The sequence below is a fragment of the Gemmatimonadota bacterium genome (genome assembly GCA_016713785.1).
Lineage (GTDB): Bacteria > Gemmatimonadota > Gemmatimonadetes > Gemmatimonadales > GWC2-71-9 > JADJOM01.
In genome coordinates this window covers 400,401-455,542 of sequence record JADJOM010000001.1, presented here as the reverse complement: position 1 = coordinate 455,542, position 55,142 = coordinate 400,401, and the positions used below count along the sequence as shown (strand labels likewise).

The following is a 55,142-nucleotide window of genomic DNA, read 5'->3' as shown; positions in this document are numbered from 1 at the left end:
GTGGGGCTGCAGGTGATGGTCCCCGACCAGAACCTCTTCGCCATGCCGGACATGTGGGAGGCGTCGCGGGAGCGGATCCGCGCCCAGCAGGGCGCCATGCCGGTGTTCAGCAAGGCGCCGCGCATCCTGCGCGAGGGGCTGATCTTCCCGTACCTCGCGGGGGCGGACTTCCTGCGCTGGTGGTACGGGTCCGAGCTGCGCGATACGCTCCCCTTCGGGAAGCGGATGCCGGTCTCGACCGAGCAGATCATCAACCCGCACCGCTACGGCCAGGGCGACCAGCCGCTGACCCTGCGCTTCCTGCCCGGGGACGCGCCGCCGCTGTACGAGGACACCATGGGCGAGTTCGACCTCCGCGTGCTCGGGGCCGAGCTCGCGGGCCTTGCCCCGACGGCCGAGATCCAGACCGCACTCGCGCCGGGCTGGGGCGGCGACCGGTTCCGGGTCTACGAGACGCCCGAGGGCGCGGCCCTGGTCTGGTACCAGGTCTGGGACGAGCCGGTGAACCGGGCCCGGTTCCTGGGGACCACCGGGCAGCGGCTGGAGTCCCGGCGCCGCCTGGGCTACCGGCTCGAAGTGATCCCGCTCGAGCTTGGTGGCCGGCCCGCCTCCCGGGTGATCCTGGCCCCGGACGGCTGGGCCGGTTGGAAGCAGCCGGCCACGGCGGAGATCGTCCCGGTTCAGTGAACCGGACCGGGTGATCGCTCGGCCAGCACCGCGGCCATCGCCCGGGCCGACCCGGACGCCACCTCGAGGACGGTGCTGACGAAGTCGAGCCCCAGGCGGAGCTCGTCGTCGGTCAGGCTGCGGGCGGTGCGCAGGGCCGCTCCCGGCCCCCGGGCCACCGCGTCGGCGAGGGCATCGGCCACCCGGAGGGCGACCTGGTCGCGGGGCGGGCCCTCGGAGGGGGCCGCGGTCAGTGGGCGCATCATGGCTCCATGGTTGGGGTTGCCCGACCATACCGGAATCCGGTCACCCGACCGTCAACCTTCCGACGCGGGACGGTACGCCCCGACGCCACTCCCCCCACCCCCCCGGCCTTGCCGAACGGGCCTAACCCCTCTATTTTCCGGGGCTTATGTTCGATGAGCTGTCCGCCAAACTCACCGCCGCGCTCTCCAAACTCACTGGGCGCGGCGTTCTTACCGAGGAGGCGGTCAAGGACGGCCTCCGCGAGATTCGTCGCGTCCTCCTCGAAGCCGATGTCAGCTTCGACCTGACGCGGGCCTTCCTGGAGCGGGTCGAACAGCAGGCGATCGGGACCCAGCTCCTCAAGGCCGTGCGCCCCGGGGACCAGCTGGTCAAGATCGTCTACGATGAGCTGGTCACGCTGCTTGGCGAGAAGCAGGCGCCGATCGCCTTTGCGTCGGTACCGCCCACGATCGTGCTGCTGGTGGGCCTGCAGGGTTCCGGCAAGACGACCACCGCCGGCAAGCTGGCCAAGCGGCTCAAGCTGGAGCAGAAGGCGCCGTACCTGGTGGCGGCCGATGTGTACCGGCCCGCCGCCGTGGACCAGCTGGTCACGCTGGCCCGGCAGGTCGAGGTGGGGTGCCACGCCGAGCCGGGCGTGACCGACGTGACCGGCATCGTGAAGCGCGGCATCGTCGAGGCCTCGAAGGCGCGGGCCCGCACCGTCCTGGTGGACACCGCGGGCCGGCTGCAGATCGACGCCGAGATGATGGACGAGCTCAAGGCGCTCAAGGCGGCCGTCAAGCCGCACGAGATCCTGCTCGTGGCGGACGGCATGACCGGTCAGGACGCGGTGCGCATCGCCAGCGGCTTCCACGAGGCGCTCGGTGTCACCGGCGTGATCCTGACCAAGATGGACGGCGACGCGCGGGGTGGCGCGGCCCTCTCCATTTACGGGGTCACCAGGGCGCCGATCAAGTACTTGGGTCTCGGGGAGAAGCTCGACCAGCTCGAGCCCTTCCGCCCGGACCGCCTGGCGGGACGGATCCTCCAGAAGGGGGACATCCTCACGCTGGTGGAGCGGGCCCAGGCCACGGTCGACGCGGCCGAGGCGGAGAAGCTGGCCCGGAAGGCGGTGTCGAAGAAGGGCCTGGACCTCCAGGACTTCCTGACCGCCATGAAGCAGATGCAGAAGATGGGGCCCCTCAAGAACGTGCTGGGCATGCTGCCGGGCGTGAGCCCGCAGATGCTGCAGGGGGCCAACCTGGACGAGAAGCGGATCAAGCATGTCGAGGCGATCGTGCTCTCGATGACCGCCCGGGAGCGGTCCGACCCCGACCTGATCAACGGCTCGCGGCGGCTCCGGATCGCGAAGGGGTCCGGGCGCACGGTGCAGGAAGTCAATCAGCTGCTGAACCAGTTCAAGGCGATGCAGAAGCTGATGAAGTCGGGCGGGAAGGGGCTCAAGATGCCCTTCGGCAAGGGCCCGGGCATGTTCGGGATGTGATGCAGGGTCGCGCGAATCGTCGCGCATCGGTGGTGCGCACCGCGGTGCGCGCGGACTAGTTCTCAGAGGACAGGTTCAGCATGGCAACCAAGATTCGTCTCCGCCGGGTCGGCCGGAAGGGCATCCCGCTGTACCGGATCGTCGTCGCGGACAAGGATGCGCCGCGGGACGGCCGCTTCGTCGCGGCGCTCGGCACCTACGATCCGCGGGCCGAGCAGGCCCAGGACAAGGTGAAGCTCGACACCGAGGCGGCGAAGGCCTGGATCGCGAAGGGCGCGACCCCGACCGACACCGTGCGCGCGCTGCTCGAGCGCGCGGGCGTGCTCGCCGCCGCGAAGGCGTGAGCCAGCCGGACCGCCCCCGCTACCTCGCGGTGGGTCGGCTCCGCAAGCCGCACGGCCTCAAGGGGGAGTTCGCGATCTTCCCCCTCACGGCCGAACCCGAGGTGGTCTTCGTGCCCGGGCGGCAGCTGGTGCGGCTGGGACTGGACGGCGCGGTGCTGGGCGAGCCGGTCGTGGTGGAGCGCAGCCGGGGCTATCACCGTGAGTGGCTGGTCAAGTTCCGCGGGGTGGACAACCTGGACCTGATGGGGCAGTGGCGCGGCCAGTTCCTGGGCGCCCCGGCCGAGGAACTCACCCCGCCCGCGGAGGGCGAGGTCTACCTCCACGAGCTGGAAGGCTTCGCGGTCCGGGACGAGGACGGCACGGCGTATGGGCTGGTCTCGGGGCTGCTGGAACTGCCCAGCGGGATCACCCTCGAGATCCAGGGGCCGAAGCGCGAGTTTCTGCTGCCGTTCATCAAGGAGTTCGTGCGCGAGGTGCGGCGCGAGGAGCGGCTGCTGGTGGTGGTGCTGCCGGAGGGCCTGCTCGACTGATGCGCATCAACGTCGTGACGCTCTTCCCGGAGGCCCTGGCCCCCTACCTCGGCGCCAGCATCCCGGGGCGCGCGGCGGCGGCGGGGCGGGTGGAGTACCGGCTGGTGCAGCTCCGGGACTTCACCCACGACCGGCACCGGACCGTGGACGACTACCCCTACGGGGGCGGCGCCGGGATGGTCCTCAAGCCGGAGCCGTTCTTCGAGGCGGTGGGCGCCCTCGAGCCGGCTGACCGGGCGGGACCGGTGGTGCTGCTGTCGGCGCGGGGGCGGCGCTTCGGTCACGCGGACGCGGTGCGGCTCTCGCTGGCCAGTCGGCTGACGTTGCTCTGCGGGCACTACAAGGACGTGGACCAGCGCGTGGCCGACGGCCTGGCCACCGAGGAGCTGTCCCTCGGGGACTTCATCCTCTCGGGCGGGGAGCCGGCGGCGCTGTGCATCATCGATGCGGTGGTCCGGCTGCTCCCCGGCGTGCTCGGGGACCACGAGTCCGCCGCGGGCGATTCGCACTACGACGGGCTGCTGAGCCCGCCGAGCTATACCCGGCCCGTGGCGTACGGGGGCCAGACGGTGCCGGACGTGCTGCTGTCCGGCAACCATGCGGACATCGCGGCGTGGCGCCAGGCGGAAGCCGAGCGCCTGACGCGGGAGCGGCGGCCGGACCTGTGGGCGGACTACGAGGCGCGCCACCACTAGGCGCGCGGGTTGATACCAGGAGGAAGCAATGGATCGGATGGCGGCGGTGGCCCGCGAAGGGCTCAGGACGGATATCCCGGCGTTCGGGCCGGGCGACACCATCAAGGTGATGGTCCGGGTGCGCGAAGGCGACAAGGAACGGCTGCAGGCCTTCGAGGGCCTGTGCATGGGCAAGCGGGGCGGCGGGATCAACGAGACCTTCCGGGTCCGCAAGGTCAGCGCCGGCGTCGGCGTGGAGCGGGTGTTCCCGCTGCACAGCCCGAGCATCGCGTCGATCGACGTGGTCCGCCGCGGTCGCGTGCGCCGCGCCAAGCTGTACTACCTCCGGAAGGTGAGCGGCAAGGCCGCGCGCATCCGCGAGAAGCGTGAGAACGTGACCCAGGGCTGAGATGCCCCCGCGCGCGCCGACGCTGCCGTCCCTCGCACGCGAGGAAGCGGCTTGGGCCGGGCGGGCGCTGCTGGTTGGCGTGGATGAAGTCGGCCGCGGTCCCCTGGCTGGTCCAGTGGTGGCCGCGGCCATCGCCTTTCCCCCATGGGCCACGCCGGTGCGCGGCGTCCGCGACAGCAAGACCCTCTCCGCCCGCCAGCGCGCCGCGCTCGCGCCCGACCTGCGGCGCTCCGCCCTGGTGCTGGCGCTGGCGGCGGCGAGTGTGCGGGAGATCGACCGGCTCAATATCCGCCGGGCCACCGCGCTGGCCATGCACCGTGCCGTGGCCCGGGCGGTGCGCGCGGCGAGCTTCCGCGGCGGGGCGCTTGAGGCCGGGGTCACCGGTTACCAGGTGCTGATCGACGGCCTGCCCCTGCCCGAGGCCGGCTTTGCGCACGAGGCGCTGGTCGACGGCGACGCCCTCTGCTATACAATCGCCGCCGCCGGCATCCTGGCCAAGGAAGTCCGCGATGGCCTGATGCGCCGGCTGGCCCTCCGCCACCCAGGCTTCGGGTGGGAGACCAACGCCGGCTACGGCACCGCGCAGCACTGCGCGGCGATCGCCCGCCACGGACCCACCGTCCACCACCGGCGCAGCTTCGCGCCGGTGTCCCAGTTCACGTTCGACGTCTGAGCCCCATGCGTCCCACCACCTGCCTCCTGGCCCTGTGCCTCACCGCCCCGCTCACCGCGCAGACCAACGCCGAGCGGATGGCCACCGACCGCTACTCGCGCAGCCACGATTACGACCTGCTCCATCAGCGGATCGAGCTGCGGGACTTCGACTGGGACCGGCCCGGCTTCCAGGGCCGGGTCACGGTCACGCTGCGGGCCCTGCGGCCGGCCTTCGACTCCGTGGTGCTCGACGCCGGGGCGTTGCTGGCGATCACCGAGGTCACCGGGCCGGCACCACGGGGCGTGCCCTATCGCTTCGACCACGTGCGCGACACCCTCGTGGTGCACCTGCCGCGGGCGGTGGCGACGGGCGACACGGTCCGGTTCGTCATCCGCTACCGCGGCGTGATCGCCAACGGCCGGGGGCTCACCTTCATCGAAGCCGACAGCCTGCCCCCCGCGCGCCCGCGGCAGGTGTGGAGCCAGGGCGAGGACGACAACAACCACGACTGGTTCCCGACCTACGACTTTCCCAACGATCGCGCCACCTGGGAGATGATCGCCACGGTGCCCCGGGGTTACACCGCGGTCTCCAACGGCCGCCTGGTGGCCGAGCGCGCCAACACGGATGGCACCCGCACCTGGCACTGGCGCCAGGAGCAGCCGGCGGTCACCTACCTCGCCTCGCTGATCGTGGCGCCGCTGGTCCGGATCCGCGACCGCTGGCGCACCGTGCCGGTGGACTACTACGTCTACGCGGCGGACAGCGCCCGCGCCCGGCGGCTCTTCGGCGTCACCCCGGACATGATCGAGGTCTTCTCCCGGCTCACCGGCGTGCCCTACCCGTGGAGCAAGTACGCCCAGACCACCGTGGCCGACTTCTTCGGCGGCATGGAGAACGTCAGCGCCTCCACCATGGTGGACTGGATCCCCGAGGCCCGCGCCTACGTGGACCGGCCCTGGTACCAGCACATCCTGATCCCCCACGAGCTGGCACACCAGTGGTTCGGCGACTACGTCACCACCGCCAACTGGGCCCACATGTGGCTGAACGAGGGCTTCGCCGAGTTCCTGCCGGGACAGTACTGGCGCACCCGGCGGGGCGAGGCCGCCGGTGGCGACTACTACCTGGATGAGTACCGGCAGTACCTCGGCATCGACCAGCGCCGCCGCATGCCGCTTGCCGCGCTCGGGTCGAACAACATCTACCCCAAGGGCGCGCTGGTGCTGGAGATGCTCCGCAAGCGCCTCGGTGACGACCGATTCTGGTCGGGGGTGAGGCACTATCTCCGCCGCCATGCCCTCGGCGTGGCGACGACCGACGACCTCCGCCAGGCCTTCCTCGAGGCCACCGGCGAAAACCTCGAGGGGTTCTTCTCCCAGTGGGTGTACCGCGCCGGCCATCCCGACTTCCAGGTGAGCGCGGCGTGGGACGGGAGCATCGGCCTGCTGACGCTCACGGTGCGCCAGCGCCAGCGTGATACCCTGCCCGCCGACAGCACCGGCCTCCGCTACGAGGTGCCCGAGGTCTTCCAGGCCCCGGTGACCATCCGCGTGGGGACGGCCACGGGCGACGTGCGCGCCTCCGCCCAGCTCGACCAGCGCGAGCAGCTCATCCATGTCGGCGGGGTGTGGAGCGCCCCCACCATGGTGGTGTTCGACGAGGGGAACACGATCCTCAAGACCCTCGAGTTCGCCCAGCCCACGGCGTGGCTCGCCGCCCAGCTGGCCGCCGATCCCGATCTGTGGAACCGCGCCTGGGTGATCGAGCAGCTCGGCGCCCGCGCCGCGGATGCGGAGGCCCGCGCCGCCCTGGCCCGCGCCGCCACGGGCGCGGACTACTTCCTGACCCGCGCCCTGGCGGCCACGGCGCTCGCGGAGTTCCCCGGCCCGGAGGCGGAGGACGCCCTGGTCGCGGCGCTCGCCGACACCGCGGCGTCGGTACGCCAGGCGGCGCTGTACGCGCTGGGCACGCGGGGCGCCACCGGGGCGGTGGCCGCCGTGCGAGGGCACTGGGAGCACGATGTCTCGGACGAGGCCCGCGCGGCCGCGCTGACCGCGCTGGCGCAGCTCGATCCGGCGGGCGCCCGGGTGCTGCTGCCGGCCGCGCTGGAGGTGCCCTCCTACCAGGATGGCATCAGCAACGCCGCGGCGTTTGCCGCGGTGTCGCTCGGCGACACGGCGCTGGTGCCGTTGATCGCCCGGGCCGCCGAGCGGACCAGCGGCGGGGTTTATGCCTTGGCGTCCTTCGGGAGGAACGGGAGCGTGGCGGCGCTGGACCGCCTGGGGGAGCTGGCGCTCTCGCGGCGGGCGGGGCTGCGGCGCCGGGCGCTGGAGGCGTTCCGCTTTGCGGTGGCCCCGGCGCAGGCGCGAACCCGGCTCACCGCCTTGCTGGCGGCCGCGCCGGAGGAGGCCATCCGGCGGGACCTGGTCGAGGCCCTCGCGCGCCTACGGTAGCAGCCAGCCGGCGATTTCCTTCACCGCCTCGGCCGACTGCACGTCGTCCGAGAGGTGCGGCACCGTGACCACCGGCACATGATCCGCCAGGCGCACCAGGGCGCCGGCGTTGTACCGGGTGCTGTCATCCGGCGCGCCCGGCTGGTTGAGCACCACGCCCAGCACCGGGACCCGCTCCGCCGCGAGGACCCGCAGCGCCATCAGGGTGTGGTTGATGGTGCCGAGCCGGTCCGCCGCCACCAGCAGCACCCGCGCCCCCAGGCTGTGGGCGAGGTCCAGGTGGTTGTCGCTCCAGGTCAGCGGCGAGAGCAGCCCCCCCGATCCCTCCACCAGCAGCAGCGATTCCGGCGTGAGCAGGCTGCGGAGCCGCGCCACCAGGTCCTCGTAGTCCAGCTCCACGCCGGCCTGGTCCGCGGCGATGGCGGGCGCCACCAGTCCCGGCAGCCGGATCAGCGCGCGGAGCGGCCCGTCCTGCCCCGTGGCCGTGGCCAGCCGCACCCCATCCTCCTCGGGGGAGGGCGCCTCGGCCAGGCCGGTCTCGATGGGCTTGGCGGCGATCACCTTCTGCCCGAGGTCGGCCAGCGCGCGCGCCACCGCGCAGGTCACCCACGTCTTCCCGACGCCCGTGTCGGTCCCCACGATCAGCGTGATCGGCGGGTGCTTCGGCACCGGCGGATCCGCTTCGCGCACGATCGCGGAGGGGCGGGTCGTGCGTCCGGTGCTGCGCTTCTTCGGGGCCGGCGGGGTCATGCGCAAACCTCCAGGATACCATGCTCGATGGCGTCGATGAGTCGGCGGATCTCGTCCCCGGTGATGCTCAGCGGGGGCATCAGCACGAGGGTGTCGCCGAGCGGGCGCAGGAAGACGCCTCGCTCGCGAGCGGCACGGCACACGCGCATGCCGCGCCGCTCCGCCGCCGGGAACGGGGCCCGGGTGTCCCGGTCCTGCACCAGTTCGATCCCCGCCGCCAGGCCAAACTGCCGGATGTCCCCCACGGCGGCGAGCGGCGCCAGGCGCTCGAGTTCCCGGGCCAGGCGCGCGATCCGCTCCGGCAGCGCCTCCAGCACCCGCTCCCGCTCGAAGATGTCGAGCGTCGCGAGCGCCGCGGCGGCGGCGAGGGCGTTGCCGGTGTACGTGTGTCCGTGGAAGAAGGTGCGGCCCTCCGCCGGCGGCCCGAGGAAGGCCTCGAACACCCGCTCGGTGGCCAGCGTGGCCGCCATGGGGAGATAACCACCGGTGAGCCCCTTCGCCAGACAGAGGAGGTCCGGGGCCACGCCCGCGGCCTCGCAGGCGAACATCCGACCCGACCGCCCGAACCCGGTGGCCACCTCGTCCAGGACCAGCAGGGCGCCGACCTCGTCGGCCACCGCGCGGGCGCGCTGCAGGAATCCCTCCGGCTGCACCAGCATCCCCGCCGCGCCGAGCAACCCGCTCTCGAGCACGATCGCCGCGACGTTCGGGCCCTCCGCGCGGACCAGCGCCTCCAGCGCGGCGACGCAGTCGAGCTGGCAGGTGGCGCGCTCCCTGCCCAGCGGGCAGCGGTAGCAGTAGGGCGCCGGCGCCTTCCGGGTCTCGAACAGGAGCGACCGGTACCGCTCATGGAACAGGTCGATGCCGCCGAGCGAGACGGAGCCCACCGTGTCGCCGTGATAGGCCTGGCCCAGGGTCACGAAGCGGGTGCGCCGCCGCTCGCGGCCGCCGGCGTGCTGCTGCCAGAACTGGAGCGCCAGCTTGAGCGCGACCTCGACCGCGGTGGAGCCGTCGTCGGAGAAGAAGACCCGCGTGAGGCCGGCGGGGGCGAGCGCCGCGAGCCGTCGCGCCAGCACGATGGCCGGCACCGCGGCATGGCCCAGCAGGGTGCTGTGGGCGATCCGGTCGAGTTGCGCCCGCACCGCCGCATCGATGACGGGGTGCCGGTGGCCGAAGAGGTTGCACCAGAGCGAGCCGACGCCGTCGAGGTACCGGCGGCCCTCGGTGTCGACCAGGTAGTGCCCGTCACCGGCCACCACCTGCAACGGCTCCTCGGCGCGGTAGACGCTGTGCGGGGTGAAGGGGTGCCAGAGGTGAGCATCGTCCCAGGCCCGCAGCTCCTCCGGCGTGGGGTCCGGGCCAACGGGGTGACCCCGGCCGGTCACTCCGCGGCCACCAGCTCGGCCACCCGGAAACCCAGGTCGACGATCATCCGCCGGTCGGCCTCGGCCCCCTGACCGGGGGTGGTGAGGTACCCGTTGCTGAACAGGGAGTTGGCGGGGAAGAGCGCCAGGGGCTGCAGGTGCCGCAGGTTCACCTCCCGCCCGCCGGCCACGCGGATGTCGCGCGACGGGTTCACGAAGCGGAACATGGCCAGGGCCCGCAGGCAATCCTGGGGGCGGAGCCGCGGCTGGTCGCCGAGGGGCGTGCCGGGGCGCGGGTCGAGGAAGTTGACCGGGATCGACTCCACCTCGAGCTCGCGCAGCTCCAGCGCCAGCTGCACCCGATCCTCGAGCGACTCGCCCATGCCCAGGATCCCGCCACAGCACGCCTCCAGCCCCGCGGCCTTCGCGGCCCGCACCGTGGCGATCCGCTCGTCATAGCCGTGGGTGTGGCAGATCTCGCCGAAGTGCGCGCGCGAGCTCTCGAGGTTGTGGTTGAACCGGGTCACCCCCGCCGCGGCGAGGCGCTCCGCCTGGCCGTCTTTGAGCAGCCCGAGCGAGGTACAGACATTGAGGTGGAACTCCGCCTTGATGCGCCGCACCGCCTCACAGATCCCGTCGAGGTCGCGCTCCGACGGCCCGCGGGTGCTGGTGACCATGCAGTACTTCACCGCCCCGAGCGCAGCCGCGGCGCGCGCGCCCTCGACGAGCGCCTCGACCGACTCGAGCGGGTAGCGCTCGACGGCGCTGTGGTGCCGCGTGGACTGGCTGCAGAAGGCGCAATCCTCCGGGCACAGCCCGCTCTTGGCGTTCCGCAGCACGTGGATCCGGACGTCCAGCCCGTGATGGGCCCGTCGCACCCGGAACGCGGCATGGAGCACCGCCAGCAGTTCGCTGTCGTCGGAGGTGAGCACGGCGAGCGCCTCGGCGGGAGCCACGGCCTCGCCCCGCAGGCTCCGGTCGGCCAGCTGATTCCAGTCGGTCATGGTGGGAACGGCAAAAGGGTGAAGCACCGGGCGCCCGCCCGGTGCGGGCAGCAGGCCGGGTCAGGATCCCGGCGGGTGGAGCAGCAGCAGCTGGCGGAGGGCCTGCAGGCGCGCCGCGAAGTCCAGGGTGCGCAGGTCGAAGACCTCGTCATTGCCTCCCATGAGCGCGGCCATCGTCTCCGCCTGCCGGTCGGCGCCCTCGGCGTGCACCAGGGTCTTCCGGATCAGGCGCAGTTCGCCGATCTGCGCCACCCGCACCGCGCCCAGGGTGTCGGCCTGCCGGAAGAAGAGGGTGTCGCCGCCCAGGCGCACCAGCCGGACGTCCCAGAGGTACTCGCCGGCCTCGGTGGTGATCTGCCAGCGGTCACCGCCGGCCTGGGCCGCGGCTGGCGCCCCCACCGCGAGGCAGAGCAGCAGCGTTGGTAGCGCGGTCCGCATGGGGCCCTCCCGGCGCGGGCGGCCTTGAGTTTCCCCGCCGGCCGCCCGAAGTTTGGGCCCGGCAGGGGGCGTAGCTCAGTTGGTAGAGCAAGGGACTTTTAATCCCTAGGTCGTGGGTTCGAGTCCCACCGCCCTCACTGATCCATCCCTCGGGCGATCCAATATTGCCCTCCATGCGGCGCCCGGCAATCAGTGACGCCCGCGGCCCTTCCCAACCACGTCCGCCTCCGCGACATTCCCCCCGGCACGCGCAGGAACCGAAGGCTTCCCGAATCATCCGAGGGCAGGGCCGTGACGCTGATCTACCTCGATGGCCAGTGGCTGGACAAGGCATCCGCCAAGATCTCCGTGTTCGACCACGGACTGCTCTACGGCGACGGCGTCTTCGAGGGCATGCGGGTGTACGGCGGCAAGACCTTCAAGCTGGCCGAGCATGTCCATCGGCTCTACGACTCGGCCAAGGCCATCCTGCTCGAGGTGCCGATGTCCCGGGAGGAGATGATCCGGGTCACCGAGGAGGGCGTGCAGCGGGCGGGCCTCACCGAGGGCTACCTGCGTCACGTCATCACCCGCGGCGTCGGCGACCTGGGCCTGGACCCGCGCAAGTGTCCCCGCGCCTCGATCATCATCATCTTCGACACCATCGCCATCTGGCCTGCCGAGCGGTACGAGCAGGGACTGACCCTGGTCACGGCCGGCACCCCGATCAACCAGCGCGAGGCGCTCTCGCCCCGGGTCAAGTCGCTCAACTACCTGAATCACATCATGGCCAAGGTCGAGGCGACCAACGCCGGCGCCGACGACGCCATCATGCTCGACAGCGCCGGGCACATCGCCGAGGCCACCGGCATGAACCTCTTCGTCTGGAAGAACGGGCTGCTCCTGACCCCGCCGGCCTACGCCGGCCAGCTGCGTGGCGTCACCCGCGACACCATCGTGGAACTGGCCCGGCAGGCCGGATACCCGGTGCAGGAGACCATGCTCAACCGCTACGACCTCTACACCGCCGACGAGGCGTTCCTCACCGGCACCGCGGCCGAAGTAGCGCCGATCCGCATGGTCGACGGCCGCCTCATCGGCGCCGGCAAGGCGGGGCCCGTCACCCGGGACATCCGGGCCCGCTTCCAGCAGCTGGTCCGCCGCTGACGCGCCGGGCGCCGGGGCCCCGTCCCGGCGCCCCACTCCCGGCCCCCTGCCCGCCGTCGGCTCCCCCGGAGCCCGCTATCCTCGCATCCACGACTCCACTGCCCCCCCCATGCCGTCCGTGGGGGGCAGTTCGCCAGTGGCCATGATCCCGGTTGCGTCAGGCCCGCGTGACGCCTGTCACCGTCCGGAGTGCCCGCCGGGCCGCGCCGGGGGCGCGCGATGAGAAGGACCAGCACCGTGCCGCGTTCCGGGAGGGAGGGGGCCGGCAGCCGGGGAGCCGCCGACCCTGGCGTGAACCCGACGGCACGCCTCTTGACATGTCAGGTACCGGGGGAGACATTCGCGCCCCCGAACGGCCTTCCCCCTGAGCGACTCATGGCCTGGAAAGAAGTGACGATTGGCGAGACCCGGTGGTCGGTCGCTCCCGTGGCGGAGCGGACGGCCAGCACCCGTGCCTGGCGGCTCCTGCTCAGCTGCCGGTGTGCCGGGGAGCCGCGCCGCGCCGTCTGGGCCGACACCGAGCTCGAGTCGAGCTCGCGCTCGGACCTCTATGCCCAGGCCGACCGCCTCTCCGACGACCGGGTCGCCGCCGTGCTGGCCCGGCACATCGCCAGCCGACCGGGCTGACCCCGACCACTATTCCCGCGGGTCCGGGCGCCGCGTCGCCCAGCGATAGACGATTCCCGACAGCTCCGCCATCAGCCGTTCCGCCTCCCGCCGGTCCGTAAATCCCCGCGTCAGGACCACCAGCACGTAGGGCCCGCGCGCCGCGGGGTAGACGATGGCGGCATCATGGGTGATGCCGGTGATCTCGCCCGTCTTGTGCGCCACCCGGACGCCCGGCGGCAGCCCGGCGGGAATCCCGGCGTTGAACTCCTGGGCCAGCAACAGCTCCAGCAGCACCGCGGTGGTTGCCGGGCCGGCGGCGCGCCCCCGCGCGACGGCATCGAGCAGCCGGGCCAGGTCGCGGGCCGTCGTGGTGTTGTTGCGCCCGAGCGCGTAGGCCTTGCCGTCCTCCACGCCGCGCAGGACCGCGATCGAGTCGGCGCCCAATGCGTGGGCCGTGCCGTTCACGCGGGCGGGGGCAAGCCGCTCGATCAGCAGGTTGGCGGCCAGGTTGCTGCTTCGCGCGATCATCAACCGCGCCAGCTCGGCGATCGCCACGCCGCTCCCCTCCCTGGCATAGAGCGTGGCGTCGGAGTCCTCGGCGGGATCCAGGCGGAACTCCGAGCCGTCCACCATCGAGTGAAAGAGGTTCCGGACCGGCAGCGTGTCGGTCCAGCGGAACTCCCCGGACTCGATCCGGCGGCCCAGTTCAATCAGCACGGGGACCTTCATGGTGCTGGCAGCGTGGAAGCGGGTGAGGCCCTCGATGAGGAGGGTGTCGCGGGTCACCGGATCGTAGTAGGCCACCGCCACTAGCGCCGTATCACGGGCGATCCGTGACCGGAGTTCGGTCTCCAGGGCGGCGATCTGCTGCCCGGCGAGCGGGGGCGCGCCGAACAGGAGCGGCCCGAGCAGGACGGAGAGGAGGCACGGCTTTCGCATACCCGTAAGGTATTCCCGAATGGTCGCACCTGCCGAGGCCCTATCGCCCTATGCCTGCCGAACCCCGTCTTCCGGATCGCCTCAAGTTCGCCGAGTTCGCCCTCGACCGCCTGGCCACCGGGCGCTGCCGCGCGCGGGTGGTGCTGAGCTGGCTCGACAACACCGAGTTCGAGGGGGTCTCCGAGGGGCTGACCAGCCAGGCGGGGGAGCTGCGCTGCGCCGCCGAGGCCTGTGTCACCGCGCTCACCAAGGCGGTGCAGGGAGAACTCAAGTTCGAGCTCCTGGGGGTGAAGGCCGTCCGGGCCTTCGACGCCAACGTGGTCATCGTCTCGCTGGCCCTGCCTAACCAGAACGATGCCCAGCGGCTGGTCGGCTGCTTCCTTACGCCCGACGCCGACCCCTCCCGTGGCGCCGCCCTGGCCGTCCTCAACGCCACCAACCGCATCCTGGGCAACCGGTTCTTCATGCGCTGACGCGACCGGGACCCCACCCGCCGCATCTTGAGAAAAGCCCGGACCATTTCATTTCGCGTGGACGAGCCGCGTCCCATTCCGTAACGCCGAAGATCGGCCGAAATGGGGTTCTCTTTTTCCCGTCTCGCAGGTTTCTTGCAAGCTGTTCTGGCCGGGTCCAGGGGCCGGCCGGCATGGCCCCCACTCGCCACCAAGCCGAGGCATCGCCCGCTGGACGGGCGGCGCCATCCGCAATGCGAAAGGCAACCATCCCATGACGGCATGGCGCTCCTGGGTGCTGGCAGGACTGCTGGTGGCGTGCGGCGGTGGGCAGCGGCCGGGGCCGACCCCGGCGCCCACCCCGACAGACGCCCCCCAACCCGCCGTCGCTCCCGCGACGGAAGCCGTGACGGCCGCGGTGCCGGTGGCCGACAGCACCGCCGTGCCGGCCCAGCTGGCTGATTCCCTCGCCGCGGACAGCCTGGAGCCCGCGGTCGTGGATCCCGATTCCGCCGCAGACGCCGCCATTCTGGAGCAGCTGGCCACGTCCCACCCGGAGCCGCTGGACAGCGGTGCCGACGACGGGGCGGCCTCCACCACGCCGGGCGGCGCCAACGCCGCGGGCGGCGAAGTCACCTACGACATCGACGTCGAGACGTACGGCACCCATGCCCGGGTGCAGTACTACCTCGATTTCTTCCAGGGTCCCGCGCGGGAGCGGATGAACGTCTGGCTGCAGCGCATGCCGCGCTACGAGCCGATGATCCGCGCCAAGCTGCGCGAGAACAGCGTCCCCGAGGACATGGTGTACCTGGCGCTGATCGAGAGCGGCTACTCGAACACCGCGGTCAGCCGGGCCCGCGCCACGGGGATGTGGCAGTTCATGAAGGGGACCGCCAAGCTCTACGGGCTCCGGATCGATTCCTGGGTGGACGAGCGGCGGGATCCGGTGCGCGCCACCGACGCCGCCGCGCGCCACCTCGCGGACCTGCGGGACCGTTTCGGCTCGATGTACCTGGCGGCCGCGGCCTACAACGCGGGCGCCGGCAAGGTGGGGCGGGGCCTCCGCCGGCTGGGTGACGACGAGGACGACGAGGAAGACAACCCCGACGCCGCCTTCTTCCGGCTCTACGACACGCGGTTCCTGCGGCGCGAGACCAAGGACTACGTCCCCAAGCTCATCGCGGCGGCGCTGATCGCCAAGCAGCCGGAGAAGTACGGCTTCGTCCGGCCCCCCGAGGTGGAGCCGCTGGCCTACGACTCGATCGTGGTGCCTGATGCGACCGGGCTCGATGTCCTGGCCCGCCTGGCGGACACCTCGGTGGCCGCGCTGCGCGAGCTCAACCCGCATTTCCTCCGCCTGGTCACCCCGCCGCGCCGGGAGGCCGTGGTCCGCCTCCCCGCCGGGACAGGCGACAGCGTGGGGGCGCGCTACGCCGCCCTCGCCACCAAGGACCGGGTCAGCTTCGTGGAGCACAGCGTGGCGCGCGGGCAGACCGCGGCCACCATCGCGCGGCTCTACCGAGTCACCACGCGCCTCATCCAGGACGCGAACCCCGGCGTGCGCCTGACGCGGCTGCGGACCGGCACCCGGCTGGTCATCCCGACCAGCTACGTGCCCACCGTGGCCGAGCCGGCCACGGCGGTTGGCACCGGGTCGGCCGCGTCGTCGTCGACCACGATCCGCTACCGGGTGCGCAGCGGGGAGACGCTCTCGGAGCTCGCGGGGCGGTACCACACCACGGTCACCCGGCTCCGCTCCCTCAACGCGATGGGCTCGCGGGAGATGCTCCGGGCCGGGCAGGTGATCCGGGTGCCCGCGCCCGCCGCCCCCGTCGCCACCTCCCGTTCGACCACCGCGTCGGCGGCCAGCGGCCAGACCCATGTGGTGCGCCGCGGCGAGACCCTGTCCACGATCGCGCGGCGCTACGGCGTGACGCTCTCGGCGCTGCGCACGGCCAACGGCATGGCCGAACAGGACGTGCTCAAGGCCGGCGCCCGGCTCCGTATCCCCTGAGCGCCGGCGGACCGGGTACGCGAACGGGCGGGCTCCCCGAGGGAGCCCGCCCGTTCCGTTTCCGGTCCCGCGCCGCGGCTCAGTTCGTGGTGGTCGAGTCGTGCCGGGTACCCTTGAGCACCGCCTCGGCATAACCGTTCGAGGGGTCGCCGCCCTGCAGCAGGATCTCCTCGACCTTGCCCGGCCCGCGGTTGTAGGCCACCAGCGCGAGCTCGAGGTCGCCGCCGTACCGCCGGGTGAGGTCGCGGAGGAAGCGGAATCCGAGGCGCAGGTTCACGTCCCGCTCGTACAGCTGGTCCTCGCCCAGCCCCGGCTCGTAGAACCGCGCGGTGGCCGCCTGGATCTGGGTGTACCCGATGGCGCCCTTGTTGGAGAGGGCGGTCGGCTTGAAGTTGCTCTCGATCTTGATGAGCCGGAACGCCACGTCGGTCTCGACCCCCTCGCTCAGGGAGATGTCGTAGATGGCCGCGGCGAGGTCCGCCGGGATCTGGTAGCGCCCCGAGTAGCGGATCACCGCGTCGGCGCGGTCCACCTGGGCGCGCGCCACCGCCAGTTCCTCGCGGGTGGATTCCAGCCGCTGGTTGATGGCGCGTACCTCATCGGCCACCATCCCAAGGCTCGGTGACGGCGGATCGGCGGCGCGGGCCGCCGAGCTCGACCCCGCGAGCGCGCTGATCAGGAGGGTCGCGGCCAGCAGGGCCACTCCCCTCGCGAGCAGGCGCCGGGTCCAGCGGGCACGGCCATGCGGATCGATGACGTCGTTGTGCATGCTATCCTCCAGTTAGCCGGTTCGAGGCCGGGCCGCGCGCCTACCGCGGATCCCTGCGCCAGTCGCCCCGGGTTCCTCCGGTCTTTTCCAGCAGCCGGATTCCATCAATCACCATGGCCTTGTCGGCCGCCTTCACCATGTCGTACACGGTGAGGCACGCGACCGACACCGCCGTCAACGCTTCCATCTCGACGCCGGTCTTGCCGGTCGTCACCGCGGTGGCCACGACCCGGACCCCGGGCAGGGCCTCCTCGGCGGTGCATTCGAGCCGCACCACCTCCAGCGGCAGCGGGTGGCAGAGCGGCACCAGGTCGCTGGTCCGCTTGGCGGCCATGGTGCCGGCCACCTCCGCGATCCGCAGCACATCGCCCTTGGCCACCTGGTTATCCCGCACCAGCGCAAACGCCGCGGCGCTCATCCGGACCACACCCTCCGCCACTGCCGTCCGGCGGGAGTCTGCCTTCCCGCCCACATCGACCATGCGGGCCCGGCCGGCCTCATCCACGTGACTCAGGCTCACGCCAGCACCTCCGCCAGGTCCTCGGTCAGCGTCACCAGCAGCAGCTGGGGATTCACGTTGCCCTGCGCCGCGTCCCGCGCCTCGGCCACCCGGGCCTGCGCCTCCACCAGGGCATCGAGGCCCGGCCGCCGACGGGGCCCTTCGTGCGCCGATCCGCCGCCGTCCGCCCCGCGGGCCAGCCGGGAGAGCTGTTCCGCCAGGGCGTCGAGCATGGCGGTGAAGTCACCCCGCGCGGCGAAGGGTCCCTGCTTGAGTGCCCGCTCGGCCCGCGCGCCCGGCCCGGCCACCACCAGCTGCAGCAGTTCCTCGGCGGCCCGTCCGGCCTTCTGGCCGGCCTCGCCCGCGGCCAGCGCCCGGCCGATCGATCCCCGGCCACGCTGCACCCGCTCCCGCAGCTCGGTACCGGCCAGGCCCGCGTGCGTCCCCAGGAAGCGCTCGACTTCCGCGTCCGCCAGCCGTCCCAGCCGGAGCGGCACCAGCCGGGACCGGATCGTCGGCAGCAGGCGGTTCGCGTCCTCCGTCGTGAGGAGGAAGTGGCTGTCGGCCGGCGGCTCCTCCAGCAGCTTGAGGAGCGCGTTCGCTGCCTCCGGACTCGACTCCTGCGGCACCAGCCGCTCCGCGAAAGCGAGCAGGAACACCTTCCGCCGGCCCTGGGCCGGGGTCAGCGCGGCCCGGCGCTGCAACAGGCGGGCGGTGGCCACGAAATGGCCCGCCAGGCCATCGGGCGCCTCATACACGGGGTTCCGGCGCCGCTCCTCCATTACCTGGCCCAGGGTCTCGGCCAGCTCTTCCACCTGCTTGTCCGGCTCCGAGGCCTTGGGACGCGGGACCGGGACCATCCAATGGAGGTCCGGGTGCACAAGCCCGAGGACCTGCCGGCAGGACTGGCAGGTTCCACAGGGCCGGGTCTCGGCCTCGCAGAGGATTGCCTGACCCAGCCACAACCCGAAGCGCTGCTTGCCTACCCCCGCGGGACCGGTGATCAGGAGCCCCTGAGGGAGGCGCCCTTCCTTGAGGGCGCGGATCACACGGTCCTGTTCGGTCACATGACCGAGGAGGGGGTGGAGCGTCATGGAAGCAAGGATAAGGTGGGGGCCGATCGGCGGTAGTGCCACTTCTTGTAAAAGCATTTTCCACAACCACTTAGGTGTCAAACTGGCATCGAAAAAACGCGTAGTATTGACCGAAAGCCGCGATTACACAAATGCGAGCGCTCGCTCGCGCAAAATATGGTGATAGTGTGCACTCACAATCGTGGTAAGAGATTCCACCAGTTCGACTTAAGCAAGTTGTGCTGGTGCGACGGAACCAGCGCATCACCTTGCGCCGATACTGCCGCGGCAGGCCTGAATGCGCCCAGCTGGCGGACCTTGCCCATTACGTGTCGTTAGAATGTACGCATGCTGTCGCGTTGTTGGCGTTTATTGGACATCCCTCACACCCGCTTGATCTCTGCCCACGCCGATGGTATTCTCTCGCGCCTTCCCGAGTAGCTCAGTTGGTAGAGCAGCTGACTGTTAATCAGCGGGTCGCAGGTTCGAGTCCTGCCTCGGGAGCTGTCGCAAGTTGCTCCACCTGGCCCCGCCTAGGGTCCCATGACAAACGGGTCAGCCACTTGGCTGACCCGTCCGCGTTCCGGCCCACCCCACCGTCCCGCGCTAGCGATCCACCGCCCGCTGCCCACCGAACCGCTGGACGATCTGGTCGTCGTACTCGTCGGCGGTATTGGATACCGCCATCAGCGTCCACATGAACTCGTCGACGTCCATGCCCTCGCCCAGGATGGCGTGGGTGAACAGGATGTCCCCGGTGCCCGGCTCCTGCGCGAAGGCGCCGAACCGCATGTTGAAGTTCTCCTCCAGGAGGTACTGCTTGAGCTCCGGCGTGTTCTCCGCCCCCGTCACCACCCAGCTGTAGGCGCGCACCACCGTGGCCTTCTCGTTGATCGGCGTGACCACGACGGTGGAAAAGGCCGAGCCGGCACGGATGGCGAAGCTCGGCGCCTCGTCGTTGGCCCGGGCCTGCTTCCCGAACTGTTCCTGCAGGACCTGCGCGACGCGGGCGTAGACCTTTCCCTGGGCTTCGGTCTTGAACTGCGGGGGCATGGCGCTCTCCTCGGTGGGGGTGGTGGGATCAGGGCAGGCGTTCGATGACCAGGTTGGCCTGCTGCCGACGGATGACATAACGGCTCGGCACCGGCGCGGCGCCCTGGTAGAGCGCGCGCACCAGCGCCGGACTGACTTCCTGCTCGATCAGCTGCTCCAGCCCGGTGGTGTCACGGGAACTCGACCACTCGGCGGCGAGCCAGTGCACGATCGACGGGTCCCATTCCAGCGTGATCCCGTGCTCCCGGTGCCGCGCCGCGACCTGCGGCAGCAGCCGGCCAGTGATCCACTCGTTGCCCAGCGCCACGGCCTCGGCGGCCTCGCTGAAGCTGAAGTCAACGATGCCCGCGAGCTCGCGCCCGATGCTCTCGGCGAGGTCCGGCGCATGGCGCTCCACCGTCGGTTCGGCCGGAACACCGAACCCGATGGTGTCCATCTCCCGGCCGGCCTCGCTGGCCACGGTGATCACCACCACCGCGTCACTCAGGTAGATCCGGCGGCCGCGGAAGTCGGTAATCATTCCCTGGGTCAGCGCGGGGGCGAACGCGGCGAGGACGGCCGGGTGGCAGCGGTCGAGCCGGTCGCAGAGGACCACGGACCAGGGCATCTCGGCGAGGGCATAGAGCGCATGCCGGTCCTCGTACCCCACGTACCCGGCCGGGGAGCCGAGGAGGGCGGTGATGCTGGCGTCGTCCTGGAAACGGGCGAAGTCGATCCGCACCACACGACGGGGGTCGCCGTAGAGCCCTTCCGCGATGGTCTCGCAGAGGGGCATAGCGCGCTCCGCCATCGGGCCGCTCAGGGCGATGATGGCGTTGGGCCGCGCGGCGTGCAGGTCCAGGCCGCGGCTGGTAACCTCGAGCCGGCCCACCAGCCGGTCGGCGGCGAGGTGATCGAGCAGCTGGCGTTCCTCCAGCTGCGCACGCAGCGCGTCGAGCCGGGCGCGCTCCAGCGTGGGGATGCCGAGCATGCGTTTGACGACGGTCTCGGCATCGGCCCGGGTGACCGCGCCGAGCCCGCGGCTCACCCCGTGGGCCACGCTCTGGTCGAGCAGGTCCACCGCCTTGTCGGGGAAGTGGCGGTTGGGCATGAACTGCCGGGCGATGTCCACCAGCCACGCCAGCACGTCGTCGGCGACGGTGATGGAGCGGCCGCGCACCAGGTCATCCCGGACCACCTTGAGCACCTCGAGGGTGCGCTCCGGGCTGAGCTCCTGGATGCGGATGGGCTGGAAGCGCCGCTCGAGCGCCCGGTCGTGCTCGATGAACTGGCGGTACTCCTCGTCGGTGGTGGCGGCGATGCAGGCGATCTCGCCCCGGGCGAGCGCCGGCTTCAGCATGCTGGAGATGTCGCCGGTACCCTCCCGCCCGCCCGCGCCCATGATCGCATGCACCTCGTCGATGAACAGGACGATCCCGTCCTGCGCCGACTCCGCCAGGATGGCGCCGACGCGCTTGTCGAGCTCGCCGACGATGCCCGCGCCGGCCACCAGGGCGGAAGGCTGCAGCCCCACCAGGCGGACCCCCCGGAGCGGGGCCGGCACCTCGCCGCGGATGATCCGCTGGGCGATGCCCTCCACGATGGCCGTCTTGCCGGTGCCGGCCGCGCCCACCAGCAGCGGGTTCCGCTTGGTGCGGCGGCAGAGGGTCTCGATGATGGTCTCGATCTCGGTGTCGCGGCCCACGCAGGGGGGCAGCTTGCCATCCCGGGCGGCCTGGGTGAGATCGCGGCCGAACTTGTCGAGGGTGGGGGTCGGAGCCAGGGTGCGGATGCCGCTCAGGGGCGCCACCGGCTCGGCCACGGGCGGGATGGTCTTGCCGGTACCCGTGGCGTCGACCGGGCGGGGCGGTGGGGCGGCGGCGGGGTAGACAACGGGGTGTCCGGCGGCGCGGAGCACGGCCGCGACGAGGTCCCGCTCGCCAACCTGTACCTTGCCAAGGCCCCGCGCGATCTCGCGCGCCTGGGTGCTCAGCGCCTCGGCCGCGAGGGCGGCGCCGGGCTGCCCCTGCTGCACCGCGGCGCGGACGGCCGACTTGGTGGTGGCGAGATCCAGGTTCGGCGAGAGGCTGCCCACCATCGGGGCGAATCGCTCGAGGAAGAGGGCCAGCCAGTCGTTGACCCCGGCATTGGGCCGGGCCCCGAGTTCCTGGAGTACGCGCTGGGCACCGGGCGTGAGGGGGAGGCCAGCGGTGTCGGGGGCGGTCATGCCGGGTCTCCGGGGGGCGGGGGCCAGGTCGGGATTCGGGGTCGGCGGAACATGCGGGCGGATCCGGGGCCCCGCAACTCCGCCCACGGAACAGGGTCAGCGCCGCGCCCGCGCCAGGATTGCCACGGCTGCGTGCTCTCTGAGGAGCCTAGACGCGAGCCGGGCCGGCATTTTCTCAGTGGCGTAGCGGAGCGCCTCGCGGGAGAGCTGCGGGAGGTGGCCCCGGATGAAGGTCAGGGTGGCTGGGGCATCAGCGAGGTAGAGCTCCCGCAGCAGCCATCCGAGGCCCAGCTGGGTGAAGCGGAAGTCGGTGCCGACGATCCGCGCACATACGGCCAGGATCGTGGTGGTGTGCTCGCCGTGCCGCGCCTCGTTGACGAACGCCACCGCCGCCACGCGCTGGCGCCAGGGATTGCGGCTGCGGCTCCAGGAGCGCAGCAGGACGGCGGTGCCCGGGTCGGCCTGGAGGGCGGGCCGAAGGACCCGGCTCGCGATGGCGTCGCAGAGGGCCCAGTCGGAGACCGTCGCGTCGAACAGCGGGGCAAAGTTCTGCAGCCAGCCTCCCGGAAGGTCACGCCGCAGGCGCCAGAGGAACTCCACCCCGGCCTGGCGTTCTTCCATGGTTCCCGCGTGAAGCAGGGCCAGCGCCTCGGTGCGGGCCCGGTCGGGGCCGAGCCCCCGCAGGGCGGGCCACAGCTCCCGGGTCACCTCCCGCATGCCCGGGGTCGTCACGCCGAGGAACCGCACCTGGTGCTTGAAGTACCGCTCGGCCCCGGCGCGCACCGTGGGGCTGGCGCGCGCCACCAGCCTGGCGCGCAGCGTCCGGGCAAAGGCGCTGCGCTTCACGCCGTGCGGCGCCGGGCCCAGGCCCAGTTGAGCGTGGCCAGGAGCGCGGTGGCGGCCAGCACCAGCAGTTCCTGGCGCGCCATCCGGGTGGCGAGGAGCGCCGTGCAGCCGATGCCCGCCACCGCCCACCACTCGCCGCCGGGGAGCCGGAGGCCGGCCGCCGGCATCGCCTCGCCGCGGGCCTCCTTCCGCCGGCAGGCGATCAGGGCCGCGCAGGTCAGCCCGTAGGTGAACAGCCGCGAGACCGCCGAAAGCGTGAGGTTCTGCAGAAAGCTGCCCGAGACGGCGAGCAGCCAGACCAGGGTGGCGTAGGCGAGCACGGAGATCCACGGGGTCTGGAACCGCGGGTGCACCCGGCCGAGCAGCGGTGGGAGGTCGCCGGCGACGGCCATCGCGTAGCTGAGGCGCGGGACGTTGACCATGGCCCCGGCGAGGTACCCGTAGACGGACACCAGTGCCGCGAGCGCCATGAGGACGGCGCCCCAGGGACCCAGCAGCACGCCGCCCGCGGCCGCCAGCGGCCGGAGTGCCGTGCCGGCATCGGGCAGGACCGTGACGACCACCAATTGCACGCTGCCGTAGAGCAGGGCGCAGGTGGCCAGGGTCAGGGCGAGGGCAAAGGGGGCGTCGCGGCGGGGGTCGCGGGCCTCGCCGAGGGGGATGAGCGCGGCCTCGAAGCCGCCGTAGGCGAAGACGAGCAGCAGGATGGCGTCCAGCCAGGTCCGGCCGGGCGCGGGCACCGGCGGGGCCAGCGGCGGCGCCGCGAGCACGGCGGGGAGGCCGACGGCCAGGAAGAGCGCGAGCGGGAGCAGCTTGGCGATCATGGCCACGGCGCTCACCCGGGCCCCGGGCGCCACACCGCGACAGTTCACCAGGGCCAGGGGGCCCAGGATGGCGAACAGCACCGCTGCGCCGGCGCCCGCGCCCGCGGCGGCGGGCCAGAACTCGCCGAGGTAGATGACGAACAGGTTGGCGTTGGTGGCGGCGGCGGTGAGCCGGACCAGGTACATCATCCAGCCCATCTGGATCCCCGCGAAGCGCCCGAAGGCCACCCGCGCGTACAGATAAGGTCCGCCCGCCTCCCCGAAGCGCGAGGCGAGCTCGGCGAAGCAGGCCACGATGACGGCGATGCCGAGCGCCGCGATGACCCAGGCCCACGGGCTGGCGGTGCCAAGACGGTCCGCCATGACGGAGGGGAGGCCGAAGACGCTGCTGCCGATCACCCCGTTGAGCACCAGGGCCGCCAGGCTCCAGCGCCCGAGGGCGCGCACCAGTCCGTCAGCCATGGTCACCCCTCCGGCGTTCCTCGAGTTCCACCAGCGTGCGCGGCCAGTCCTCCCGCAGCAGCCGGCTCAGGCCGCGGTCGGCGAGCAGGCGGCCCTCGGTCTGGCAGGTGGGGCAGTAGTTGGTCTCGTGCTCGGCGTAGCGGATCCGCTGGATGGGGCTGCCGCACGCGGGGCAGGGCAGGCCGTAGCGTCCGTGCGCCGCCATCCCTTCCCGGAAGGCGGTGACCTTGCCGGGAAAGCGGTCCCCGGCCTCGCGGAGGAGGCGCTCGGTCCAGCCCGCCAGCACCTCCCGGCAGGCCTGGTGGAGCCGGGCGCACTCGTCGTCGTGGAGCTGGCGGGTCAGGCGCAGCGGGGAGAGCCGGGCCCGGTGCAGGATCTCGTCGGAGTAGGCGTTGCCGATCCCGTCGAAGATGGTCGGGTCGGTGAGGCTGCGCTTGAGGGTGTGGTTCTCCGCCCGGAGCCGGGCCGCGAAGGCGTCCGGGGTGGCGCGCTCCACGTCGAGCCCGCCACGATCGAAGGCGGCGAGGGCCGCCGCGCCCGCCGCGAGGTGCAGGGAGGCGCGCCGGGTGGAGCCGGCCTCGGTCAGGGCGAGCGTTCCCGCCGGAAGATCGAAGCAGGCCAGGCCGATGCGCCCCGGGGGCTTGGCGCCGGGCGCGAGCCAGCGGAGGCGGCCGGCGATCATGAGGTGCAGCACCAGGTGGAGGTCGTGGTCGAGGGAGATCACGATGCGCTTCCCGAGGCGGCCCACGGCCGTGACGGTGCGGCCGTGGGCGGCGGTGAGGGGGGGCTCGACGCTCCGCAGCAGGAAGGGACTCGCCAGGCGGATGCGCTCCAGCGGGTGACCCACCAGCCGGGGCTCGAGGGCGGCGAGATAGAGGCGGATGTCGGGCAGTTCGGGCATGAGGGTCAGGACAAGGTAGGGCGCCCCGCGCTCTGGCGCGACCACACACCGGACTGCATCTTTATGCCCCCTGCGCGAGAGGCCCCGGAGCCGCGATGTCGTCGCTGAAGCCGATCGTCCCCGAAACGAGCAACCTGCACGTCACCCGGTTCGAGCCGCTGGTGGCGCCGCGCGCGCTGCTGGCGGAGCTGCCGATCACCCGGGGGGTGGCCACCACGGTGCTCGAAGGGCGGCGGGCGGTGGGCCGGATCCTGGCGGGGCAGGACCGTCGGCTCCTGGTGGTCGTGGGGCCCTGCTCCATCCACGACCCGGTGGCGGCCCTGGAGTACGCCGGGCGGCTGGCAGCGCTCCGCCGCGAGGTGGCCGGCACGCTCGAGCTGGTGATGCGGGTGTATTTCGAGAAGCCGCGCACCACCGTGGGGTGGAAGGGACTGATCAACGATCCGCACCTCGACGGCACGCGCGACATGATGCTGGGGCTCCGGACGGCCCGCCGGCTGCTGCTCGACATCAACGCGCTCGGGCTCCCCGCCGCCACCGAGCTGCTCGGCCCGGTGGTGCCGCAGTACATCGCCGACCTGGTCTGCTGGACGGCCATCGGCGCCCGGACCGCCGAATCCCAGACCCACCGCGAGATGGCGAGCGGCCTCTCCATGCCCGTCGGCTTCAAGAACACCACGGACGGCAACCTGCAGGTGGCGCTCGACGCGATGCAGGCGGCCGGGACCCCCCACACCTTCCTGGGCATGGACGACGACGGCCGCGGCGCGATCGTCCACACCACCGGCAATCCGGAGCGCCACCTGGTGCTGCGCGGCGGCGGCGGCCGGACCAACTACGACCCCACCTCGGTGGCGGAGGCGTCGGCGCTGTGCGCGGCGCGCGGGCTGCCCGCGCGGGTGATGGTGGACTGCAGCCACGGCAACTCGAGCAAGGACCACGACCGCCAGCCGGTGGTGTTCGAGAACGTGGTGGCCCAGCTGGCCGGTGGCAGCCCGCACCTCATGGGCGCGATGCTCGAGAGTCACCTGCACGCGGGCAGCCAGCGGCTCGGCGCCGGCCCCGGGGGGCTGGCCTACGGGGTGTCCATCACCGATGCGTGCATCGGGTGGGAGCGCACCGAGAGCCTGCTGCGGGCCGCCGACGCCCGCCTGCGCGCGGCCACCCCGAGCCCGAGGCGGGCCACCGGGAGCTGAGGGCGGACGGGGCGCAGGACACACGGCGGGGCGGATCACTGGATCTGCCCCGCCGTGCTTCACTTGGGGTCACCGAGCGGCCTGGCAGGCCCAGCGCCAGGCTGCTCTCCTGGGGCAGGGTGGCCCCCGCGGCGGGCGGGGCGCAGGCCCGCCCGTCGAGGCGCCAGGCCCAGGCCTCGAAGCAGGCCGAGGCGTCAAGGTCGGGCGAAGGTGCGGCGACGAATCTCCGGCAGGAGGCTTCCGGTCACGATGCAGGCGCCGCCGAGCCACTGGACCGGGCTCAGCCGGTCGCCGGTGAGCAGGAAGCTCGCAAGCGCCGCGATCACCGGCTCCAGCGTGTAGACGAGCGCGGCGTAGGTGGGAGCCACCACCTGCTGGGCCGCCAGCTGGAGACGGATGGCGAGGACGCTGGCGAACACCGCCTCATAGGCGATCAGCGCCACGAGGAGCGGGGTCCAGTGGATCGCCGGCCGCTCCAGGAGGGGCGTGGCGGCCGTGGTGCAGAGGCCGGCCACCACGATCTGCGCCATCATCAGGCGCTCCACGCGGTGGCGGGTGGCGTAGTGCCCCGTGACCACCATGTGCAGCGCGAAGCAGAGGGCGCAGCACACCGAGAGCAGGTCGCCGCGGTTGAAGCCGGCGGCGAGGTCGCCGGGGCGGGTGAGCAGCACCAGCCCCGCCACCGCGAGGGCCAGCCCGGCGGTGGCGATCCGTTCCGGGAGTGTGCGGTAGGCCACCAGCACCACCAGCGGGGTGAACGGGATGTAGAGGGAGGTGAGGAAGCCGGAGCGGCTGGGCGTGGTCCACTGCAGCCCGATGGTCTGGGTGGCGAAACCGAGGGCCAGCAGGAGCCCGAGCACGGCGCCGGCGCGCCATTCGTCGCGGGTGGTCCCGCGGAGCGCAGGTGCGATGAGCACCGTGGCCACCAGGAAGCGGGCCGCGGTGAAGGCCATCGGGGTGGCGTCGCGCAGGGCCAGCTTGACCAGCGGGAAGGCGGCGCCCCAGATCAGGCAGGTGGCCCACAGCGCGAGCACCGCCTGGCGGCGGGTCATGCGCCGGCCGGGACCGCGTCGGCCAGGACCTCACGCAGGTAGCGTCCCGTGTGGGAGGCCGCCACGGTGGCCACCTGCTCGGGTGTGCCCTGGGCCACCACCGTCCCGCCCCCGGGGCCCGCCCCGGGGCCCATGTCGATGATCCAGTCCGCGCGCTTGATGACGTCGAGGTGGTGCTCGATGACCACCACCGTGTGGCCCTGGTCCACCAGCCGGTCGAGCACCTGGATCAGCACCCGCACGTCATCGAGATGGAGGCCGGTGGTGGGCTCATCGAGCAGGTACAGCTTGCGGCCGGTGCGCCGGCCCGAGGCGGCGAGCTCCCGCGCGATCTTGAGTCGCTGGGCCTCGCCGCCCGACAGCGTGGTGGCGGGCTGGCCCAGGCGGAGGTAGCCGAGGCCCACCTGCTGCAGGTGCCAGAGCGCCTGGCCCAGCCTGGCCTGGTGGCGGAAGCGGCGGATGGCTTCGTCCACGGTGTAGGTGAGCACGTCGGCGATCGACTGGCCCTGGATCTTCACGTCGAGGACCTCGCGCCGGTAGCGGCTGCCACCGCAGGTCTCGCAGGGGACGTAGACGTCCGCCATGAAGACCATCTCCACCAGCACCGCGCCGGCGCCCTCGCAGGTCTCGCAGCGGCCGCCCGCCAGGTTGAACGAGAAGGCGGCCGCCCCGAGCTTGTGGCGGCGCGCCTCCGGCTGGGCGGCGAAGAGCTCGCGGATCTCGTCGAAGGCCTTGATGTAGGTCACCGGGTTGGAGCGCGGGGTGCGGCCGATCGGCGACTGGTCGATCAGCAGCACGTCCTCGAGGTGCTCCGCCCCCGTGAGCGCGCGGGCGCTCCCGACCGCCTCGCCGAGGTGCTCCTTGGCGGAGTGTTCTCCCCGGAGCCGGGTCTCGAGCTGGCGGTAGAGGATGTCGTGGACCAGGGTGCTCTTGCCGGAGCCGGAGACGCCGGTGACCGCGGTCAGCGCGCCGAGGGGGATCTGGGCCGAGACGTCGCGGAGGTTGTGCAGCGAGGCGCCCTCGATCCGGAGCCACGGGCCGAGTGCCCGGCGCGCGCTCGGGACGCCGATCCGCTTCTTGCCGGAGAGGTAGTCGCCCGTGAGGGAGGGGATGCCGTCGTGCATGGGGCCGGCGTACACCACCTGGCCCCCGTGCTCGCCGGCGCCGGGGCCGAGTTCGAGCATGAAGTCGGCCTGGCGCATGGCGGCGGGGTCGTGCTCCACCACGATCACGGTGTTGCCCTGGTCGCGGAGCCGGCCGAGGAGCCGGAGCAGGCGGTCGATGTCCCGCGGATGCAGCCCGATGCTCGGCTCGTCGAGGACGTACAGCGCGTCCACCAGGTTGGAGCCCAGCGCGTTGGCGAGCGCGATCCGCTGGGCCTCGCCGCCGGAGAGGGTGCGGGTGAGCCGGTCCAGCGTCAGGTACCCGAGCCCCACGTCCGTGAGGAAGGTGACCCGGCGGCCGAGTTCATCGAGGATGAGCTGGGCCACCTGGCGTTCCCAGTCGGTGAGGTCGAGGCCCGCGAGCCAGCCCGCGAGGTCGTCGACCGAGCGCGCCGCGACGGCGGCGATCGGCTCCCCGCCCACCCGGACGGCCAGCGCGTCGGCGTTGAGGCGGCCGCCGCCGCAGGCGGGACAGGTGCGGGCCAGCTGGTACTGCCGCAGGAAGACCCGGATGTACTGCTTGTAGCGCTTCTCCTCGAGGCCCTTGAGGAACGGGAACATCCCGAGGTAGCGCCCCACCTTGCCGTGCAGCAGCTCGCGCCGCGCCGTGGCGGGGAGGTCCCGCCAGGGGGTGTCGGTGGAAACGCCGAGGGCACGGGCCGCGGTGGCGAGCATGCGGCGGCGGGTTTCGTAGCGCGGCTTGGTCCACGGGTCGAGCGCGCCGGCGGCCAGGCTCCGGGCGGGGTCGGGGACGATGAGCGACTCGTCGTACTCGAGCACGGCGCCGAAGCCGTTGCAGCCCTGGCAGGCGCCTCGGGGGTTGTTGAAGGAGAACAGCGCCGGGGTGACGCTCGTCGCCGGGGTGTCGCAGCGGCTGCAGGCGGGGCGCTCGGTGAAGCGGAGGCGGCCGTCGTCGTGGAGCACGATGGCGATCCCCTCGCCCTCCTGGAAGGCGGTGCCGAGCGCTTCCATGAAGCGACTGGGCGGCTCGGCGGCACGGCGCTCGGCGGGCTCGAGGGCCAGGCGGTCCACCACCACCAGCAGCTCGGTGGTCGCGGCGAGGTCGAGGCCGGCGGGCAGCTCCTCCAGGTGATGGGGCGTGCCGTCGGCGAGCACCCGCACGAAGCCGAGGGCGCCGAGGTTCTCCACGATGGCGGCATGATGCTGGCGGGCCGCCGGCGGGAGCGGGAAGGTGAGCTGGAGCTTCCGCGCGCCGGGGAGGCTCCAGAGCTCCGTCGCCGCGGACTGCGCGGTGTCCTTCCGCACCGGGAAGCCGCAGGCGCGGCACTGCGGCCGCCCGATCCGGGCAAAGAGCAGGCGGAGGTAGTCGTACACCTCGGTGGCGGTGCCGACGGTGGAGCGGCTGGAGACGGCGGGATTGCGCTGCTCGATGGCCACGGCCGGCGCCAGCCCCTCGAGCCGGTCCACCAGCGGCTTGGGCATCCGCTCCAGGAACTGCTTGGCGTAGGTGGAGAGCGACTCGATGTAGCGCCGCTGGCCCTCGGCGTAGAGGGTGTCGAAGGCCAGGGAGCTCTTCCCCGAGCCCGAGGGGCCGGTGATGACGATCAGGGCGCGGCGCGGGAGGTCGACCGTCACGCCCCGGAGGTTGTGCTGGCGGGCATTGACGATGCGGAGGACCGACTGGGACATAGCCCGGGAAAGGTAAGAGCGGGGGGACGGACTACACAGGGCCGGCGGGTGCGCCCGCCGGCCTGGTTGGTACTGCGCCCCCGCCGGGGGCATTAGATTCGGGGCACATGGCATCCGTGCTCAGCCCGCGGCTCCTGCTCCGCGGGTTCCTCATCTTCATCGGCATCTCCGTCCTGGGCTACGCCGGGGTTCTCCTGTACGGGAACAACCTCGAGGCGTTCGTCCAGGCGCTGGGGCACATCCACTGGGGCTGGATCCTGGTGGGGCTCGGCCTGGCCTCCATGGACTGGTTCGGCGGGGGGCTGCGCAACTGGGTGCTGGTGCGGCTGGTGCACCCCAACCCGCCCATGGGCGGGATGATCCTCTCCGGGGGGATGGGGGCGTGGGCGGCGTACCTCACCCCGTTCAACTCCGGCGCGGGGCCGATGACCATCTACGCCATGCGGCGGGCCGGCATCCCGCTGCCGCTGGCGGTGACCACCACGCTCATGTCGTTCATCGCGACGGTGCTCTTCTTTGCCCTCGCGGGACCGCTCGCCATCGTGCTCGGGGCGGGCCGCTCGCTCGGGAACCACGGCGACGTCCTGGGCCTCACGCTGTACGACCTCTTCCTCGGCAGCCTGGGCCTGTTCGTGGGCATCGGGGTGGTGCTGATCGCGGTGATCGTCTTCCCCGGCCTGGCCCGGGCGGGGCTCCACCGGGTGGCCACCCGGCTCTCCCGCCGGAGCCAGCGGGTGGCCGACCGGATCGAGGGGCTGCGGCGGAGCATCGACGAGGCGCACCAGAGCGTGCTGGCGTTCAACAGCGCGCGGGGCTGGCTGGCGCTCCTGTGGGCCACCATCCTCTCGGGGCCCTCCCACGCCAACAAGCTGCTGGCCGGCTACGTGGCGCTCCGGGCGGTGGGCATCGAGGCGCACTTCGTGGACGTGCTGCTGGTGCAGACCCTGATCACCTTCCTGCTGTACTTTGCGCCGACCCCGGGGGCCTCGGGCATCGCCGAGCTGCTCTCGAGCGCGGTGATGTCGTCGGCGTACATCCCGAAGGAGCTGTCGCCGCTGTACACCCTGATCTGGCGCGCGATCCTGTCGTACTTCACGCTGGCCTTCGGGTTCGTGGTCTTCTCCCGCTGGGTGCATGGCCGCTTCAAGGCGGGCCGCGGCATCGACGAGGACGAGGCCGCCCCCGAGGCGGCCCCGGCGCGCTGAGCCCATGGCCGACGCCGATCCGCACGCCGAACCCGACGAGCGCCGCTACGACGCCGCGCTGATGCGGCGGCTGCTGCAGTACATCGCCCCGTACCGATGGCTGGCCCTGCTCGCCGTGCTCCTGCTGCTCGCCACCGCGGGGCTCACGCTGGTGGGGCCGCTGCTCACCCAGCGGGCCCTCGACGTGGCGGTGCCCGCCCGCGATGACGCCCTGCTGCGCACCCTGGCGCTGCTCTTCCTGGGCGCGCTGGTGCTCGAGTTCGTGCTCGACTACGCCCAGGCCTACCTCACGGCGTGGATGGGCCAGCGGGTGATGGGGGACCTCCGGCTCCAGGTCTTCAGCCACCTGCAGCGGCTGTCGGTGTCGTACTTCGACCGGCACCCGGTGGGACGCCTGATGACCCGGGTCACCTCGGACGTCGAAACCCTCAATGAGCTCTTCTCGTCCGGCGTGGTCACCGTGTTCGGGGACGTGTTCACCCTGGCCGCCATCACGGGCATGATGCTGCTGACCGACTGGCGGCTGGCCCTGGTGGCGTTCGCGGTGATGCCGGTGATGTACCTCTCGGCGGTGACGTTCCGGCGCCACGTCCGCTCCAGCTTCCGGGACATCCGGGCCCGGGTGGCCCGGCTCAACGCGTTCCTGCAGGAGCACCTCTCGGGGCTCCGGGTGGTGCAGCTGTTCGGGCGGGAGCAGGCGGAGGCCGCCGCGTTCGCCGCGGTCAACCGGGACCACCTCCAGGCGCACCTGCGCTCCATCACGGTCTACGCGATCTTCTTCCCGGTGGTGGAGTTCCTCACCAGCGTGGCGCTGGCGCTGCTGCTGTGGTACGGCGGGCTGCGGGTGCTGGGCGGCACCCTCACCGTGGGGGTGCTGGCCGCCTTCATCCAGCTCACCCGGCGGTTCTTCCAGCCGCTGCAGGATCTCTCGGAGAAGTACAACCTGCTGCAGAGCGCGATGGCGTCGTCGGAGCGGATCTTCCAGCTGCTCGACACCACCCCCGAGGTCCGTTCGCCGGCCGCGCCCCGGGCACTGGCGCAGCCGGTCCGGGGCCAGGTGGCCTTCGAGCACGTCTGGTTCCGCTACCGCGCCGGCGCTCCCGGGGCGGACGAGGGCTGGGTGCTGCGCGACGTCTCGTTCACCGCCCGCCCGGGCCAGACCCTGGCGCTGGTGGGGCATACCGGGGCGGGCAAGACCACGATCCTGAGCCTGCTGCTCCGGTACTACGACCCGGAGCGGGGGCGCATCACGATCGACGGGGTGGACCTCCGGGAACTGGACCTGGCCACCGTGCGGGGGCTGATCGGGTTCGTGCAGCAGGACCTTTTCCTTTTTACCGGGGATATCGAGCGCAACCTGGTGCTGGACAGCGGGCGGGGGCCGGCGGCGGCGCGCCAGGCGGCGGAGCGAGTGGGAGCCTCGCGCTTCATCGAGCGTCTACCCTCCGGGTACGGGCACGTCCTGGGGGAGCGGGGCCGGAGCCTGAGCGTGGGGGAGCGGCAGCTGCTGTCCTTTGCCCGGGCGCTGGCCCAGGACCCCCGGATCCTGGTGCTGGACGAGGCCACCAGCTCGGTCGACGCCGAGGCGGAGGCCCAGATCCAGCGGGCGGTGACGGAGCTGATGGTGGGGCGCACCAGCCTGGTGGTGGCCCACCGGCTGAGCACCATCCTCCACGCCGACGAGATCCTGGTGATGCACCATGGCGAGATCCGGGAGCGCGGCACGCACCGTGCGCTCCTGGCGCAGGGTGGGCTGTACGAGCGGCTCTATCGCCTGCAACTTCAGGGGCAGGAAGTCCAGCCCCCCCTGAGCGCGTAAGCCCGTATCGCTTGCGGGGTTGTGGGGCTCCGGGTACGTTTGGCAATCTCCGCTTCAGACGAGGGTCGGGCTGATGATGGAACTGGAAGTCGGCGGGCAGCGCACTCCCATCCCGGTGGGGGAACTGGTCATCGGCGCGGACCCCTCCTGCGGGCTCAAGCTGACAGGGGTCGCGGCGGCCCATGCGGTGGTGACCGGCGGCGCCGATGGCTCGGTCATCGTGCGCCGGGTCGGCGAGCATGACGTGCTCATCAACGGCGTGAAGCTCGGCGCCGAACCGGCGCCGGTGCTCCACGGCGACAAGGTGCAGGTGGGCCTCCACGAATTGCTGGTCCACGACCCGCGCCGCAGCGGCAGCACCCAGTTCGTGAGCGCCAGCGACGTGGCCCGGATGGTGGCCGCGACGGCCAAGGCGGGCGGGCCCAAGACCCCCACCGCCGCCACCGGCGGCCGGCTGGTGTGCCTGACGGATGGCCGCGAGTACACCATCGGCACGGCGCCGCTGGTGATCGGCCGCGAGGCGGGCTGCGACATCGTGGTGCCGAACAAGGACGTCTCCCGGCGCCACGCCGAGATCTTCCAGTCACCGCAGGGCTACGTGCTGGTCGACTCCAGCACCAACGGCAGCTTCGTCAATGGCGAGCGGATCGAGGCCCAGCGGGTGCTGGCCCGGGCGGACGTGCTGCGCATCGGCGACCACGAGTTCCGCTTCTACGCCGATCGCGCCCCCGAACCGGCCGCGGTCGCGGCCCCGGCCGCCTCGCCGGTGCCCGCGCCCTCCCTGCCGATCGTCCCGGCGCCCGCGGGCGCCGTCGAGCGGCTCTCCCACACCATGCACGGCATGCCGGTCACGCCGCCGCAGCCCCCGCCCGCGGCGCCCAAGGCGCCCCCGGCCCCGGCGGTGCGCCCCTCCGGGAGCAGTGGCGCCATGGCGGCATTCGTGATCCGGAGCGGGTCGCTGAAGGGCCAGCGCCTGCAGGTGCGGGTCCCGGTGGTGAACATCGGGCGGGCGGAGTACAACGATCTGGTCATCCCCGACGACAGCGTCAGCGGGTCGCATGCCAAGCTGCAGCGGCGCGAGGGCGTGTGGATCCTGGTCGACAACGAATCCACCAACGGCACCTGGGTGGATGGCGAGCGGGTGGCCGGCGAGGCCGCCTTGGGACCCGGCTCGGTGGTCCGCTTCGGCGAGATCTCGGTGCTGTTCGAGCCCACCGACGATCACCTGAGCATGAGCGGCGGGTCGGGGACCAAGGTGATGGGCGCGATGAAGCCGTCGTCGCCCGCGCCCGCCGCCGCCGCGCCCACCCCGCCGCCCGCCCCGGCCCCGGCCCCGGCCCCGGCCCCGGCCCCGGCCCCGGTCCCGCCGCCCGCGCCGCCGGCCCCGGTCGTGGCTCCCCCGGTGGCCGAGAAGCGCCCGACGCCGGTCCCGGCCGCCCCGGTACCGCAGCAGGAGCTCGGGCTCAAGCAGTCCGGCGCGCGGCGGCCGCCGGTGATCGTCTCGTCGTCGCCCCCGAGCCGCGGCATGCCCAAGTGGGTGGTGCCGCTGGTCCTGGTGGTCATTCTCGGCATCGTCGCCGCCGTCCTGCTCACCAGGTAAGCGAGCCGCCGTGCGTTTCTCCTGCGCTGCCCGGACCGATACCGGTGTCGTTCGCTCCGGCAACGAAGACAATTACCTGATGCTCGCCGACCGCGGCGTGTTCATCGTGGCCGACGGCATGGGCGGCCACGCCGCGGGCGAGGTGGCCAGCGAGATGGCCGTACGGATCATCTCCCGCGAGCTGGGCAGCCTGCGCGGCCTCAACGACGACCAGGCCGGCGAGCGGATGCGGCACGCGATCATCGAGGCCAACGCGGCCATCTTCGACCGCACCCTCACCGAGCACGACAAGCGCGGCATGGGCACCACCACGACCGCGCTCATCCTGCTCCCGCAGCGCTACCTGCTGGGCCAGGTGGGCGACAGCCGCGCCTACCTGCTGCGCGACGGGCACTTCCTGCAGGTCACCAAGGACCACTCCTACGTCCAGGAGCAGGTGGACCTCGGCCTGCTGACCCCGGAACAGGCCCGGGTGCACCCCTACAGCAACGTCATCACCCGCTGCATCGGCGCCAACGCCGAGGTGGTGCCGGACCTCTACTTCGGCCACCTGCGCCCGGGGGACGTGCTGCTGCTGGCGTCCGACGGACTCACCGGGATGCTCGAGGACGAATACCTGGCCCAGATCCTCAAGGGCGAAGGCGGTCCGCAGCAGTGGGTCGATCGCCTGATCAACGAGGCCAACCGCCGCGGGGGCCTCGACAACATCACCGCCATCCTCATTCGCATCGAGCCCGACGCCCCCGCGCCGTAGCCCGGCCCAGCGCAGCGATCCCGTCCGGGGGCGGCCACTGCGGCCGCCCCCGCGGCGCGTCCAGGGGCCAGCCGTCGGACGGCGCGTTCTGAAACATGCCCCCGGTGCCGCCCGTCATCTGCGCATGCCCAGACCCAACACCGCCAACATCGTGGCCGGCTTTGCCACCCTCCGTGCCAACCCGCTCCGTACCACCCTCTCCACGCTGGGCGTGGTGATCGGCGCCGCCGCGCTGGTGGCGGTGCTGGCCCTGGGCGATGGGATGGAACGCTTCGTCCGGGAGCAGATCGCCCGCTCCACCGACGTGCAGTCGATCCTGGTGGCCGCAAAGACCTCGGTCACGATCGACGGCCAGACCTTCCCCGTGGACAGCTATCCGGTCTTCACCCCCGCCGACGCGGCGGCGATCGTCGCCGCGATCCCCGGCGCCGACCAGGCCACCCTGACGGTGAGCGGCCGCTCGGCGATCGCCGGGGGCGGGGGCCGGCTGGAGGAGGTGGGGATCGCCGCCACCCTGCCAAGCCTGGCTGACCAGGTGGGACTCGCCTTCGCGGCGGGGCGGTACTTCACGCCGGCGGAGGCGGACGGCAACGATCCGGTGATCGTGCTGAGCCACACCCTCGCGCGCCGGCTGACGGGCCGGCGGCCGGAGGAGGCCGTGGGCGACACCGTGCGCATTCGCGACCGCACCCGGACCATCGTCGGGGTCCTGGCCCCGGTGGAGGGGGAGCAGGTTGGCGCGGCCTACATCCCGATCCAGGGGGCGGTAGACGCGCTTGCCCCCACGCCGCGGCCGCGGGCGCCCACGCTGGTGCTCCGTGCCCGGACCATCGAGGACGTCACCCCGGTGCAGCAGGGCGCCGAGCGGTGGCTGGCGGCGCGCTTCGGGGGGCAGTGGCAGCGGCTGGCCCGCGTGGAATCCAACCGGAAGCAGCTCGAGGACGTGGAGCAGGGGATGATCTTGTTCCGGCTGTTCATGGGGGCGATCACCGGGATCTCGCTGATCGTGGGCGGGATCGGCATCATGAACGTACTGCTGGCCTCGGTCACCGAGCGGACGCGGGAGATCGGCGTGCGCAAGGCGGTCGGCGCGAGCCGCGGCGACATCCTGGTGCAGTTCCTGGCGGAATCGGTGACGATCTCCGGCCTGGGCAGCGCGCTCGGCGCGGCGCTCGGCCTGGCGGGGGCGTTCGGGGTCACCGCCCTCATGCGGCAGCAGACCGAGGCCCAGATCTATGCGGCGTTCACGTGGGGCACCGTCCTGGTCTGCGCGGTGGCGGCGCTGGTGGTGGGGCTCTCGTTCGGGCTCTATCCCGCCCTCCGCGCCGCGCGGCTCTCGCCGATCGATGCCATCCGGCACGAGTAGCCGGCGCGGCGAGGTGCCGCGCCCTAGAGCTCGTCGGCGATCGCCGCGAGCCGCTCCTCCTCCCGCCAGGCCCAGCGCAGGATCGTGAGCTCCCCGCGGAGCGCACGGTACTCCTCATCCTCGTGCAGGGACATCTCCAGCGCCAGGCGGGCCTCGGGGTAGAGGGTCGCCAGGGACCGGTCGATGTTGTCGAGCGGGGCGCGCACCATGCGGGAGCGGGCAAAGCGGTGCAGCGCGCGGTCGGGGCCGCCAATGGCCTGCAGCCACTCCACCGCGCCCTGGACGGTGGCGGCGTCGCCCCCGTGGGGGTTGAGGTGCGGCAGGATGAGGGCGGCGGCGGCCCGCCCGTCCGCCCCGGTGAGGAGCGCCCGGGTCTCGCCGGTGGCGCTCCACTCCACCTGGGACCCCGCGGGCACATGGTCGGGGAGGCAGCCCACCCACAGCGCCCACTGCTCCCGTTCGTTCTCCGCGCGGATGAGTTCCGCCTGCCGGACCTGCTCCTCCGCGAGCTCCAGCGTCCCGCTGCTGGCCAGCGGGATGGCCAGCGCGGCACGGCGATGCAGCCGGTGGGCCGCGAAGGCCGCGGCGCCGAGCAGGGCCACGCCCCCCGCGGCCCCGAGCGCGGCGGCCACGAGCGGGGTGGCGCAGGGGGGCCCCCCCCCCCCCCCCCCCCCCCCCCCCCCCCCCCCCCCCCCCCCCCCCCCCCCCCCCCCCCCCCCCCCCCCCCCCCCCCCCCCCCCCCCCCCCCCCCCCCCCCCCCCCCCCCCCCCCCCCCCCCCCCCCCCCCCCCCCCCCCCCCCCCCCCCCCCCCCCCCCCCCCCCCCCCCCCCCCCCCCCCCCCCCCCCCCCCCCCCCCCCCCCCCCCCCCCCCCCCCCCGCCCCCCCCCCCCCCCCCCCCCCCCCCCCCCCCCCCCCCCCCCCCCCCCCCCCCCGCCCGCCCCCCCCCCCCCCCCCCCCCCCCCCCCCCCCCCGGCCCCCCCCCGGCCCAGCGGGGCATCGCAGAAGAAGCAGCCTGGGAGCACGCGGCACTCGAAGGGTGGCGTGCTTCGATGGTGGGCAATGCCTGGTCGGGGCGCAAGAGCCCCGGGACGGTCCTCACTGCATTGTCATCCGGCTGACATGTGGAGCGCCGCCGGTCACTCCTCGATCCGGATGTTGCTGAGGCCGAGGTGGCCCTGCGCCAGGCGCACGATCCGCTGCAGCACGGCCTCCCGCTCGTCGCTCGTGAGCGGCTTGGTCACCCCCCGTCCTGGCCCGACCCACTCCCGCAGGCTCGAACGGTACACGCGGTGTCCCTGGGTATAGGTCCACGCCAGGTGCGCCGTCCGCCCCTCGCGGTGGTAGACCAGGGTCTCACCGCGGAGGTCCATCTCGAGCCGCTCATCGCCGGCGCCGCCCAGGGGGAGCGCTGGCGGGGGCAGCGGTGGCGGCTCGTGCTGCCGCCGGATGGCGTCCATGTCCGGTGGCTCGGGTGGGGGGAGCGGTGGGGTCAGCACCCAGTAGAACCCCGACTCGTCAGTGATCTCGAGGTGGTTGAGCGAGCTGTTCCGCTCGCGCACCGCCAGCCCCGACAGGGCCGACCGGTCGGTGCGCAGGTGGGCGGTGAGCATGATCTGCGCGCCGGCCGGAGGGGCAGGGAAGCCGCCCCCGGCGTGCGCGATGCCGTTGCCGGCCGCCAGTTCGGCCTCGACCAGCCGCCGCAGCGCCGGCGGGAACGCGGCCAGCACGCGGCGCTGCTCCTCCGACGCGCCGCCCGGGTTCACCGCCCGGCCCGCCGGTTGGCCAGTGCCTGGATGAAGTCATCGTAGCCCGCGGCGTCGCGCTGGTATCCCTGCGTGGCGTCGGCCAGGATGGTCTCCAGCGTGGTGCGCCCATCGGCCGCGACCACGTCGGTGCGGGCGCCCGTCTCGAGCAGAAACTGGGCGGTGGGCCAGTCGCCGTTGCTCACCGCCTGCATGAGCACGGTCCAGCCGAGCTGGTCGGGCCGGGTATCGAGTGCCTCGAGACTCGCGCCGTGCCCCACGAAGATCCGGAGCTCGGGCGGGTCCATGTAGCTGATGAACAGCAGCGGCCGGCGGTCACCGGCGTCGATGGTGGTGACGTTCGGGTCCGCGCCGGCCTTGAACAGCAGGTGCAGGAGGTCGTAGGCCTCCTGGGCATTCCCCCCGAGGACCCACTCGAGCAGGACCTTGTCGGTCCCCAGGATGTCGCTGGCCGGTGGGGCACCGGCCTCGAGGAGGATCCGCACCGATTCCACGTCCTGCGGGGTGCGGTACATGTCCACCACTCGGTTCACCGCGAAGCCCAGGATCGTCATGCCCTCGCTGTTGCGGGCGTTCCAGTCGAGCGCCGCGCCCGCCGCGAGCGCACGGACCCGCGCCGGATCCTTGTCCCGCAGCGCGCGGGCAATGGCCGAGAGCTTCGGGTCCGGATAGGCCAGCTCCTGGCGCCGCCGCGCCCCGCGAAAGAACTGCTGCTTGAGCTCCTTGCCGTAGTTGGCGATGCCCATCCACAGCGGGAGGCCGAGGATGGCGAGCGCCAGCAGGACGCCCGGCCGGGAGCCCGACCGCGTGGCCCAGAAGAGCAGGCCGCCGAGGGCCAGGACCATGGGCGTGAGCAGCATGGCGAAGCCGGTGGCCATCCCGCGGCCAGCCGCGTCGTCGCCCATGTTCTTCATGAGCCACAGGTTGAGGACCAGCAGGGCATCGATCCCGAACAGGACCCAGGCCAGGACCGTGAGCGCTTTCATGGGACCTCAGCGAGGGAGCAGTGCGCCGCCGCGGTCGAGCTGATCCTGGACGGCGGCGGGGGGGAGCGCTACCAGGTCGCGAAGCGGGGTGAGGTCGCGGGTGAGGGGGGCCGCGGCGAAGACCCGGAGGCGGCGGGCGCTGCGGTACAGCGCGTCGGCCACCCGCGGCAGGCCGAACTGTCCCGCGACGCCTTCCCCCGTCAGGCGCTCGATGGCGCCCGTGCGGGTGCGGAGCGGCAGGTCCACGGCGAGCATCGAGGGATTGCTCGGAAAGTCGAGCAGCAGCTCCCCGGGGGCGAGGCCGAGCTCGGTGGCGAGCCGGTCTTCCACCCGTTCCAGCAGGTCGGGGCGCTCGCGGACCCAGGGCTCGGCCTCGGGGGGCACCTCGCTGGCGGGGAGGTCGAGGGCGCGCTTGTAGAGCCGCCGCGCGGGCACCGCCCGGGCCAGGCCGGTGCGGTCCACCGCGCTCAGCCGTTCGGTGAGGCCGTCGTCGGTGGCGTCGGCCACCTCATCGGGGGCCAGCGCGCCGGCGGCGACGGCGGCGCGGACCGCGCGCTTGAACATGCAGGTGGCGCTGCGCACCGCGTGATGCCAGTACACGTTCCGGTACATCTGGTACTTGGCGAACAGCAGTGATTCGAGCGCGCTGATGCCCTTTTCCTGGACCCCGAGCTCCAGGCGCCCCGGCGCCGTCTCGATGAGCGTGAGCGAGGCGAGCAGCCGGTCCACGTCGACCGCGCCGTAGGGCACCCCGCACATGCGGGCATCGCGGCTCAGGTAGTCGATCTTGTCGAGGTCGAGGGAGCCGGAGATGAGCCCCTTGAGCGGGCTCCGGCTCTGGCCGGTGATGAACTCCCCCACCCGGTCGGCGAGGCCTGGCGGCCCCGCCTCGGCGAGGACGGCGGCCAGCGGCTCCCGGTGCAGCCGCGCCACCCCCAGCCGCTCATGGCTCGGGAAGCCGGCCTCCTCGAGGGCGTGGGAGAAGGGATAGTGCCCGATGTCGTGCAGCAGCGCCGCCAGCCGGGCCGCCAGCTGCTGCTCCGCCGGCACCACGGTGAGTTCGCCCCGCTCCTCGAGGGCGGCCAGCGCGCGCCGGGTCAGGTGGAAGGCGCCGAGGGCGTGCTCGAAGCGGGTATGCGTGGCGCCGGGATAGACCAGGAAGGCGTGACCCAGCTGCCGGATGTAGCGCAGCCGCTGCATCGGTGCCGTATCCAGCACCGTGGTGGTCAGCGGGTCGAGGCGGATGTTGTCCCAGAGGGGATCGCGGATGACGTCGAAGTCGCCCATGGGGCGGGAAGCTAGCAGGAGGACGGGGGGCAGACGAGGGCCGGGAAACGCGGGGGGCCGCGCGACGGGGCGGTTCGGCGGCCCGGGTTCCCCCGGACCGCCGCGCCGCCGCGCCGCCTAATCGTCCTCGGTCTCGTGGGCGAGCTTCCACTCCTCGGGCGAGCGCCACAGGCTCGAGAGCAGCAGCTCGCGCATGAGGATGAACTCCTTGGGCATGCGGTCGTACAGCCGCTCGAACAGCTCCTGGTGCCCCAGCACCTCGAGCTTCCAGGCCTCGCGCGGGACCGACATGAGGTCGCGGAAGGTCTCGGGGCCGAAGTCCTCGAGCCCGGTCCAGTCCATGTCCTCGTAGCGCGGCATCCAGCCCAGCGGGCTCTCGGTGGCGCCCCCCTGGCCGCGGACCCGGTTGAAGATCCACTTGAGCACCCGGAGGTTCTGGCTGTACCCCGGCCAGATGAAGTTCCCTTCGGCGTCCTTGCGGAACCAGTTGACGCAGAAGATCCGCGGCGGGTCCACGATGTGGCGGCCCAGCTGCAGCCAGTGATTGAAGTAGTCGCCCATGTGGTAGCCGCAGAACGGCAGCATGGACATCGGGTCGCGGCGCACCTGCCCCACCTGGCCGGTGGCGGCGGCGGTGGTCTCGGAGCCGATGGTGGCCGCGGTGTACACCCCGAAGTTCCAGTTCACCGCCTGCACCACCAGCGGCACCAGCGAGGCACGCCGGCCGCCGAACAGGAAGGCGCTGATCGGCACCCCGTCGGGGTTCTCCCACTCCGGGTCCATCGACGGGCATTGCGACGCGGGCGCCGTGAACCGGGCATTGGGATGCGCCGCCTTGCGGCCGCTCCCCGGGGTCCAGTGCTGGCCCTGCCAGTCGGTGAGCTCCGGCGGGGCGTGGTCGGTCATCCCTTCCCACCAGACGTCGCCGTCGGGGGTGAGCGCCACGTTGGTGAAGATGGTGTTCTTGGCGATCGTGGCCATCGCGATCGGGTTCGACTTCTCCGAGGTCCCGGGGGCCACGCCGAAGAACCCCGCCTCGGGGTTGATGGCGTAGAGCCGCCCGTCGGGCCCGGGCCGGATCCAGGCGATGTCGTCGCCCAGGGTGGTGACCTTCCAGCCCTCGCAGCCCTTGGGCGGCAGCAGCATGGCGAGGTTGGTCTTGCCGCAGGCGCTGGGGAAGCCGGCGGCGAGGTAGCGTTTGTCGCCTTCGGGGCTCTGCATGCCGAGGATGAGCATGTGCTCCGCCATCCAGCCGGCGTCGCGGCCCATCACCGACGCGATCCGGAGCGCGAAGCACTTCTTGCCGAGCAGGGCGTTGCCGCCGTACCCGCTGCCGAAGGACCAGATGCTCCGCTCGTCCGGGAAGTGCACGATGTACTTGTCGTCCCGGTTGCAGGGCCACGGCACGTCGGTCTCGCCCGGCAGCAGCGGCCGGCCCACGCTGTGCACGCAGGGGACGAACTCTCCCTCGCCCAGGGCCTCGAGCGCGCCCTTTCCCATGCGGGTCATGATCCGCATGCTCACCACCACGTAGGGCGAGTCGGTCAGCTCCACCCCCACGTGCGCCAACGGCGAGCCCAGCGGGCCCATGCTGAACGGGACGACATACATCGTCCGGCCCCGCATGCTGCCCGTGAACAGGCGCCGCAGGGTGAGACGCATCTCGCGCGGGTCGACCCAGTTGTTGGTGGGGCCGGCATCCTGCCGCCGCTGGCTGCAGATGAAGGTGCGGTCCTCGACCCGGGCCACGTCGGTGGGGTCGGAGAGGGCCAGGAAGCTGCCGGGCCGCCGGGCGGGGTTGAGCCGCGTGAGGGTGCCGGTCTGCACCATCTGCTCGAGCAGCGCCTCGTTCTCGGCCTCGGAGCCGTCACACCAGTGGATCCGGTCCGGCTGGGTCAGCTGGGCGATCTCCGCGACCCAGGCGCGCACCCGCGCGCTGGTGACCCACTCGGGACAATTCAGCTCCATGCTCCGCGGCTCGGCCGTGGCGGTCATGCCATGCTCCTCAGAGGGAAGGGGCGGGGCCGGGCCGGACGCGCCGCGGCCACCCGCTCAGGAGCCCGGAATTTCGGCAGCGGGTGGCCACGGGGGCAATACTTGGGAAATTATGCAGCCGCCGGGCCCCTCAGGGCCCGATGGGCAGCATGTCCGCCGGATAGTGGTAGGCGTTGTTGATGGTGCCGAAGTCCCGCTCGGTGAGGCCGGTAGCCACCGGGGTGGTGAACATGAGGTCGAGGCTGTCCGTGGAGTGCTGGAACAGCCCGAGGGTGTGCCCCAGCTCGTGCGCGGTGACGGTGCGCAGGCACTGGGTCAGGTCAGGGGCGTTGGGCAGGGTGGGGAAGACGTAGGCCCGGACCGGGACCGCCAGCTCGAACCGGGTGCTCACCGTATCGAGATCGGTCGCTCCCTCGCACGAGAGCACGGCCCCGCCCAGCCGGAGCGGCGGGGCGGGCAGGGTCTGCGGCGGCGGCTGGATGGCGCGGATGATCACGTCGGCGGTGGTGGAATCCTGCACCACGGTCGCGTCCCACTCGCCATACAGCAGGGCGCCCTTCCACAGGCCGATGCCCTCGCGGACCCGCGCGGGGAGGTTGTACTGGTCTTCCACCCAGATGCGCACCGGCAGGCGGTTGCGCGGCCAGTGGAAGCTCAGGGTGTCGACCCGCGGGCCGGCGCTGTCGTACGGGACGACCAGCCGCCAGTCATAGCGGGTGCCGCGGGTGGGGGCCACCATGTCGGAACAGGCGGCGGTGACGAGCACGGCGGCGACGCCGGCGGCGCCGAGAAGCTGGAGTCGGGTCATTTGCGCTGGTACTCGATGCCAAGGCCGACGCCGACCCGGTGCACATCCTGCGTGCGCGCGAAGCCGGTCGCCTGCAGTTCGTCCGTGTTGAAGCGCTGGTAGTCGTAGCGGATCCGGGCCACGATGCCCACTGGCGCCGGGATCGGGATCCGGATGTCGGCCCCGCCGGAGAGCACCAGCAGCGTGGGCCCTCCCTGCCGGAAGATTCCTTCCTTATCCGGGAGGTACTTGAGGATGCCGGCACCGAAGCGGTAACCGATCGGGCCGAACACCGGCCCCTGGACGCCGCCCGTCACCGAGAGGGTCCGGAAGCCGGGGCCGTCCGCGGTGGCCAGGCCGGACTCCTTGATCCGGGTCTGGCCGAAGCCGAGGGCCACCTCGACCCCCGCCCGTTCACGGGGGGAAACGGGGAGCGAGGCCCCCAGGGTGATCGTCGGCGCGATCGCCTGGGTGACCTGGATGTCCTGGAAGATCCGGTCGGTCGCGAGGCGGGTGCCGCCGGTGGCGCCGAGGGTCAGGCTGTAACGGGCCTGGCCGGCGGCGGTGGCCGGGACCAGGAGCGCGAGCGTCAGGGCTGCGGGAAGGAATCGCATGGCGCGTAAGATGCCGTCCGAAGGGGGGAGGGTCAACGTGGGGGACGCCGGCCGGCCCGGGCATACGCACGCAGCCGCCGGAGCATCTTGCGGTCCAGGGTCACCATGTCCTCGCCTTTGGGGGTCTCCAGGATCTTGATCACCGCGTCGAACCGGGGGTCGGTCATGATGCGGCGGAAGGGCGGGGCGCCGAGGCTCCCCTCGGCGATCAGCTCGTGGCGGTCCCGGCGCGACCCGAACGGCGTCTTCGAGTCGTTGAGGTGCAGGCAGCGCAGGTGCTGGAGCCCGAGGCACGCCTCCCACCGGGTCCAGACCCCGTCATAATCATGCAGCAGGTCGTACCCAGCGGAGAACAGGTGGCAGGTGTCGGCGCAGAACCCGACCCGGTCGCGATGCGGCGCGGGGATGGCCTCGCGCAGGGCCGCCAGCTCCTCGAACCGCGCCCCGAGGGCCGTCCCGGTGCCGGCGGTGGTCTCCAGCAGGACCATGACCCGGCCCGGCACCTGGTCCAGGCAGCGGGCGTAGTTTTCGGCGTTCCGGGCCAAACCGCGGGATGAATCATCCATATAGTTGCCCGGATGCGACACCACGTACGGGATGCCGAGGCTCTCGCACCGGGTCAGCTCCGCGGTGAAAGACGCGGCGGAGCGCTTACTTAGCTCCGCATCAGGACTTGCGAGGTTGATCAGGTATGAATCATGCGACACGAGCGCCCGAATCCCGGTGCGCTCGACCTCCTGCCGAAAGGCTTCCCGGACCGCCGGCGTGATCACTGGCTCGCGCCACTGGTTCGGGGTCTTGGTGAACAGCTGGAGCGCAGTGGCGCCGATGGCCTCGGCCCGCGCCGGGGCGGTCTGCACCCCGCCCTGGGTCGAGACGTGGGCGCCAAGCATCTCCGCGACCGCCGCGGGGGACGTGTTCATGTTCGGATTTCCTTGACAGGATCATTGGTCCGGCTACGATTCCCGCCGCCACGCCGGGACCCCTCATACACGTGACTGACACCCCCGCTCCGCGCCGGATCCTGCTGCTCGGCGATGCCGCTTCACGCCCCACCGGGCTGGAGCGCGCCTTGGCGCGCGGGGGGTACCACCTGCTCGAGGCCGAGGGGACGGCGGGCGAGCATCCCCCCGCGGCGGCCCCCGACCTGGTCCTGCTCACCGCCCGCAAGGCCGATGCGCACCTGGAGCAGGCCCTGACCACGCTGGCGGGGGAGGCCTGGTACGCGATCCCCCGGGTGGTGGTGCTCGGCGAGCACGATCCCGATGGCGCCGCCAAGGCCCTGCTGATGGGTGCCGACGATGCCATGATGGCCCCGGTACACCTGCAGGAGCTCACCGCCCGCGTCGCGGCCCGGCTCCGGCGCGCCGGCAGCCCCGCGCCGGAGCGGGCCGTGGTGTGGCGCCAGGAGCTGATGTTCGACATCCTCGAGGAGCTCTCATCGGCCCTCCGCTCCGACACCATCGTCGAGACCCTGGTCCGCCGGGTCGGCCTGGCGCTGGAGCTGCCCCGCTGTTCGTTCCTCCTCGCCTCGCCCTGGGAACGGTACGGCCGCGTGGTGGCCGTGTGCGAGAAGCCCGCCACCCGGGACCTCCGGGTCGACCTCTACCGGTATCCCGAGATCCGCGAGGCCCTCCGCACGGAGAAGACCGTCTTCATCCCCGACCTCGAGCAGCACGCCTTCTTCGAGGAGATCCGGCCGGTGTGGAAGGACCTGGGCGTCGCCGCCGACGTGCGCAGCGTGGCGGTGATCCCGGTGAACCTGCACGGCAAGCCCGCCGGCGTCTTCCTGCTGCGCACCCGCCGCGAGGACCCGCCCCTCACCGCCGAGCAGCTCGGCTTCGCGGAGCGGCTGCTGCGGGCCGCGGCGCGGATGCTGGAGAACGAGGAGCGCCGGGCCGGCGTCGCGCGCCGCCAGGCCAGCGCGCTCGCCACCGACATGCTCACCGGCTGCGGCAACCTCGACGCCCTCGACCGCCGCATCCAGGAGGAGTTCCAGCGGGCGCGGCGCTACGCGCTCACCTTCTCCCTGGTGCTGCTCGACGTGGACCACCTGCGCCGCTACAACGAGCAGTTCGGCAACGTGGTGGGGGACCGGGTGATGGCGGAACTGGGCGGGCTGCTGCTCAAGGAGGTCCGAGCGCCGGATTTCGTGAGCCGCTACGGGGGCGACGAGTTCGCGCTGCTGCTGCCCGAGACCGACCTGGTGGGGGCGCGCGCCTCGATCGGCCGGGTGCGCGAGCGCATCGACGCCCATGACTTCCCCGACCTCGGCCGCGACGACCGGCCGGCGCTCTCCGCCGGCATCGTCAGCTTTCCCCATCCCGCCGCCAGCGAGACCCAGGACCTCTTTGCCCTGGTCGAGGCCGCCCTGCTCCGCGGCAAGGCCCAGACCGACGGCCGCATCGGCACCGCGGACACCGTCACCGCCTAGCCCCGCCTACCGCCGCCGCTTGAGCCAGTCGGCCGGGTCGAGCGCGATGCCGTCCTCGCCGCGGATCTGGAACTCGAGGTGCGGTCCCTGGTCGCTGTTCCCGCCGCCCACCGTCCCGAGCACCTGCCCCTTGGTCACCTTCTCGCCCGCCGCCACCTTGGCGTCGGTGAGCTGCATGTAGAGCGACCGGTAGCCGTTGCCGTGGGCCAGGAAGATGGTGAGTCCGTAGGTCCCCAGCGCCTGCACCCGCTCCACCGTGCCGGACTCCACCGCCCGGACCGAGGTGCCTTCCGGTGCCCCGATCCGGATGCCGTTGTTCACGATCGTGGCGCCGGACCCGAGCGTCTCGGGACCGAAGCGGGTGAGGATCGGCCCATCCACGGGCCAGTCGAGCTTGCCGATGTCGGCGGTGGTCAGGGTGGCCGGCCCGGCGCCCGCCGCCGGCACCCGGGGCTGGGTCGTGCGCCGCGCCCGCTCCAGCTCCGCGAGCAGGTCGTTGAGGCGCGTCTCATCGCGCTCCAGGGCGGAGAGCCGCTGCTCGGTGGTGCGGGCGGTGCGCCGGGCCTCGTTGAGCCGGCTGGCCCGCTCGTCCACCAGGTTGGAGTAGCGCCGCAGCTCCGCCTCCCGCTCCTCCCGGCTCTGGTCGAGCTGGGTGCGGACCTGCAGGATCTCGCGGCGCCGCCGCTCCACCTGGATGGTCAGCTTCTCGACGTCGGCCAGCAGCGACTTGTCCTGCCGCGACTGGAGGTAGAGGTACTTGTAGCGGGAGAGCAGGTCGCCGAAGGACTGCGCCGCCACCAGCACCTCGAAGGTGTACAACCGCCCCCGCTTGTAGATCTCCGCCAGGCGGCGCGACAGCACCGCCCGCTTCTCGGCCAGGTTGTCCTGCGCCAGGGCCAGCGAGGCGCTGGACTGGTCCACGTGGGAATTGAGCCCGCCGATCTGGCTCTCGAGCTCGTTGACGATCCGGTTGGTGCTCCGCCGCTGCCGCTCCAGGTTGTCGAGCTCCTCGCCCAGGTCGTGCACCTCGCCCCGGATGCGGGTGCGCTCCCGCTCCAGGCGCTCCCGCTCGCGGCGGATCTCCTCCAGGCGGCGGCGGGAATCCTCGAGGTCGTTCTGGGCCAGCAGGGGCGCGCTGCTGGCGGCGAGCGCGGAGAGCAGCAGGCACAGGCGCCACGCGAGGCGGCCCGCGCTCCCGGACGGTCGGGCCGCCGCGCTAGACATTCCGCAGGTGCCGGCCCACGCTCACCAGGCTGCCCCCCAGCCCGATGGCCACGCCGAAGAGCACGCCCATGGCGAGCTGGGGCGGCTGCAGGAAGACGATGCCGGAGGTGGCCAGCTCGATCTGGCCGCGGAACATGAGGTAGGTGCCGTAGGAGAGGCCGATCGCCACCAGCCCGCCGAACAGGCCCTTGAGCGCGCCCTCGAGCAGGAAGGGCCCGCGGATGAAGCCGCGGGTGGCGCCCACCAGCCGCATGATGGCGATCTCCCGGGACCGCTGCAGCACCGTGATCCGGATGGTCACCCCGATGATCACCACGGCCACCGCCGCGAAGGCGAGGCCGATGGTGAGCCCCACGATGCCGGCGATGGTGCGCAGCCGGTCGAGCTTCTCCACCCACTCGCGGCCGTAGCGCACGTCGTCGATGAAGCTGTAGCCGCGCAGGCGGTCGGCCACCGCGGCGGTGTGCTCGCCGGTGCGGTAGCCGTCCTTGAGCTGGATCTCGAGCGAGGCGGGGAGCGGGTTCACCGCGAGGTCGCGGTACGCGTCGCGGAACTCCACCAGCTCGGCCCGGGCCCGCTTGAGCGCCTCGTCCTCGCTCACGAACGTCACCCGCGCCACCTCGGGGAAGGCGGCGATGTCCTGCGACGCCTGGGCGATGGTCTCGGGGGGCGTGCCGCGGAGCAGGTAGGCCACCACCTCCACCCGCTGCTCCACCCCGCGCAGCGCCTCGCGCAGGTTCACCGCCACCAGCGCGAACAGCCCCACGGCGTAGAGCGAGAAGCCGATGGTGGTGATGGAAAGCGCCGAGAGCAGCGGCGCGCGGCGGAAGGCGAGCAGCGCCTCGCGGATGAGCAGCCTCATGCCGGGGCCTCCTCCGTGCCGTCGTCCACGCCCGAGTCGAACACCACCGCGCCCTCGCGCATCTCGACCGTCCGGTAGGTGGTCTGCTTGACCAGGTCGAGGTCATGGGTGGCCATCACCACCGCGGTGCCGCCCGCGTTGATCTCGCGGATGAGCTGGAACACCCCGCGGGTGGCCCGTTCGTCGAGGTTGCCGGTGGGCTCGTCGGCCACGAGGATGGTCGGGTCGTTCACCAGCGCCCGGGCGATCGCCACCCGCTGCTGTTCCCCGCCCGAGAGCTCCTGCGGGTACGCGGAGGCCTTGGCGGCGAGACCCACCTGGGTGAGTACCCGCATCACCCGCGCCGGGATGCTGTCGGCCCGGGCCCCGGTGACCTCCAGGGCGAAGGCCACGTTCTCCTCCGCCGTCCGGTCCTCGAGCAGGCGGAAGTCCTGGAACACGATGCCGAGCCGTCGGCGCAGCCGGGGCAGCTCGGTCTGGTCCAGCTCCGCGATGTTGAAGCCCGACACCCGCACGTCCCCGCTCGAGGGGCGCAGCTCCCCGTAGATCAGCTTGAGCACGGTGGACTTGCCTGCGCCCGAGTGACCGGTGAGGAAGACGAACTCGCCCTTCGCAATATGGAGGGAGACGTTCTTCAGGGCCGCGCCCTTGGGGTAGTCCTTGAAGACGTGCGAGAAGCGGATCACGCGGGGAAGATAGGAGGGTCGGGCGGGAGGGCGGTAGGGCGGTAGGGCGGTAAGGGCGGTAGGGCGGTAAGGGCGGAGCGTCGGTGCGCCGAGCCGCCTACCCCAGCGCCTGGGCCAGGTCAGCGATGAGGTCCGCCGCGTCCTCGATGCCACAGGAGAGCCGGATGAAGCCGTCCGGGATTCCCTGCCGGGCGCGCTCCGCCTCGGTCATGGCCACGTGGCTGGTGTGGCGGGGCTCGGACACCAGGCTCTCCACCCCCGCCAGGCTCGGGGCGTGGGTGATGAGCTTGAGCTTGCGCAGCATGCGCTCGGTGGCGCGGGTGCCGCCCTTGAGCTCGAGGCCCACCATCCCGCCGAAGCCGGCGAGCACCTCGGCCGCGAAGGCGTGGTCGGGGTGGCTGGGGAGGCCGGGGTACCAGACCCGGGTGATGCCGTCGGCCTGCTCGGCCCAGGTGGCCACCGCCAGGCCGTTCTCGTTGTGCCGCGCCATGCGGAGCTCGAGGGTGCGCATCCCCCGCTCCACCAGCCAGGCGGCGTGCGGGTCGAGGGCCTGGCCCCACAGCGTCATCAGGCGGGTCACTTCCTCAACGATGGAGCCGGAGGCGGCCACCGCCCCGGCGATGACGTCGCTGTGGCCGTTGAGGTACTTGGTGGCGCTGGTGATCACGATGTCGGCCCCGTGTTCCAGCGGCCGGTAGTTGATCGGGCTGGCGAAGGTGGCGTCCACCAGCAGCGCCAGCCCGGAGTCCCGCGCGATCTGCGCCATCGGGGTGAGGTCCAGCACCCGCATCAGCGGGTTGGTCGGGGTCTCGACGAAGACCGCGCGGGTGCTCTTGCGCACCGACCGCCGCCACATCCGTGGTTGGTCCGGCTGCACGTAGCTCACGTCGATGCCGAGCCGCCCGAACTCCTCCTCGAACAGGCGGCGGGTGCCGCCGTAGATCCAGCTGCTCGCCAGCAGGTGGTCGCCGGGCCGCAGCACCGCCAGGTGCGCCAGCGCGGTGGCGGCCATGCCGCTGGAGACGAACAGCGCCGCTTCCGCCCCCTCGAGGGCGGCGTAGCGCGTGGCCAGGCTCACCTGGTTCGGGTTGTTCCCGTACCGGGTGTACATGACCTCCTCGCCGCTCCCCACCGGGTTGGTGAAGGTGCTGCTCTGGTAGATCGGGGTGCTGACCGGCAGCCAGTCGCCCCGGCGGGCCGGGGGGCCGTGCACGGCGAGGGTGGCGAGGCCGGGTTTGCGCTTCATGTGTCGAAGGGGAGGGCGTAGAGGCCGTCGGTGACGCGGGCAAGCCGCAGCCGGACCAGGGTGTCGAGCACGTCGGCGGCGTGGCCGGGCGCCCAGCCCATCCGGGCGCCGAGGCCGCCGGCGGTGGAGGGCCCCGCCTCGCGCAGGTGGAAGAAGACGGTGCGCAGGTCGGGGCTCACCCGGCCCACCGGCCGGGCGCCGCCGTGCGCGGGGTCGTGCACCAGGGCGGCGAGCTCGTGGTGCTGCAGCACGTGCTCGATGGCCTCGAGCTGCTCCTCGCCCAGCCCCTGCAGCACCAGGTAGGCGCCGGTGGGCGGGTCGAGCAGCAGCTTGGCGATGATCTCGTCGGCGCAGCTGAAGTCCACCAGGCCCACGTCGCTGAAGTCGAGCAGGGCCAGCGGGGCGTCGTCGGCCGCGAGCTCCCGCGCGATGCTGCTGCGCACCAGCCGCCCCGTGGTGCGGGTGACCAGGTTGCAGTAGGGCGTCTCCACCGACTCCCGGAGGAGCCGCTCGACCCGGATGGTCTGCCTCATGCGTCGTCCTGTGGCTCGTCCTGCTGAGCCGGAATCACGATCTGGACCTGGGCGCCCGGGAATGCGGCGAGGTGCTCGAGCATCGGGCTGTCATCGTCCCACGGCGGCACGATCGCGATCCGCGCGGTGCCGCTGCGGATGGTGAGCTTGCCTTCCCACCGCGCGAGGTACCGCTTGATCCCCGCGATCCCCTGGCCGCGGCCCGGGTCGCGGAAGCGGCTCACGTTCTGGATCACCGCCGCCTCGAGCGCCGCGCCGTCGCCCCACCGGTCGCCGAAGCGGCGCGCCTGGGTGGGCTCGAGCGAGCGGCGGAACCCCACCCCGGCGTCGCTCACCGCGATCACCACCACCCGCCGCCGGAGCCGCTTGCGGAAGCTGTAGGCGTGCACCGAGACCCAGCCGCCGGTCCCGGCATGCTCCACAATATTCTGACATGCCTCCGAAAGTGCCATGGCGAATCCCATCGTGGCCTTGGCCTCGAGGCCCAGCTCCCCGTGCAGGATCCGCGACGCCGCGGACTGGATCTTCCCCACCACCGCGTGGACGTCCTCGGAGGCCCGGACCGGCGTCACGTCGAGCAGCACGTCGGACTGCTCCTCCACCTTGACCCGCGGCAGCTTGCCGGCCACCTCCACCAGCTCGGCCAGGTGGCGGAAGAAGCCGGTGCGGGCCCAGTAGCGGCGCACCTCCTCCGCGGCGGGGACGGTGAACTGGGGCTTCGGCCCCCCGGCCTCGTGCACCGCCTGGGCCGCCGTGAGCATCGCCACGAAGCCGTAGGGCGAGCTCCACTGGGCGCCCCGGGCGTCGAACAGCAGCTTGTCGGTGAGCGGCCCGGCGCTGAGCGCCTGGGCAAAGCCCTCGAAGCTCCGGTCGTCGAAGAACGCCGGGATCTCGACGATCCGGGTCATCCGGGGCTCCCCGCGTGGACCAGCTCCCCGCGGAGCAGCCCGCCCAGCCGCCCCGCGCCCCGCAGCGACGCGTTGCGCGCCGCCAGCCGGTTGGCCTCCGCGAGCGCCGCCTCGACCGGCGCCCCGGCGGCCAGGCGGGCGGCCAGCACCGCGCCGAAGACGTCGCCGCACCCGGTCGGGTCGAGCGCCTCCACCACCGGCGCCGGCACCAGCGCGGTCCGCACCGCCGTCTCCGCGCCGCGCGCCGCCCGCGGGGCGCCCGGCGGGGTGCAGCCGTCGAAGCCCGGCGCCGCCACGTACACCGCGCCGCGCGGCCCCAGGGTCACCACCAGCAGCCGGACCCCGGCGGCCAGCGCCATCGCCGCCACCGAGAGCGGGTCGGGCCCGAACATCGCCATCTCGTCCTCGTTCATCTGGACCACGTCGAAGCAGGCGAGCCAGGCCGCCGGGTCGGCCAGCGGGCGGAGGTGCCGCACGCCATCCTGCGGCATCCCGAACAGCAGGCTGTGCAGGTCGGCGTAGATGGGGCCGGGGAAGGCCTGCCGCAGCGCCTGCGCCGTGCCGAGCTCGAGCTCGAAGCCCGAGATGAAGTTGAGGTAGAGGGCGTCGAGGTCGCGCACCATCGGGCCCAGCTCCGCCCAGGTCCAGCCGGGCACCCCGCCCGACATCCGCTCACAGCGCCGTTCGGCGGAGCTGTACCGCAGCGTGACGCGGTTGTTGGGCACCGGCACCAGCACGCCGCGGCCGCCGGGCACCAGCCGGGTGAGGCCGCGGAAGAACCCGGCGGCCTCGTCGGCCAGGTCGTGCCCGACCTTGATGAGCGGCACCACCTGCCACCCGGGGTCGAGGGCGGCCTCGAAGCCACCCAGGGCGTACGCGATCCCGCCCCACTCCTCCACCGCGGGCGCGGCGGGATCGCGGCCGTGGATCTCGTCCCACACCAGCGACCCGAGGACGCCGAGGCGCCGCCGGGCGGTCGGCCCCGATGCCGTCACACGATCCCCGCCTCGACCTGCTCCTGGAAGGCGCGCGCCGCGCCGTACACCCCGGCCAGGCCGGTCAGCTCCCCGGGGACGATCCGGCACACCTGCACCGCCGGCTTGAAGGCGCGCCGGCTCACCTCGCGCCGCAGCGGCTCGAACAGGCTTTCGCCGGCCAGCGTGACCCCGCCGACGATCACCACCGCCTCGGGGTTGAAGATGTTGATCAGGCTGCCCACCGCCGCGCCGAGGAACTTCGCCGTGTCCTTGACCACCTCGAGCGCCAGCTCGTCGCCGGCCTGCGCGGCCTGGTACACCGTCTGGGCCGTGACCTGGCGGAGGTCGCCGCCGACGTAGCTCGCCAGGCTGGTGACCGAGCCGCTCTCGATGGCCTCGACCGCGCGCAGCGCGATGTTGGGGCCCGAGGCGTAGGCCTCGACGCAGCCGTAGTTGCCGCACTTGCAGCGCCGGCCGTTGGCGTCGATGGTCATGTGCCCGATCTCGCCCGCGATGTCCGAGGCCCCGTGGTACAGCCGGCCGTCGATGATGATCCCGCCGCCGATGCCCGTCCCGATGGTCAGCCCGAGCGCCTGCCGGGTGCCGCGCGCCGCGCCCATCCACCACTCGCCGAGCACCGCGCAGTTGGCGTCGTTGTCCAGCGCGGTGCGCAGCCCCAGGCCCTCCTGCAGCCGCGCCCGCAGCGGCATGTTCACCCAGCCGAGGTTGGGGGTGAGGAGCACGATGCCGGTGCGGGTGTCGAGCGGGCCGGGCGACCCGATGCCGGCGCCGATGATCTCGGCCGTCGGCACCTCCGCCCGGGTCGCGGCGATGCTGGCCTGCGCCGAGCGGATGATCCGCTTCACCACCGCGTCGGGACCCTCGTCCGCGCCGGTGGGCTCGCTGCGCGCCCCGAGCAGCGCGCTGCCATCCTCGGCCACGCACCCCGAGACGATGTTGGTGCCGCCAAGGTCGATGCCGACGATGAAGCGCATGGGAGCGGGGGCTGGGGGAGACGGCGTGATCCGGGACCGGAGAATGATAGGGCCGCCGGCGGGTTCTCTCTACTGCCGCGCGGCCTCCAGCCGGGCGGTCACCGCGGCGAGCACGGCGGGCACGCCGATCGCCCGCAGGCAGCGGTGGTGCCCGAGCGGGCAGGTGGCCGGGCCATGGGGCGAGCAGGGGCGGCAGGGGAGGGCGGGATGCTCCACGATCGCGTCGGTGGTGCCGAGGGGGCCGAAGCCGAAGGCCGGCACCGTGGGCCCGAACAGCGCCACCGCCGGCCGCGCCAGGCCCCCGGCCAGGTGCAGCGCCACCGAGTCGTTGCTCACCACCACCGCGCCGCGGGCGATGATGCCCGCCGTCACGCCCAGGCCATGCACGCCGGCCGCCCCTGTCGCGCGGGGCGCCGCCGCGACCACGGCCGCCGCCAGCGCCTGGTCGTCCGCGCCGCCGATCACCACGGAGGGGAGCGGCAGCGCGGCGGCCAGCTCGCCGAACCAGGGCCAGCGCTTGGTGCCCCAGCGCGCCCCGGGCGCCAGCACCGCGAACGGGCCGCGGATCGCCTGCGCCGCGAGCCAGGCGTCGGCCTGGGCCTGGTCCTCGGGCCGCACCGTGAACCAGGGCGGCGGTTCCGGCACCGCGCCCGCCAGCGCGGCAAGCCGCGTCGTCTGGTGGCCCGTCGCGGGCAGCGGCACCTGCCGGGTGTACCACCACCGGCCGGGGCTCCCGGCAAAGCCGGCCCGCTCCGGGATGCCGGCGAGCCAGGCCGCGAGCCCGCTCCGCACCGAGCGGTGCGGCAGCCAGGCCACCTGATACGCCCCGGCGCGGAGCCGGCGTGCCAGGTGGAACAGGCCCGGCGGGCCGGCGTCGGTGGCGTGCTTGTCGAAGGGGATGACGGCGTGGACGGCTGGCTGGCCGGCCAGGAGCGGCGCGGCGGCGGGGGTGGTCACCACGTCCACGGGGCCGTGCCGCTCCGCCAGGCGGCGGAGCAGCGGGATGGTCAGGACCACGTCGCCGAGGTGCGCGGTCTGGAGGACGACGGCACGCCCCGGGCGCACGCTCAGTCCACCTGCAGCACCGCCAGGAAGGCCTCCTGCGGGATCTCCACCTGGCCGAGCTGCTTCATGCGCTTCTTGCCTTCCTTCTGCTTCTCCAGGAGCTTCCGCTTCCGGGTGATGTCGCCGCCGTAGCACTTGG

53 protein-coding genes and 2 tRNA genes (2 of these 55 cut by a window edge) are annotated in these 55,142 nt (G+C 72.7%); 21 read left to right on the top strand and 34 right to left on the bottom strand.

The genetic code is table 11. The features are described 5' to 3' along the window. On the top strand, window positions 1-687 hold the 3' portion of the coding sequence (locus tag IPJ95_01985; protein ID MBK7922383.1) for a hypothetical protein. 543 nt of this gene lie to the left of the window's left edge; only the last 687 of its 1,230 coding nucleotides appear in the window; the start codon falls outside the window, past its left edge; it ends in the stop codon at window positions 685-687. Here IPJ95_01985 and IPJ95_01980 read toward each other — a convergent pair. Then, entirely contained in the window at window positions 681-929 is a 249-nt protein-coding gene (locus tag IPJ95_01980) for a hypothetical protein (GenBank protein MBK7922382.1), read from the bottom strand. The genes IPJ95_01985 and IPJ95_01980 overlap by 7 nt on opposite strands. Before the next feature lie 149 nt (window positions 930-1,078). Between IPJ95_01980 and ffh the strand changes: the two genes are divergently transcribed. The 7 genes from ffh (at window position 1,079) to IPJ95_01945 (ending at window position 7,484) form a co-directional block, all read left to right on the top strand. Beyond that, window positions 1,079-2,416, top strand: a complete 1,338-nt coding sequence (gene ffh / locus IPJ95_01975) for a signal recognition particle protein (GenBank protein MBK7922381.1) — start codon at window positions 1,079-1,081, stop codon at window positions 2,414-2,416. An 80-nt stretch (window positions 2,417-2,496) separates the two neighbouring features. Then, window positions 2,497-2,760 (top strand): 30S ribosomal protein S16, encoded by a 264-nt coding sequence (rpsP, locus tag IPJ95_01970; protein MBK7922380.1) that lies wholly within the window; start codon window positions 2,497-2,499, stop codon window positions 2,758-2,760. Continuing rightward, a complete protein-coding gene (rimM, locus tag IPJ95_01965) occupies window positions 2,757-3,290 on the top strand; it encodes a 16S rRNA processing protein RimM (protein MBK7922379.1) in 534 nt (177 codons plus the stop codon). The genes rpsP and rimM overlap by 4 nt, the downstream gene beginning before the upstream one ends. Continuing rightward, window positions 3,290-3,985: a tRNA (guanosine(37)-N1)-methyltransferase TrmD gene (trmD, locus tag IPJ95_01960; GenBank protein ID MBK7922378.1), complete on the top strand. Its 696-nt coding sequence runs from the start codon at window positions 3,290-3,292 to the stop codon at window positions 3,983-3,985. Before rimM ends, trmD begins: the two co-directional genes overlap by 1 nt. A 28-nt stretch (window positions 3,986-4,013) precedes the next feature. Continuing rightward, window positions 4,014-4,373: a 50S ribosomal protein L19 gene (rplS, locus tag IPJ95_01955; protein ID MBK7922377.1), complete on the top strand. Its 360-nt coding sequence runs from the start codon at window positions 4,014-4,016 to the stop codon at window positions 4,371-4,373. A gap of 1 nt (window position 4,374) precedes the next feature. Further along, a complete protein-coding gene (locus IPJ95_01950; protein ID MBK7922376.1) occupies window positions 4,375-5,046 on the top strand; it encodes a ribonuclease HII in 672 nt (223 codons plus the stop codon). 5 nt (window positions 5,047-5,051) lie between these two features. Next, the gene (locus IPJ95_01945) at window positions 5,052-7,484 is read left to right on the top strand and encodes a HEAT repeat domain-containing protein (GenBank protein ID MBK7922375.1); all 2,433 of its coding nucleotides are present in this window, start codon (window positions 5,052-5,054) and stop codon (window positions 7,482-7,484) included. On the opposite strand, the gene bioD is transcribed toward IPJ95_01945, so the two are convergent. Genes bioD through IPJ95_01925 form a run of 4 tightly spaced genes read right to left on the bottom strand, consistent with a single transcriptional unit; the run spans window position 7,476 to window position 11,040 of the window. Further along, window positions 7,476-8,234 (bottom strand): dethiobiotin synthase, encoded by a 759-nt coding sequence (bioD, locus tag IPJ95_01940; protein ID MBK7922374.1) that lies wholly within the window; start codon window positions 8,232-8,234, stop codon window positions 7,476-7,478. The two genes, IPJ95_01945 and bioD, sit on opposite strands and share 9 nt — an antisense overlap. Beyond that, window positions 8,231-9,619: an adenosylmethionine--8-amino-7-oxononanoate transaminase gene (gene bioA / locus IPJ95_01935; protein MBK7922373.1), complete on the bottom strand. Its 1,389-nt coding sequence runs from the start codon at window positions 9,617-9,619 to the stop codon at window positions 8,231-8,233. Before bioA ends, bioD begins: the two co-directional genes overlap by 4 nt. After that, window positions 9,616-10,602: a biotin synthase BioB gene (gene bioB, locus IPJ95_01930; GenBank protein MBK7922372.1), complete on the bottom strand. Its 987-nt coding sequence runs from the start codon at window positions 10,600-10,602 to the stop codon at window positions 9,616-9,618. The genes bioA and bioB overlap by 4 nt, the downstream gene beginning before the upstream one ends. 60 nt (window positions 10,603-10,662) lie before the next feature. After that, the gene (locus IPJ95_01925; GenBank protein ID MBK7922371.1) at window positions 10,663-11,040 is read right to left on the bottom strand and encodes a hypothetical protein; all 378 of its coding nucleotides are present in this window, start codon (window positions 11,038-11,040) and stop codon (window positions 10,663-10,665) included. Between the two features lie 64 nt (window positions 11,041-11,104). Between IPJ95_01925 and IPJ95_01920 the strand changes: the two genes are divergently transcribed. The 3 genes from IPJ95_01920 (at window position 11,105) to IPJ95_01910 (ending at window position 12,813) form a co-directional block, all read left to right on the top strand. Beyond that, window positions 11,105-11,177 (top strand) — tRNA-Lys (locus tag IPJ95_01920). A 154-nt stretch (window positions 11,178-11,331) separates the two neighbouring features. Then, window positions 11,332-12,186, top strand: a complete 855-nt coding sequence (gene ilvE, locus IPJ95_01915) for a branched-chain-amino-acid transaminase (GenBank protein ID MBK7922370.1) — start codon at window positions 11,332-11,334, stop codon at window positions 12,184-12,186. 375 nt (window positions 12,187-12,561) lie between these two features. Then, complete coding sequence (locus tag IPJ95_01910; protein MBK7922369.1) at window positions 12,562-12,813, top strand: hypothetical protein; 252 nt, start codon at window positions 12,562-12,564, stop codon at window positions 12,811-12,813. 9 nt (window positions 12,814-12,822) lie between these two features. On the opposite strand, the gene IPJ95_01905 is transcribed toward IPJ95_01910, so the two are convergent. Next, window positions 12,823-13,734 (bottom strand): serine hydrolase, encoded by a 912-nt coding sequence (locus IPJ95_01905; protein ID MBK7922368.1) that lies wholly within the window; start codon window positions 13,732-13,734, stop codon window positions 12,823-12,825. Between the two features lie 50 nt (window positions 13,735-13,784). On the opposite strand from IPJ95_01905, the gene IPJ95_01900 reads away from it, so the two are divergent. Together IPJ95_01900 and IPJ95_01895 are read left to right on the top strand one after the other, a co-directional pair. Then, the gene (locus tag IPJ95_01900) at window positions 13,785-14,207 is read left to right on the top strand and encodes a hypothetical protein (GenBank protein MBK7922367.1); all 423 of its coding nucleotides are present in this window, start codon (window positions 13,785-13,787) and stop codon (window positions 14,205-14,207) included. A gap of 385 nt (window positions 14,208-14,592) precedes the next feature. Continuing rightward, complete coding sequence (locus IPJ95_01895; GenBank protein ID MBK7922366.1) at window positions 14,593-16,203, top strand: LysM peptidoglycan-binding domain-containing protein; 1,611 nt, start codon at window positions 14,593-14,595, stop codon at window positions 16,201-16,203. 79 nt (window positions 16,204-16,282) lie between these two features. Here IPJ95_01895 and IPJ95_01890 read toward each other — a convergent pair whose 3' ends face one another. From IPJ95_01890 to IPJ95_01880, 3 genes are read right to left on the bottom strand one after another with little or no spacing between them, the layout of a single operon-like run. Next, entirely contained in the window at window positions 16,283-16,972 is a 690-nt protein-coding gene (locus IPJ95_01890) for a transglycosylase SLT domain-containing protein (protein MBK7922365.1), read from the bottom strand. A 40-nt stretch (window positions 16,973-17,012) separates the two neighbouring features. Beyond that, window positions 17,013-17,453: a cyclic pyranopterin monophosphate synthase MoaC gene (gene moaC, locus IPJ95_01885; protein MBK7922364.1), complete on the bottom strand. Its 441-nt coding sequence runs from the start codon at window positions 17,451-17,453 to the stop codon at window positions 17,013-17,015. A 35-nt stretch (window positions 17,454-17,488) separates the two neighbouring features. Beyond that, the gene (locus IPJ95_01880) at window positions 17,489-18,565 is read right to left on the bottom strand and encodes a DNA polymerase III subunit (GenBank protein MBK7922363.1); all 1,077 of its coding nucleotides are present in this window, start codon (window positions 18,563-18,565) and stop codon (window positions 17,489-17,491) included. 410 nt (window positions 18,566-18,975) lie between these two features. On the opposite strand from IPJ95_01880, the gene IPJ95_01875 reads away from it, so the two are divergent. Next, a tRNA-Asn gene (locus tag IPJ95_01875) sits at window positions 18,976-19,048 on the top strand. A gap of 102 nt (window positions 19,049-19,150) precedes the next feature. On the opposite strand, the gene IPJ95_01870 is transcribed toward IPJ95_01875, so the two are convergent. The 5 genes from IPJ95_01870 to IPJ95_01850 all read right to left on the bottom strand — a co-directional run bounded on the left by IPJ95_01870 (window position 19,151) and on the right by IPJ95_01850 (window position 24,836). Next, complete coding sequence (locus IPJ95_01870; protein ID MBK7922362.1) at window positions 19,151-19,597, bottom strand: YbjN domain-containing protein; 447 nt, start codon at window positions 19,595-19,597, stop codon at window positions 19,151-19,153. 28 nt (window positions 19,598-19,625) lie between these two features. Further along, window positions 19,626-21,803: an ATP-dependent Clp protease ATP-binding subunit gene (locus IPJ95_01865; protein ID MBK7922361.1), complete on the bottom strand. Its 2,178-nt coding sequence runs from the start codon at window positions 21,801-21,803 to the stop codon at window positions 19,626-19,628. Window positions 21,804-21,899: 96 nt separating this feature from the next. Next, on the bottom strand, window positions 21,900-22,649 hold the full coding sequence (locus tag IPJ95_01860; protein ID MBK7922360.1) for a DNA alkylation repair protein: 750 nt from the start codon (window positions 22,647-22,649) through the stop codon (window positions 21,900-21,902). Continuing rightward, window positions 22,646-23,935, bottom strand: a complete 1,290-nt coding sequence (locus IPJ95_01855; GenBank protein MBK7922359.1) for an APC family permease — start codon at window positions 23,933-23,935, stop codon at window positions 22,646-22,648. The genes IPJ95_01860 and IPJ95_01855 overlap by 4 nt, the downstream gene beginning before the upstream one ends. Beyond that, complete coding sequence (locus IPJ95_01850) at window positions 23,928-24,836, bottom strand: formamidopyrimidine-DNA glycosylase (protein ID MBK7922358.1); 909 nt, start codon at window positions 24,834-24,836, stop codon at window positions 23,928-23,930. Before IPJ95_01850 ends, IPJ95_01855 begins: the two co-directional genes overlap by 8 nt. A gap of 95 nt (window positions 24,837-24,931) precedes the next feature. Between IPJ95_01850 and IPJ95_01845 the strand changes: the two genes are divergently transcribed. After that, window positions 24,932-26,032 (top strand): 3-deoxy-7-phosphoheptulonate synthase, encoded by a 1,101-nt coding sequence (locus IPJ95_01845; GenBank protein ID MBK7922357.1) that lies wholly within the window; start codon window positions 24,932-24,934, stop codon window positions 26,030-26,032. A gap of 194 nt (window positions 26,033-26,226) precedes the next feature. Here IPJ95_01845 and IPJ95_01840 read toward each other — a convergent pair whose 3' ends face one another. Then, the gene (locus tag IPJ95_01840) at window positions 26,227-27,084 is read right to left on the bottom strand and encodes a DMT family transporter (GenBank protein ID MBK7922356.1); all 858 of its coding nucleotides are present in this window, start codon (window positions 27,082-27,084) and stop codon (window positions 26,227-26,229) included. Further along, window positions 27,081-29,897, bottom strand: coding sequence for an excinuclease ABC subunit UvrA (uvrA, locus tag IPJ95_01835; protein MBK7922355.1), 2,817 nt, complete (start codon window positions 29,895-29,897; stop codon window positions 27,081-27,083). The genes IPJ95_01840 and uvrA overlap by 4 nt, the downstream gene beginning before the upstream one ends. A gap of 107 nt (window positions 29,898-30,004) precedes the next feature. On the opposite strand from uvrA, the gene IPJ95_01830 reads away from it, so the two are divergent. From IPJ95_01830 to IPJ95_01810, 5 genes are all read left to right on the top strand, one after another. Beyond that, a complete protein-coding gene (locus IPJ95_01830) occupies window positions 30,005-31,102 on the top strand; it encodes a flippase-like domain-containing protein (GenBank protein MBK7922354.1) in 1,098 nt (365 codons plus the stop codon). 4 nt (window positions 31,103-31,106) lie between these two features. Then, window positions 31,107-32,921: an ABC transporter ATP-binding protein gene (locus IPJ95_01825; GenBank protein MBK7922353.1), complete on the top strand. Its 1,815-nt coding sequence runs from the start codon at window positions 31,107-31,109 to the stop codon at window positions 32,919-32,921. A 73-nt stretch (window positions 32,922-32,994) separates the two neighbouring features. Next, window positions 32,995-34,521: an FHA domain-containing protein gene (locus tag IPJ95_01820; protein MBK7922352.1), complete on the top strand. Its 1,527-nt coding sequence runs from the start codon at window positions 32,995-32,997 to the stop codon at window positions 34,519-34,521. Window positions 34,522-34,531: 10 nt separating this feature from the next. After that, window positions 34,532-35,275: a Stp1/IreP family PP2C-type Ser/Thr phosphatase gene (locus IPJ95_01815; GenBank protein MBK7922351.1), complete on the top strand. Its 744-nt coding sequence runs from the start codon at window positions 34,532-34,534 to the stop codon at window positions 35,273-35,275. A gap of 124 nt (window positions 35,276-35,399) precedes the next feature. Continuing rightward, window positions 35,400-36,641, top strand: a complete 1,242-nt coding sequence (locus IPJ95_01810; protein ID MBK7922350.1) for an ABC transporter permease — start codon at window positions 35,400-35,402, stop codon at window positions 36,639-36,641. Window positions 36,642-36,664: 23 nt separating this feature from the next. Here IPJ95_01810 and IPJ95_01805 read toward each other — a convergent pair whose 3' ends face one another. The 8 genes from IPJ95_01805 to IPJ95_01770 all read right to left on the bottom strand — a co-directional run bounded on the left by IPJ95_01805 (window position 36,665) and on the right by IPJ95_01770 (window position 44,996). Beyond that, window positions 36,665-37,273, bottom strand: coding sequence for a hypothetical protein (locus IPJ95_01805; protein ID MBK7922349.1), 609 nt, complete (start codon window positions 37,271-37,273; stop codon window positions 36,665-36,667). 504 nt (window positions 37,274-37,777) lie between these two features. After that, a complete protein-coding gene (locus IPJ95_01800; protein MBK7922348.1) occupies window positions 37,778-38,368 on the bottom strand; it encodes a hypothetical protein in 591 nt (196 codons plus the stop codon). 32 nt (window positions 38,369-38,400) lie between these two features. Beyond that, the gene (locus IPJ95_01795; protein ID MBK7922347.1) at window positions 38,401-39,390 is read right to left on the bottom strand and encodes a hypothetical protein; all 990 of its coding nucleotides are present in this window, start codon (window positions 39,388-39,390) and stop codon (window positions 38,401-38,403) included. A 6-nt stretch (window positions 39,391-39,396) separates the two neighbouring features. After that, the gene (locus IPJ95_01790) at window positions 39,397-40,677 is read right to left on the bottom strand and encodes an HD domain-containing protein (protein MBK7922346.1); all 1,281 of its coding nucleotides are present in this window, start codon (window positions 40,675-40,677) and stop codon (window positions 39,397-39,399) included. A 117-nt stretch (window positions 40,678-40,794) separates the two neighbouring features. Beyond that, window positions 40,795-42,645: a phosphoenolpyruvate carboxykinase (GTP) gene (locus tag IPJ95_01785; protein ID MBK7922345.1), complete on the bottom strand. Its 1,851-nt coding sequence runs from the start codon at window positions 42,643-42,645 to the stop codon at window positions 40,795-40,797. Window positions 42,646-42,802: 157 nt separating this feature from the next. Next, window positions 42,803-43,480: a matrixin family metalloprotease gene (locus tag IPJ95_01780; GenBank protein ID MBK7922344.1), complete on the bottom strand. Its 678-nt coding sequence runs from the start codon at window positions 43,478-43,480 to the stop codon at window positions 42,803-42,805. Next, window positions 43,477-44,073, bottom strand: coding sequence for a hypothetical protein (locus IPJ95_01775; protein MBK7922343.1), 597 nt, complete (start codon window positions 44,071-44,073; stop codon window positions 43,477-43,479). Before IPJ95_01775 ends, IPJ95_01780 begins: the two co-directional genes overlap by 4 nt. A 32-nt stretch (window positions 44,074-44,105) precedes the next feature. Next, window positions 44,106-44,996, bottom strand: a complete 891-nt coding sequence (locus tag IPJ95_01770; protein MBK7922342.1) for a deoxyribonuclease IV — start codon at window positions 44,994-44,996, stop codon at window positions 44,106-44,108. Between the two features lie 71 nt (window positions 44,997-45,067). Between IPJ95_01770 and IPJ95_01765 the strand changes: the two genes are divergently transcribed. After that, window positions 45,068-46,507: a diguanylate cyclase gene (locus tag IPJ95_01765; protein MBK7922341.1), complete on the top strand. Its 1,440-nt coding sequence runs from the start codon at window positions 45,068-45,070 to the stop codon at window positions 46,505-46,507. A 6-nt stretch (window positions 46,508-46,513) separates the two neighbouring features. On the opposite strand, the gene IPJ95_01760 is transcribed toward IPJ95_01765, so the two are convergent. The 10 genes from IPJ95_01760 to lepA form a co-directional block, all read right to left on the bottom strand. Further along, entirely contained in the window at window positions 46,514-47,731 is a 1,218-nt protein-coding gene (locus IPJ95_01760; protein MBK7922340.1) for a peptidoglycan DD-metalloendopeptidase family protein, read from the bottom strand. Further along, window positions 47,724-48,593, bottom strand: coding sequence for an ABC transporter permease (locus tag IPJ95_01755; protein ID MBK7922339.1), 870 nt, complete (start codon window positions 48,591-48,593; stop codon window positions 47,724-47,726). Before IPJ95_01755 ends, IPJ95_01760 begins: the two co-directional genes overlap by 8 nt. Continuing rightward, a complete protein-coding gene (gene ftsE, locus IPJ95_01750; GenBank protein ID MBK7922338.1) occupies window positions 48,590-49,279 on the bottom strand; it encodes a cell division ATP-binding protein FtsE in 690 nt (229 codons plus the stop codon). Before ftsE ends, IPJ95_01755 begins: the two co-directional genes overlap by 4 nt. Window positions 49,280-49,376: 97 nt before the next feature. After that, the gene (locus IPJ95_01745; GenBank protein MBK7922337.1) at window positions 49,377-50,525 is read right to left on the bottom strand and encodes a PLP-dependent transferase; all 1,149 of its coding nucleotides are present in this window, start codon (window positions 50,523-50,525) and stop codon (window positions 49,377-49,379) included. Then, a complete protein-coding gene (locus tag IPJ95_01740) occupies window positions 50,522-51,058 on the bottom strand; it encodes a hypothetical protein (protein MBK7922336.1) in 537 nt (178 codons plus the stop codon). The genes IPJ95_01745 and IPJ95_01740 overlap by 4 nt, the downstream gene beginning before the upstream one ends. Continuing rightward, entirely contained in the window at window positions 51,055-51,966 is a 912-nt protein-coding gene (locus IPJ95_01735) for a sensor histidine kinase (GenBank protein MBK7922335.1), read from the bottom strand. Before IPJ95_01735 ends, IPJ95_01740 begins: the two co-directional genes overlap by 4 nt. Further along, a complete protein-coding gene (locus tag IPJ95_01730) occupies window positions 51,963-52,961 on the bottom strand; it encodes a hypothetical protein (protein MBK7922334.1) in 999 nt (332 codons plus the stop codon). The genes IPJ95_01735 and IPJ95_01730 overlap by 4 nt, the downstream gene beginning before the upstream one ends. Beyond that, on the bottom strand, window positions 52,958-53,938 hold the full coding sequence (locus tag IPJ95_01725) for an ROK family protein (protein MBK7922333.1): 981 nt from the start codon (window positions 53,936-53,938) through the stop codon (window positions 52,958-52,960). Before IPJ95_01725 ends, IPJ95_01730 begins: the two co-directional genes overlap by 4 nt. A gap of 69 nt (window positions 53,939-54,007) precedes the next feature. Then, on the bottom strand, window positions 54,008-55,003 hold the full coding sequence (locus tag IPJ95_01720; GenBank protein MBK7922332.1) for a glycosyltransferase family 9 protein: 996 nt from the start codon (window positions 55,001-55,003) through the stop codon (window positions 54,008-54,010). A gap of 2 nt (window positions 55,004-55,005) precedes the next feature. Next, window positions 55,006-55,142, bottom strand: the 3' portion of a protein-coding gene (gene lepA, locus IPJ95_01715) for an elongation factor 4 (protein ID MBK7922331.1). Its footprint extends 1,663 nt past the window's final position; only the last 137 of its 1,800 coding nucleotides appear in the window; the start codon falls outside the window, past its right edge; its stop codon occupies window positions 55,006-55,008.

What these genes read in the sequence shown, in the direction of transcription:
- IPJ95_01840 (MBK7922356.1), bottom strand. Translation starts at nt 27,084, where the DNA reads ATGACCCGCCGCCAGGCGGTGCTCGCGCTGTGGGCCACCTGCCTGATC.
- rpsP (MBK7922380.1), top strand. Translation starts at nt 2,497, where the DNA reads ATGGCAACCAAGATTCGTCTCCGCCGGGTCGGCCGGAAGGGCATCCCG.
- rplS (MBK7922377.1), top strand. Translation starts at nt 4,014, where the DNA reads ATGGATCGGATGGCGGCGGTGGCCCGCGAAGGGCTCAGGACGGATATC.
- IPJ95_01880 (MBK7922363.1), bottom strand. Translation starts at nt 18,565, where the DNA reads ATGACGCTCCACCCCCTCCTCGGTCATGTGACCGAACAGGACCGTGTG.
- IPJ95_01980 (MBK7922382.1), bottom strand. Translation starts at nt 929, where the DNA reads ATGCGCCCACTGACCGCGGCCCCCTCCGAGGGCCCGCCCCGCGACCAG.
- IPJ95_01845 (MBK7922357.1), top strand. Translation starts at nt 24,932, where the DNA reads ATGTCGTCGCTGAAGCCGATCGTCCCCGAAACGAGCAACCTGCACGTC.
- IPJ95_01870 (MBK7922362.1), bottom strand. Translation starts at nt 19,597, where the DNA reads ATGCCCCCGCAGTTCAAGACCGAAGCCCAGGGAAAGGTCTACGCCCGC.
- IPJ95_01810 (MBK7922350.1), top strand. Translation starts at nt 35,400, where the DNA reads ATGCCCAGACCCAACACCGCCAACATCGTGGCCGGCTTTGCCACCCTC.
- bioB (MBK7922372.1), bottom strand. Translation starts at nt 10,602, where the DNA reads ATGACCGACTGGAATCAGCTGGCCGACCGGAGCCTGCGGGGCGAGGCC.
- IPJ95_01780 (MBK7922344.1), bottom strand. Translation starts at nt 43,480, where the DNA reads ATGACCCGACTCCAGCTTCTCGGCGCCGCCGGCGTCGCCGCCGTGCTC.
- IPJ95_01790 (MBK7922346.1), bottom strand. Translation starts at nt 40,677, where the DNA reads ATGGGCGACTTCGACGTCATCCGCGATCCCCTCTGGGACAACATCCGC.
- trmD (MBK7922378.1), top strand. Translation starts at nt 3,290, where the DNA reads ATGCGCATCAACGTCGTGACGCTCTTCCCGGAGGCCCTGGCCCCCTAC.
- IPJ95_01910 (MBK7922369.1), top strand. Translation starts at nt 12,562, where the DNA reads ATGGCCTGGAAAGAAGTGACGATTGGCGAGACCCGGTGGTCGGTCGCT.
- IPJ95_01900 (MBK7922367.1), top strand. Translation starts at nt 13,785, where the DNA reads ATGCCTGCCGAACCCCGTCTTCCGGATCGCCTCAAGTTCGCCGAGTTC.
- IPJ95_01795 (MBK7922347.1), bottom strand. Translation starts at nt 39,390, where the DNA reads ATGAAAGCGCTCACGGTCCTGGCCTGGGTCCTGTTCGGGATCGATGCC.
- IPJ95_01735 (MBK7922335.1), bottom strand. Translation starts at nt 51,966, where the DNA reads ATGACCCGGATCGTCGAGATCCCGGCGTTCTTCGACGACCGGAGCTTC.
- IPJ95_01770 (MBK7922342.1), bottom strand. Translation starts at nt 44,996, where the DNA reads ATGAACACGTCCCCCGCGGCGGTCGCGGAGATGCTTGGCGCCCACGTC.
- IPJ95_01850 (MBK7922358.1), bottom strand. Translation starts at nt 24,836, where the DNA reads ATGCCCGAACTGCCCGACATCCGCCTCTATCTCGCCGCCCTCGAGCCC.
- IPJ95_01855 (MBK7922359.1), bottom strand. Translation starts at nt 23,935, where the DNA reads ATGGCTGACGGACTGGTGCGCGCCCTCGGGCGCTGGAGCCTGGCGGCC.
- IPJ95_01740 (MBK7922336.1), bottom strand. Translation starts at nt 51,058, where the DNA reads ATGAGGCAGACCATCCGGGTCGAGCGGCTCCTCCGGGAGTCGGTGGAG.
- bioD (MBK7922374.1), bottom strand. Translation starts at nt 8,234, where the DNA reads ATGACCCCGCCGGCCCCGAAGAAGCGCAGCACCGGACGCACGACCCGC.
- IPJ95_01755 (MBK7922339.1), bottom strand. Translation starts at nt 48,593, where the DNA reads ATGAGGCTGCTCATCCGCGAGGCGCTGCTCGCCTTCCGCCGCGCGCCG.
- IPJ95_01775 (MBK7922343.1), bottom strand. Translation starts at nt 44,073, where the DNA reads ATGCGATTCCTTCCCGCAGCCCTGACGCTCGCGCTCCTGGTCCCGGCC.
- IPJ95_01820 (MBK7922352.1), top strand. Translation starts at nt 32,995, where the DNA reads ATGATGGAACTGGAAGTCGGCGGGCAGCGCACTCCCATCCCGGTGGGG.
- IPJ95_01725 (MBK7922333.1), bottom strand. Translation starts at nt 53,938, where the DNA reads ATGCGCTTCATCGTCGGCATCGACCTTGGCGGCACCAACATCGTCTCG.
- IPJ95_01760 (MBK7922340.1), bottom strand. Translation starts at nt 47,731, where the DNA reads ATGTCTAGCGCGGCGGCCCGACCGTCCGGGAGCGCGGGCCGCCTCGCG.
- IPJ95_01785 (MBK7922345.1), bottom strand. Translation starts at nt 42,645, where the DNA reads ATGGAGCTGAATTGTCCCGAGTGGGTCACCAGCGCGCGGGTGCGCGCC.
- moaC (MBK7922364.1), bottom strand. Translation starts at nt 17,453, where the DNA reads ATGGTCGATGTGGGCGGGAAGGCAGACTCCCGCCGGACGGCAGTGGCG.
- uvrA (MBK7922355.1), bottom strand. Translation starts at nt 29,897, where the DNA reads ATGTCCCAGTCGGTCCTCCGCATCGTCAATGCCCGCCAGCACAACCTC.
- ffh (MBK7922381.1), top strand. Translation starts at nt 1,079, where the DNA reads ATGTTCGATGAGCTGTCCGCCAAACTCACCGCCGCGCTCTCCAAACTC.
- IPJ95_01890 (MBK7922365.1), bottom strand. Translation starts at nt 16,972, where the DNA reads ATGCACAACGACGTCATCGATCCGCATGGCCGTGCCCGCTGGACCCGG.
- IPJ95_01950 (MBK7922376.1), top strand. Translation starts at nt 4,375, where the DNA reads ATGCCCCCGCGCGCGCCGACGCTGCCGTCCCTCGCACGCGAGGAAGCG.
- IPJ95_01945 (MBK7922375.1), top strand. Translation starts at nt 5,052, where the DNA reads ATGCGTCCCACCACCTGCCTCCTGGCCCTGTGCCTCACCGCCCCGCTC.
- IPJ95_01825 (MBK7922353.1), top strand. Translation starts at nt 31,107, where the DNA reads ATGGCCGACGCCGATCCGCACGCCGAACCCGACGAGCGCCGCTACGAC.
- IPJ95_01925 (MBK7922371.1), bottom strand. Translation starts at nt 11,040, where the DNA reads ATGCGGACCGCGCTACCAACGCTGCTGCTCTGCCTCGCGGTGGGGGCG.
- IPJ95_01745 (MBK7922337.1), bottom strand. Translation starts at nt 50,525, where the DNA reads ATGAAGCGCAAACCCGGCCTCGCCACCCTCGCCGTGCACGGCCCCCCG.
- IPJ95_01865 (MBK7922361.1), bottom strand. Translation starts at nt 21,803, where the DNA reads ATGACCGCCCCCGACACCGCTGGCCTCCCCCTCACGCCCGGTGCCCAG.
- IPJ95_01905 (MBK7922368.1), bottom strand. Translation starts at nt 13,734, where the DNA reads ATGCGAAAGCCGTGCCTCCTCTCCGTCCTGCTCGGGCCGCTCCTGTTC.
- IPJ95_01830 (MBK7922354.1), top strand. Translation starts at nt 30,005, where the DNA reads ATGGCATCCGTGCTCAGCCCGCGGCTCCTGCTCCGCGGGTTCCTCATC.